General features: G+C 61.6%; 47 protein-coding genes, 1 other RNA gene and 3 pseudogenes (1 of these 51 running past the window's edge). 11 read left to right on the top strand and 40 right to left on the bottom strand.

What is annotated here, in order from left to right; translation table 11 throughout:
- From AWT75_RS22630 to AWT75_RS04475, 3 genes and pseudogenes are all read right to left on the bottom strand, one after another.
- Positions 1–86 carry the beginning of an HlyD/EmrA/EmrK family protein gene (locus tag AWT75_RS22630; RefSeq protein WP_239689461.1) on the bottom strand. Its footprint begins 352 nt before the window's first position, so the window shows 86 of its 438 coding nt (coding positions 1–86); its start codon is at positions 84–86; the stop codon falls past the left edge of the window.
- A 157-nt stretch (positions 87–243) separates the two neighbouring features.
- Positions 244–606, bottom strand: a pseudogene (locus AWT75_RS23930) (EmrA/EmrK family multidrug efflux transporter periplasmic adaptor subunit); the annotation flags it as partial.
- A 227-nt stretch (positions 607–833) separates the two neighbouring features.
- Positions 834–2,252, bottom strand: coding sequence for an efflux transporter outer membrane subunit (locus AWT75_RS04475; RefSeq protein ID WP_062787706.1), 1,419 nt, complete (start codon positions 2,250–2,252; stop codon positions 834–836).
- A gap of 120 nt (positions 2,253–2,372) precedes the next feature.
- Between AWT75_RS04475 and AWT75_RS04470 the strand changes: the two genes are divergently transcribed.
- On the top strand, positions 2,373–2,975 hold the full coding sequence (locus tag AWT75_RS04470; RefSeq protein WP_082695948.1) for a TetR/AcrR family transcriptional regulator: 603 nt from the start codon (positions 2,373–2,375) through the stop codon (positions 2,973–2,975).
- A 69-nt stretch (positions 2,976–3,044) separates the two neighbouring features.
- Here AWT75_RS04470 and AWT75_RS04465 read toward each other — a convergent pair whose 3' ends face one another.
- Positions 3,045–3,725 carry a GntR family transcriptional regulator gene (locus tag AWT75_RS04465; protein ID WP_239689460.1) on the bottom strand — a complete coding sequence of 227 codons (681 nt, stop codon included), beginning with the start codon at positions 3,723–3,725 and terminating at the stop codon, positions 3,045–3,047.
- Between the two features lie 193 nt (positions 3,726–3,918).
- Between AWT75_RS04465 and AWT75_RS04460 the strand changes: the two genes are divergently transcribed.
- Both AWT75_RS04460 and AWT75_RS04455 read left to right on the top strand, forming a co-directional pair.
- The gene (locus AWT75_RS04460) at positions 3,919–5,256 is read left to right on the top strand and encodes a glutamine synthetase family protein (protein ID WP_045844810.1); all 1,338 of its coding nucleotides are present in this window, start codon (positions 3,919–3,921) and stop codon (positions 5,254–5,256) included.
- A 48-nt stretch (positions 5,257–5,304) separates the two neighbouring features.
- A complete protein-coding gene (locus AWT75_RS04455; RefSeq protein ID WP_062787701.1) occupies positions 5,305–6,666 on the top strand; it encodes an aspartate aminotransferase family protein in 1,362 nt (453 codons plus the stop codon).
- 31 nt (positions 6,667–6,697) lie between these two features.
- On the opposite strand, the gene AWT75_RS04450 is transcribed toward AWT75_RS04455, so the two are convergent.
- Positions 6,698–7,276: a flavin reductase family protein gene (locus AWT75_RS04450; RefSeq protein ID WP_062787698.1), complete on the bottom strand. Its 579-nt coding sequence runs from the start codon at positions 7,274–7,276 to the stop codon at positions 6,698–6,700.
- Between the two features lie 118 nt (positions 7,277–7,394).
- Between AWT75_RS04450 and AWT75_RS04445 the strand changes: the two genes are divergently transcribed.
- The 3 genes from AWT75_RS04445 (at position 7,395) to AWT75_RS04435 (ending at position 9,521) form a co-directional block, all read left to right on the top strand.
- A complete protein-coding gene (locus AWT75_RS04445) occupies positions 7,395–7,598 on the top strand; it encodes a hypothetical protein (RefSeq protein ID WP_045844807.1) in 204 nt (67 codons plus the stop codon).
- Positions 7,595–8,212, top strand: coding sequence for a 3'-5' exonuclease (locus AWT75_RS04440; protein WP_062787696.1), 618 nt, complete (start codon positions 7,595–7,597; stop codon positions 8,210–8,212). The genes AWT75_RS04445 and AWT75_RS04440 overlap by 4 nt, the downstream gene beginning before the upstream one ends.
- A gap of 211 nt (positions 8,213–8,423) precedes the next feature.
- On the top strand, positions 8,424–9,521 hold the full coding sequence (locus AWT75_RS04435) for a linear amide C-N hydrolase (protein ID WP_062787694.1): 1,098 nt from the start codon (positions 8,424–8,426) through the stop codon (positions 9,519–9,521).
- A gap of 74 nt (positions 9,522–9,595) precedes the next feature.
- Here AWT75_RS04435 and AWT75_RS04430 read toward each other — a convergent pair whose 3' ends face one another.
- From AWT75_RS04430 to AWT75_RS04410, 6 genes are all read right to left on the bottom strand, one after another.
- On the bottom strand, positions 9,596–11,164 hold the full coding sequence (locus AWT75_RS04430; protein WP_082695947.1) for an HD domain-containing phosphohydrolase: 1,569 nt from the start codon (positions 11,162–11,164) through the stop codon (positions 9,596–9,598).
- A gap of 2 nt (positions 11,165–11,166) precedes the next feature.
- Complete coding sequence (locus AWT75_RS04425; RefSeq protein WP_204376875.1) at positions 11,167–12,471, bottom strand: HD domain-containing phosphohydrolase; 1,305 nt, start codon at positions 12,469–12,471, stop codon at positions 11,167–11,169.
- A 2-nt stretch (positions 12,472–12,473) separates the two neighbouring features.
- Positions 12,474–12,653, bottom strand: a complete 180-nt coding sequence (locus AWT75_RS22070) for a hypothetical protein (RefSeq protein WP_204376874.1) — start codon at positions 12,651–12,653, stop codon at positions 12,474–12,476.
- Positions 12,650–13,804, bottom strand: a complete 1,155-nt coding sequence (locus AWT75_RS04420) for an FIST signal transduction protein (protein WP_062787690.1) — start codon at positions 13,802–13,804, stop codon at positions 12,650–12,652. The genes AWT75_RS22070 and AWT75_RS04420 overlap by 4 nt, the downstream gene beginning before the upstream one ends.
- A 163-nt stretch (positions 13,805–13,967) precedes the next feature.
- Entirely contained in the window at positions 13,968–14,525 is a 558-nt protein-coding gene (locus tag AWT75_RS04415) for an antibiotic biosynthesis monooxygenase (protein WP_062787688.1), read from the bottom strand.
- Between the two features lie 111 nt (positions 14,526–14,636).
- A complete protein-coding gene (locus AWT75_RS04410) occupies positions 14,637–16,901 on the bottom strand; it encodes a heavy metal translocating P-type ATPase (protein WP_062787685.1) in 2,265 nt (754 codons plus the stop codon).
- A gap of 77 nt (positions 16,902–16,978) precedes the next feature.
- On the opposite strand from AWT75_RS04410, the gene cadR reads away from it, so the two are divergent.
- Positions 16,979–17,407 carry a Cd(II)/Pb(II)-responsive transcriptional regulator gene (gene cadR, locus AWT75_RS04405; RefSeq protein WP_062787683.1) on the top strand — a complete coding sequence of 143 codons (429 nt, stop codon included), beginning with the start codon at positions 16,979–16,981 and terminating at the stop codon, positions 17,405–17,407.
- Positions 17,408–17,439: 32 nt separating this feature from the next.
- Here cadR and AWT75_RS04400 read toward each other — a convergent pair whose 3' ends face one another.
- Both AWT75_RS04400 and AWT75_RS04395 read right to left on the bottom strand, forming a co-directional pair.
- Entirely contained in the window at positions 17,440–19,059 is a 1,620-nt protein-coding gene (locus AWT75_RS04400; RefSeq protein ID WP_062787681.1) for a methyl-accepting chemotaxis protein, read from the bottom strand.
- Positions 19,060–19,194: 135 nt separating this feature from the next.
- Entirely contained in the window at positions 19,195–19,503 is a 309-nt protein-coding gene (locus tag AWT75_RS04395; protein WP_052693649.1) for a LexA family protein, read from the bottom strand.
- Positions 19,504–19,712: 209 nt separating this feature from the next.
- Between AWT75_RS04395 and AWT75_RS04390 the strand changes: the two genes are divergently transcribed.
- Together AWT75_RS04390 and AWT75_RS04385 are read left to right on the top strand one after the other, a co-directional pair.
- Positions 19,713–19,988, top strand: coding sequence for an HU family DNA-binding protein (locus tag AWT75_RS04390; RefSeq protein WP_045844798.1), 276 nt, complete (start codon positions 19,713–19,715; stop codon positions 19,986–19,988).
- A gap of 376 nt (positions 19,989–20,364) precedes the next feature.
- Positions 20,365–22,236, top strand: a complete 1,872-nt coding sequence (locus AWT75_RS04385; protein WP_062787679.1) for a methyl-accepting chemotaxis protein — start codon at positions 20,365–20,367, stop codon at positions 22,234–22,236.
- An 80-nt stretch (positions 22,237–22,316) separates the two neighbouring features.
- Here the strand turns inward: AWT75_RS04385 and AWT75_RS04380 are convergent, their stop codons facing one another.
- The 5 genes from AWT75_RS04380 to AWT75_RS04365 all read right to left on the bottom strand — a co-directional run bounded on the left by AWT75_RS04380 (position 22,317) and on the right by AWT75_RS04365 (position 28,741).
- Positions 22,317–23,363, bottom strand: coding sequence for a response regulator (locus AWT75_RS04380; protein ID WP_062787676.1), 1,047 nt, complete (start codon positions 23,361–23,363; stop codon positions 22,317–22,319).
- Between the two features lie 30 nt (positions 23,364–23,393).
- Complete coding sequence (locus AWT75_RS23670; RefSeq protein WP_062787674.1) at positions 23,394–24,983, bottom strand: response regulator; 1,590 nt, start codon at positions 24,981–24,983, stop codon at positions 23,394–23,396.
- Complete coding sequence (locus tag AWT75_RS04370) at positions 24,980–27,301, bottom strand: histidine kinase dimerization/phospho-acceptor domain-containing protein (protein WP_062787671.1); 2,322 nt, start codon at positions 27,299–27,301, stop codon at positions 24,980–24,982. The genes AWT75_RS23670 and AWT75_RS04370 overlap by 4 nt, the downstream gene beginning before the upstream one ends.
- Positions 27,302–27,500: 199 nt before the next feature.
- A complete protein-coding gene (locus AWT75_RS22615; protein WP_239689459.1) occupies positions 27,501–27,713 on the bottom strand; it encodes a hypothetical protein in 213 nt (70 codons plus the stop codon).
- On the bottom strand, positions 27,665–28,741 hold the full coding sequence (locus tag AWT75_RS04365) for a DEAD/DEAH box helicase (RefSeq protein WP_239689458.1): 1,077 nt from the start codon (positions 28,739–28,741) through the stop codon (positions 27,665–27,667). Before AWT75_RS04365 ends, AWT75_RS22615 begins: the two co-directional genes overlap by 49 nt.
- A gap of 174 nt (positions 28,742–28,915) precedes the next feature.
- On the opposite strand from AWT75_RS04365, the gene hflX reads away from it, so the two are divergent.
- Entirely contained in the window at positions 28,916–30,298 is a 1,383-nt protein-coding gene (gene hflX / locus AWT75_RS04360; protein ID WP_062787669.1) for a GTPase HflX, read from the top strand.
- A gap of 66 nt (positions 30,299–30,364) precedes the next feature.
- On the opposite strand, the gene AWT75_RS04355 is transcribed toward hflX, so the two are convergent.
- From AWT75_RS04355 to rnpB, 13 genes and pseudogenes are all read right to left on the bottom strand, one after another.
- On the bottom strand, positions 30,365–31,171 hold the full coding sequence (locus tag AWT75_RS04355; protein ID WP_062787666.1) for a TOBE domain-containing protein: 807 nt from the start codon (positions 31,169–31,171) through the stop codon (positions 30,365–30,367).
- Positions 31,168–31,728, bottom strand: coding sequence for a nitrogen fixation protein NifQ (locus tag AWT75_RS04350; protein WP_062787664.1), 561 nt, complete (start codon positions 31,726–31,728; stop codon positions 31,168–31,170). Before AWT75_RS04350 ends, AWT75_RS04355 begins: the two co-directional genes overlap by 4 nt.
- Positions 31,729–31,830: 102 nt before the next feature.
- Positions 31,831–32,427: an ATP-binding cassette domain-containing protein gene (locus tag AWT75_RS04345; RefSeq protein WP_239689457.1), complete on the bottom strand. Its 597-nt coding sequence runs from the start codon at positions 32,425–32,427 to the stop codon at positions 31,831–31,833.
- Between the two features lies 1 nt (position 32,428).
- Positions 32,429–33,115, bottom strand: a complete 687-nt coding sequence (modB, locus tag AWT75_RS04340) for a molybdate ABC transporter permease subunit (protein WP_204376873.1) — start codon at positions 33,113–33,115, stop codon at positions 32,429–32,431.
- A 2-nt stretch (positions 33,116–33,117) separates the two neighbouring features.
- Positions 33,118–33,867 (bottom strand): molybdate ABC transporter substrate-binding protein, encoded by a 750-nt coding sequence (modA, locus tag AWT75_RS04335; RefSeq protein ID WP_062787661.1) that lies wholly within the window; start codon positions 33,865–33,867, stop codon positions 33,118–33,120.
- Positions 33,868–34,046: 179 nt separating this feature from the next.
- Positions 34,047–34,994 (bottom strand): carbohydrate kinase family protein, encoded by a 948-nt coding sequence (locus tag AWT75_RS04330; protein WP_062787789.1) that lies wholly within the window; start codon positions 34,992–34,994, stop codon positions 34,047–34,049.
- Positions 34,995–35,009: 15 nt separating this feature from the next.
- Entirely contained in the window at positions 35,010–35,981 is a 972-nt protein-coding gene (gene tal, locus AWT75_RS22610) for a transaldolase (RefSeq protein WP_062787659.1), read from the bottom strand.
- Between the two features lie 238 nt (positions 35,982–36,219).
- Positions 36,220–38,865, bottom strand: a pseudogene (gene dalD, locus AWT75_RS22060) (D-arabinitol 4-dehydrogenase); the annotation flags it as partial.
- A gap of 96 nt (positions 38,866–38,961) precedes the next feature.
- Entirely contained in the window at positions 38,962–40,071 is a 1,110-nt protein-coding gene (locus AWT75_RS04315; protein ID WP_062787657.1) for an ABC transporter ATP-binding protein, read from the bottom strand.
- Between the two features lie 37 nt (positions 40,072–40,108).
- Positions 40,109–40,255 carry a hypothetical protein gene (locus AWT75_RS20750; RefSeq protein ID WP_204376871.1) on the bottom strand — a complete coding sequence of 49 codons (147 nt, stop codon included), beginning with the start codon at positions 40,253–40,255 and terminating at the stop codon, positions 40,109–40,111.
- Complete coding sequence (locus AWT75_RS04310) at positions 40,252–40,506, bottom strand: helix-turn-helix domain-containing protein (protein ID WP_062787655.1); 255 nt, start codon at positions 40,504–40,506, stop codon at positions 40,252–40,254. The genes AWT75_RS20750 and AWT75_RS04310 overlap by 4 nt, the downstream gene beginning before the upstream one ends.
- An 86-nt stretch (positions 40,507–40,592) precedes the next feature.
- Positions 40,593–41,615, bottom strand: a complete 1,023-nt coding sequence (gene dusB / locus AWT75_RS04305) for a tRNA dihydrouridine synthase DusB (protein ID WP_062787787.1) — start codon at positions 41,613–41,615, stop codon at positions 40,593–40,595.
- Between the two features lie 142 nt (positions 41,616–41,757).
- Positions 41,758–42,120: RNase P RNA component class A (gene rnpB / locus AWT75_RS04300), an RNA gene on the bottom strand.
- A 108-nt stretch (positions 42,121–42,228) separates the two neighbouring features.
- On the opposite strand from rnpB, the gene AWT75_RS04295 reads away from it, so the two are divergent.
- Positions 42,229–45,396, top strand: coding sequence for a bifunctional diguanylate cyclase/phosphodiesterase (locus tag AWT75_RS04295; RefSeq protein WP_062787653.1), 3,168 nt, complete (start codon positions 42,229–42,231; stop codon positions 45,394–45,396).
- Here AWT75_RS04295 and AWT75_RS22055 read toward each other — a convergent pair.
- From AWT75_RS22055 to AWT75_RS04255, 9 genes and pseudogenes are all read right to left on the bottom strand, one after another.
- The gene (locus tag AWT75_RS22055; RefSeq protein WP_204376870.1) at positions 45,375–46,187 is read right to left on the bottom strand and encodes an MFS transporter; all 813 of its coding nucleotides are present in this window, start codon (positions 46,185–46,187) and stop codon (positions 45,375–45,377) included. The two genes, AWT75_RS04295 and AWT75_RS22055, sit on opposite strands and share 22 nt — an antisense overlap.
- Positions 46,169–46,777 (bottom strand): MFS transporter, encoded by a 609-nt coding sequence (locus AWT75_RS22050; RefSeq protein ID WP_204376869.1) that lies wholly within the window; start codon positions 46,775–46,777, stop codon positions 46,169–46,171. The genes AWT75_RS22055 and AWT75_RS22050 overlap by 19 nt, the downstream gene beginning before the upstream one ends.
- A complete protein-coding gene (uriH, locus tag AWT75_RS04285) occupies positions 46,774–47,718 on the bottom strand; it encodes a uridine-preferring nucleoside hydrolase UriH (RefSeq protein WP_062787651.1) in 945 nt (314 codons plus the stop codon). The genes AWT75_RS22050 and uriH overlap by 4 nt, the downstream gene beginning before the upstream one ends.
- A gap of 31 nt (positions 47,719–47,749) precedes the next feature.
- A complete protein-coding gene (locus AWT75_RS04280; RefSeq protein WP_045845809.1) occupies positions 47,750–48,952 on the bottom strand; it encodes a M20 aminoacylase family protein in 1,203 nt (400 codons plus the stop codon).
- Positions 48,953–49,101: 149 nt separating this feature from the next.
- Entirely contained in the window at positions 49,102–50,649 is a 1,548-nt protein-coding gene (locus AWT75_RS04275) for a translocation/assembly module TamB domain-containing protein (protein ID WP_062787649.1), read from the bottom strand.
- A 17-nt stretch (positions 50,650–50,666) separates the two neighbouring features.
- Positions 50,667–52,922 (bottom strand): translocation/assembly module TamB domain-containing protein, encoded by a 2,256-nt coding sequence (locus AWT75_RS21640; protein ID WP_062787647.1) that lies wholly within the window; start codon positions 52,920–52,922, stop codon positions 50,667–50,669.
- Complete coding sequence (locus AWT75_RS04265) at positions 52,922–54,670, bottom strand: autotransporter assembly complex protein TamA (protein WP_062787785.1); 1,749 nt, start codon at positions 54,668–54,670, stop codon at positions 52,922–52,924. The genes AWT75_RS21640 and AWT75_RS04265 overlap by 1 nt, the downstream gene beginning before the upstream one ends.
- Positions 54,671–54,869: 199 nt before the next feature.
- Positions 54,870–56,669 (bottom strand): dihydrolipoyl dehydrogenase, encoded by a 1,800-nt coding sequence (gene lpdA / locus AWT75_RS04260; RefSeq protein ID WP_045845811.1) that lies wholly within the window; start codon positions 56,667–56,669, stop codon positions 54,870–54,872.
- A 107-nt stretch (positions 56,670–56,776) separates the two neighbouring features.
- Positions 56,777–57,574 (bottom strand): annotated as a pseudogene (locus AWT75_RS04255) (2-oxo acid dehydrogenase subunit E2); the annotation flags it as partial.
- Positions 57,575–57,671 lie beyond the last annotated feature (97 nt).

The raw sequence follows: 57,671 nt of genomic DNA, 5'->3' as shown, positions 1-57,671 counted from the left end.
CCGACCTGTGCCTGACGCTTCGCCACCACGCCGTCCACCGGCGCGCGGATGATGGTGCGGGGCCAGGTCCAGACGGGCCTGGTCACGCTTGGCGCGGGCGAGGGCCACTTCCGGGTTGGTGTCCACCGTAGTGTTGACGGTGAGGGTCTGGTTGGCCTTGAGCGAGCCTTGCGCGGCACGGGCATTGGCCTCGGCCTGTTTGGCGGCGGCTTCAGCGGCGGTCAGGTTGGCGCTGGCGGTGCTGAATACGTTCTGCGCATTGCTCAGCTCTTCGCCGGACACCGAACCGCTCTTGGCCAGCGCCTGACGGCGCTTGAGGTCCAGCTCGGCGCGCTGCAGGTCGGCGCGGGCAGAAACCAGCTGGGCATTGCTGCGTGCCTGGTCAGCAATGCGGGCCTGTACCTGGGCCTGCAAGCCTTCGTCACTGGCCAGATAACCCTGCACGCGACGCTCGGCGCGCGCCAGTTCGGCTTCAGCCTGTGCCAGATTCAGGGTGGCATCCTTGTCGTCCAGTTTTACCAGAATGTCTCCACGCTTTACCTGCTGGGTGTCGACGGCCAGGACTTCGCGTACGGTGCCGCTGACTTCCGGGGTGATTTGCGCCATTTCAACCGCCACATAGGCATTGTCAGTGCTGACATGATGGGAGGCCACCAGGGTCCAGTAAGTGCCGGCACCAATGGCGGCAACGCCGACGACTGCGCCAAGCAGGGCAAACAGCTTCTTGCGCTTGGCCAGACGCAGGCTGTCGCTGTGCGGGGCATCGGAGGCGGGGAGGGCTTGGATATTTTCGCTCATGATGGTTCTCTGCAATTGTTGTATTCGGTTGGGGCTCAGGCTTGATAACCGCCGCCCAGGGCTTTGATCAGGTTGACGTCCAGCAGGAACAGCCGGGTTTCCAGGCTGGTGCTGCTGCGACGACTGGCAATCACGTTGTCTTCGGCATTCAGTACGTCCAGATAGCTGGCCAGACCGCCCTGATAGCGGTTCTGCATCACCTGGTAGGACTCTTCGGCAGTTTTCAGGGCCAGGCGGCGCTGCTCCAGCTGCGGGCCCAGTTCCTGTTGCTGGGCCATGACATCGGCCACCTCATGCAGGGCCTGGGTGAGGGTCTGGTTGTAGCTGGCCACGGCGGCGTCGTACTCGGCGCGGGCCACGCGGTAGTTGCCTTGCAGGGCGCCACCACGGAAAATCGGCAGCGAAATGGCCGGGCCGACCCCGCCAATGTCGGAACCGTTCTTGGTCAGATAGCTCAGCCCCAGCGACTGCACGCCCAGATAGGCAGACAGATTCACATTGGGATAAAACGCAGCGCGGGCAACGTTGATACGGCTGGCGGCCGCTTCTGCGCGCAGTCTGGCGGCGGCCAGGTCCGGACGACGACCCAGCAAGTCCGCCTGCAAGGTGGCAGGCAAGCCTTGCGGATGCAGCAGGCTGGCAGCCGGGCGACGCAGGCTCATGCCGCGATCCGGTCCGGCACCCATCAGGGCGGCAATGCTCAGCTTTTGCTGGGCAATGGCCTGGCGTGCGGCGCTGAGGTCGGCATTGGCGGTGGCTTCGCGGGACTGGGCCTGACGCAGGCTGCCCATGGTTTCCAGACCATTGTCAAAGCGCTGCTGCAGCAGCTGGGCGCTATGCTGGCGCACGCTCAGAGCCTGTTCGGCGGCATCCTGTTCGGCGTACAGGCGGGCCAGTTCGGCATAGGCTGCGGCAATGGCGCTGGTCAGCGTCAGGCGGCTTTGTGCTGCCTCGGCCTGGGCTGCGGCGAGTTCCGAGCTGGCTGCGGCAATGGCGGAGCGGTTCTTGCCCCAGAAATCGATTTCATAGCTGAAATCCAGTTCGACCTTGGCAGAGTTGTTGTAACCATGCGGCACAAAGGCAGCGGGAAAGCCGTTGTTATAGCTTTGCTTCATCTTGGTGACAGAGGTATTCAGGTCGAGGCTGGGCAGATTGCTGGCGCCAGTCTGTTCCGCCTGACCGGCGGCTTTGGCCAGACGCGCCTGGGCGGCTGCCAGGTCAGGCGACTGGCTCAAGGCCTCTTGCATGATGTCGTCGAGCTGGCCGTCCTGATAGCTTTGCCACCAGTTGCTGCTCATCCAGTCGGCCGTGCTGGCTGGCAGGGTTTGCTGACTGGCCATGTCCTGCATGGTCTTGTTACGGGGCGCGGGGCCCAGGTCCGGCACGCTGGCACAACCGGCCAGCAGCAGGCTGCCTAGCATGGTCAGTTGTAGCAGGGTGCGCCGTGGGTGCATGCTTGATTGGGTATCCATTTTTTTGACAGGGCCTTTAACTGTACTGTACCGTACAGTTATAATGTGCGACGTTGGCGTCGTCAAGTAAAACCGTACAGTTCGGTACAGTTTGGAGCAAAAATGCGAACAAAAAGTGAAGAGCGCCGTCAGGCAATGGTGGCAACGGCAGCGGAGTTGTTCCTGCAGCGTGGTTATGAGGCGACTTCCATGGCAGAAATCTGCAGCCGGGTAGGGGGTTCCAAAGCCACTTTGTACGGTTATTTCAAGTCCAAGGAGGAGCTGTTCCTCAGTGTGATGAAAATGCTGGCCGAAGAGCGCATGTCACATGCCTATGCACGGCTGGTCCCGGGCGGGGATATTGCGGCGGCATTGCAGGCATTCGGGGAAAACTACCTGCAGGTGATTCTGGGCCCGGACCTGATGGCCATGCGCGGCATCATTGCGGGTGAACTGGTGCGTGCCGGTGCCGCCCAGCAGTTTTATGAGGCGGGCCCGCGCCAGGGTTGGAACAAGGTGGCGGCTTATCTGGAAGAGGAAATGCAGGCCGGCCGCCTGCGTCGTGCAGATGGCTGGATTGCTGCCATGCATTTGTTGTCGCTGATACAGGCGGAATATCAGGAGACATTCCTGGTTGGCGTGGTGAGCGAGGACGACCTGAAGCTGTTGCAACTGCGTGTGGCCAGAGGTGTGGAAATATTCATGGCCTGGTATGGGGTGCAGTGAGGTCTTGCTGCTGTTGGCAAATAAAAAACCGGGCTTTGGCCCGGTTTTTTCATGCTGCCCGTGTGTAGCTCAGTTGCACAGTGTTTTCAGGTACTGCCCGGCATTGAACAGGTCGCGTTCGATGGCGCGACGCACGGCGGACGGGTCCTTGCGGTGCAGGGCGCGCATCATGTCCTCGTGGCAGTCGTTCATGATGCTCCACACATGCGGGTCCTGATGCAGCTGATTGGAAATGGGGCCAACGTGCAGCCATACGCTTTCAATCAGGGACAGCAGCATGGCCGAGCCGGAGGCGCGGTACAGCGTGACGTGGAAGTCTTCGTTTGCCGTCAGATAGCCTTTGACATCGTGATTGCGGATGGCCTCGTCCATGGTGGCGGTCAGTTCTTCCAGCAGCTTGAGGTCGGCACTGCTCAGGTTGCGTGCACCTTTTTCAGCTGCTTCGCCTTCCAGCAACATGCGGGTTTGCAGGATGTCGTCAAACTGGGTGCGGCTCAGTTGCGGGACAGTGACGCCGCAATTGGGAATGTTGGCCAGCGCCTTCTCTGCCACCAGGCGTTGCAGTGCAGTGCGCACCGGCATTTCGCCAACCTGCATGTCTTGTGCCAGTTGCTTGATCTTCAGCCGTTCGCCGGGCAGCCAGCGACCCAGTGACAGCCACTGGCGCAAGGTGGTGTAGGTTTCGTCCTGTAGTGTAGAGGAGGCGGTAGTCTTCATTGTCGGCGAGTCGTTGGTATTGGAATTTGTCACAAAGGATACCATAGCAATCATGGTGCTGTGATGCTTCACTTTTCAAGTTTTATTTGATCATAAATTGACATGTGCGTTTTGTCTTACTATGATCAATTCCAGCTTTTATTCCGGTATTTGCATTTGAATTCACATGGGTTGGTGCGGTGTTGGGAAAAGGGCTTTTTGCAGATTTGATCATAAAGGATAAAACATGCATGAGCATTTACACAGCTTCATCCGAACGCACAACATCCATGAAGTGGAATGCGTCATTCCGGACATGACCGGGGTGGCGCGTGGCAAGATTGTCCCCAAGGATTTGTTCCTGGCCGAAGAGAGCATGAAGATGTCCAAGGCAGTACTCACCATCACCGTGAATGGCGAGTTTGCCGAATTCGAACGTTTTGTCGGTGCCAATGACCCGGATATGGTGTGCGTGCCGGATGCCGCCTCCATCCGGCTGGTGCCCTGGGCCATGGAGCCGGTGGCGGTGGTGATTCACGATTGCGAAGACTTCGATGGCAAACCGGTGGGAATTTCACCGCGTGCCGTATTGCGCAAGGTGTTGCAATTGTATGCCGACCGCGGCTGGCAGCCGGTGGTGGCTCCGGAAATGGAGTTTTACCTGATCCGGCAGAACAATAATCCGCACGAGCCTTTGCGTCCGCCCACCGGCCGTGCCGGGCGCTCCGAAGTAGGGCGGCAATCCTTCTCCATCGATGCCGTCAACGACTTCGACCCTTTCTTCCAGGAGCTGTCCACTTTCTGCCAGCAAGCCCAGCTCAATGTGGAAACGCTGATTCACGAAGTGGGCGCCTGCCAGATGGAAATCAATTTCACCCATGGCAATGCACTGGAACTGGCCGACCAGGTTTTCCTGTTCAAGCGTGCGGTGCGTGAAACCGCTTACCGCCACAATATCTTTGCCACCTTCATGGCCAAGCCGATGGAAGACGAACCCGGCAGTGCCATGCATATCCATCAAAGCATTGTCAGTACTGCAGATGGTCAGAACATCTTTTCCGCAGCAGATGGCAGCGCCACCCCCTTGTTCTTCCATCATATTGCCGGCATGCAGAAGTACCTGCCCATGGTGATGCCCATGCTGGCGCCCTACGTCAATTCCTATCGTCGGCTCAGCCGCCATGCCGCCGCACCCATCAATGTGCGCTGGGGTTATGACAACCGGACTTGCGGCATCCGCATTCCGCCATCCGGCCCCAGTGCGCGGCGGCTGGAAAACCGGGTGCCGGGCGTGGATGTGAACCCCTATCTGGCCATGGCGGCCACGCTGGCCTGCGGTTACCTCGGCATGGTGCAGGGCCTGATTCCCAGTGAGCCGATGAGCGACAGCGCCTATGACCTGGATTTCGAGCTACCGCGCAGCCTGGAAGATGCCGTGGCGCTGATGCAGGACTGTCCGGAGCTTGCGGACATTCTGGGCGAACAGTTTGTGCAGGCTTTTTGCGCGGTGAAGGAAAAGGAATTCGAAACCTTCAATCGTGGCATCACCGCCTGGGAACGCGAACACCTGCAACTGCACGTATGACATGATGGCGGGCTGCTGTCCGCACAGAACAAGATCAAGGAGAAAGCAATGACAACAACACGACATGGCATCAACTGGGACAAGGCCTTGAAACTGCACGCTGCCGAGCGCGAGCGCTTTATCGCGGCGCGCCCGCAATCGCAGCGGCTGTCGGCGCAGGCGGATCAGCATTTGCTGTTTGGTGTGCCGCTGCACTGGATGGATGACTGGTCCACTCCCTTCACCCTGTACGTGAAGCAGGCGCAGGGTGCCAGTTTTGAAGATGTGGATGGCAATCGCTATGTCGATTTCTGCCTGGGCGACACTGGTGCCATGTTCGGCCACGGCCCGGCCCCGGTGGCCAGGGCGCTGGCCGAGCAGGCTGCGCTCGGGCTGACTACCATGCTGCCGTCGGAAGATGCCGTCTGGGTGGCGACGGAGCTGGCGCGACGTTTTGGCTTGCCGTACTGGCAGTTTGCCATGACCGCCACCGATGCCAACCGCTTCGCCCTGCGCTGGGCGCGGGCCGCTACCGGTCGTCAGCAGTTGCTGGTGTTCAATGGCTGCTATCACGGCACCATCGACGATGTGTTTGTCGATCTGGTGGATGGCAAGCCGGTGCAGCGTGCCAGCCTGCTGGGCCAGGTGTACGACCTGACCCAATACACCCGCGTGGTGGAGTTCAATGATCTGGCCGCGCTGGAAGACGCGCTGAAGGATGGTCAGGTTGCCTGCCTGCTGGCCGAACCGGCGATGACCAATATCGGCATGGTGCTGCCGGAGCCTGGCTTCTGGGAAGCGGCACAGGCGCTATGCCGTCGTTATGGCACGCTGCTGATCATGGATGAAACCCATACCATCAGCACCGGCATGGGCGGTTATACCCGCGCTCACGGCCTGAAGCCGGACATGATGGTGCTGGGCAAGCCCATGGGCGGTGGCGTGCCGTGTGCGGTGTACGGTTTTTCCGAGGAAATGGCCAAACGCGCCCAGCAGGCGAAGCGCGAAGCGGTACCGGGCCACAGCGGCATCGGCACCACGCTGACCGCCAACATGCTGGCCATGGCGGCGATGCGTGCCAATCTGGCCGAGGTAATGACCGAACAAGCCTATACCCACATGTTTGCGCTGGCCGAGCAATTGGCCGCCGGCTTGCGTGCGGTGATTGCCCGTCATGCGCTGCCATGGTGTGTGACACAGGTGGGTGCCCGCACCGAGTTCCAGTTCACCGCCACCCCGCCGCGCAATGGTAGCGAGGCAGATGCGATCCTGGACAGCGACATGGAGCACATCATCCACCTGTTCCTGCTCAATCGCGGGCTGTTGATCACGCCTTTCCACAATATGCTGCTGGTTTGCCCGCAAACCACGGTAGAGGATGTGGCACGACTGGTGACGGCGTTTGACGAATTCGTCTGCGCTGTTCGCTAAGACCGACCGGGCCGCCTGCGGGTGGCTTTTTTTACTCAGCCTGTCTGGCGGCAACGGCAAACTGCTCGCCAATGCTGAAGAAATTGCCACCGGCAATGTAGTGCAGGCTGCGTTTGGCATCCTGACCATCAAAGTTCCAATGGCCGTCGTGCCAGACATCCGGGTCTGCCCTGGCGGCCAGTACTTCGCCAATGAACAGGTCGTAGCGCTGCTGGTTGTGCGGCTCGCTGATGATGCGGCATTCCAGATACGCGATGCAGCCGTCCACATGCGGTGCTGCAACGGTTTCGCCGGGCAGGGCGGTGAGGTCGCTGACGGCAAACTTGTCCACCTCCTTGCCGCTGCAACTGCCTGCGGTCAATACCTGTTCAGCCTGGGCGCGGCAGGGAATATTCAGCACAAATTCGCCGGAAGCATCCATCAGTTCTCGGGTGTGGGTGGCCTTGTCCACCACCACCAGCACCTTGGGCGGGTCAAAGTCCAGCGGCATGGCCCAGGCGGCGGCCATCACGTTTTGTTCGCCCGCGTGGGCTGAGGAAACCAGCACGGTCGGGCCGTGGTTCAGCAGGCGATAGCTTTTGGCCAGATCAACAGCAACAAGCTTGGACATCGGTCTTTCCCGGTTCATGTTCAGCCGCTGATTCTAGCAATATCCATGCACCGCTGCCTTGTATCCGGCAATTGCCGTGTACAATGCCGCCAGTTCAACATTTAGCGGAAAGAAAACCATGTCCAAGCGCAAGGAAGACGAGCTCGATCCGGATACCATCGCCCTGTTGCAATGGTGTGCCGAAGTGGAAGCGCTGTTTGTTGCCGCCGGTGCCAAGCCGGATGAGGCGCAGCAACAAATCGAAGAAAACGCCGAGTGGTTTACCGATATGTTCTTTGACGGCCTGAGCCCGGAAGAGGCAGCCAAGGCGGCATTGAATTGAGCAGCACATCACCTTGTTATGCGGTGCTCGACTTTGAAACCAGCGGCTTGTCGCCAGCCGTTGGCAGCCGTGCCACTGAAATTGCCGTGGTGCTGTGGCAGGACGGTCGTGAGGTGGATCACTACCAAAGCCTGATGAATGCCGGCGTGCGGATTCCGGCGCAAATCGAACAGCTTACCGGCATCAGCAATGCCATGCTGCGCAGCGCACCGCCGGTGGCTACCGTCATGCGCGAAGTGGCTGATTTTGTCGGCGACCTGCCGCTGGTAGCGCACAATGCGGCATTCGACCGCAAGTTCTGGGGTCACGAGCTTGGCTTGCTCGGCCGGCAGCGGCGACAGGACTTCGCCTGCACCTTGCTGCTGGCGCGGCGCTTGTTGCCGCAGGCGCCAGATCACAAACTGGGCACGCTCACCCGCTGGGCGGGGCTGCCGGATGCCGGACGCGCTCACCGTGCACTGGCAGATGCCCGCATGGCGGCACAGCTGCTGCAATACCTGCTGGAGACGGCGCAGCGCAAGCACGGCACAGCACAACTCGACCACCGCCAGCTGTGCCAGTTGCAGAAGGTGAGTGCCGCCAAGGTGACGGATTTCTTCATGCAGCATGCCTAGCGCGCTTGCAGGCTGGCCACGGGTGGCGTTCGCCATCCCGGCCTGATCGCCATTGGTGGTTGATGATGAATCGGCCTGCCAGCAAAGCGAAATTTCCAGACGCCAAACCGGACATCATGACATTCCGCTGCCGTAAACAGCATCCCTAGACTAATGGCTGGTATCGCCGTGCAGTTTTCCGGAGCGATACCGACTTTACTCGGGGGTTTTCATGTCCAAAGGTATTGTACCTCTCGCACTTGCCGCATCCCTTGCAACTGCCTTGTTGCCAGCTGCCGAAGCCTGCACCCGCGTACTGTGGAATACACAGCCCGGTTATCTGCTCAGTGCGCGCAATCTTGATTTCTTTGGCCCGGTCAGCCCTTCGCTGGTGCTGAGTCCACGCGGTGTCAGTCGCGTGGGTGCCACCGAAGAAAATGCAGCTCATACCGTGCGCTGGAAGGCGCGCTATGGCAGCGTGGCTGTTTATGCTGACAATGTTTTCCCGATGGATGGCATGAACGAGAAGGGCCTGGTGGCGCATACCCTGTACTTTACCGGCGGTGCCGAACAGCCGCAGCCGGGCAAGCCGGAAAAGCCGGTACTGGAAAGCAGTCACTGGCTGAGCTTCATTCTGGATAACCATGCCACGGTAGCCGAAGCCGTTGCCGCCATCCGCAGTGTGCGACTGCTGCCCAAACGCCTGCCCATCGACTATGCGTCGGATACCAAGCACATTGCCATTGAGGACGCCAGCGGCGATTCGGCCATCATCGAAATCGTCAAGGGTGAAACCGTCATCCATCATGGCAGGCAGTTCACCGTGCTGACCAATCCGCCTGACTACGACACCATGCTGAAGCAGGAAAAGAAGTTTGCTGCCTCCACCTCCGAAACCATTCCCACCGGATGGCAGGCGGACGCCCGGCTGGTACGAGCCAACTGGCTGCTCAAGACGCTGCCGCGCCCGGACAATGTCGAAGAAGCACGCGGCTTTCTGGCATCCATCATGCATAGTGTTGCCATGCCCATCGGCCTGATGGCAGATCCGCTGGATTTGTCGGTGGAAAAATCCTACGAGCCGTATTCACGCTATCCGGCAGAAAACCGGGGTGTGGGCACCTACTGGACCACCACGGCCGACATGAAAAACATGCGCTATGCGTTTCAGTCTGCTTCGTCCATCAGCCCGGTCTGGCTGGATTTGCGTGACTTCGATTTTGCCCGGCTCAAGCAAACCAAGGCCATTTCGCGCCTGAACCTGTATGGCAGCAAGAACTGGGCTGGCAATGCACGTCAGTATTTGCAGGATGTGGCGGCTTATCACTGACCATGTGCATACCTGCCGCTGTCAGCCTGGCAGACCGTGTGACTGATGCCGCTAGCCGCGACTGTCTGCCGGTATCAGTCTCCGGCTTCCAGTGTCAGCAAGTGCGGGGTGAAGTCACCGCGCTCCAGCACCCGGATGCAGGCATCCACCACATCCGGGTCCAGCTGGGTGCCACGCATCAGGCGTATCTGGGCGATGGCCTGGCCAATGCCCAGTGCGGCCCGGTAAGGGCGGTCCGACGACATCGATTCGACAATGTCGGCTACGGTGAGGATGCGTGACTCCAGCAGTATGCTTTTGCCCGACAGGCCGAGCGGATAACCGGAACCATCCAGATACTCGTGATGCTGGCGAATGATGTCGGCAATGGGCCAGGGGAAATCAATATTCTTGAGAATGCGGTAACCCACTTCCGGATGGCGCTTCACCAGCGCAAATTCCACCGGATGCAGCCGGCTGGGTTTGCTGAGAATCTCGGCCGGCACTTCAATCTTGCCCAGATCATGCACCACGCCGCTCAGGTACAAGCCACGCAGCCGGTGTGCATCCAGGCGTAATTCCTGGCCTATCAGCACGGCAAGTTCGGCCACGTGTTTCTGATGGCCAGCAGTGTAAGGGTCGCGCTGTTCCAGTACCGAGGCAATGGCAGCCAATGCCTTTTCCAGCGCATTTTCCAGTACCTGGGCATGGGCTGCCTGCTCCTGCAAGGACTGCTGATACGCCACCCGGGTGCGGCGCGACTGGATGCCGAACTGCACATTGCGTGTCAGTTCTTCAAAAACCTGCACCTCCACCGGGCTGAATGACTGCTCGGCGCCACCATAGACTGCCAGCGCGCAGATCAGGTCCGGTCCTGCCACCAGCGGGATGGCGACAATGGCGTGCAGCCCGTGCTGGCTAGCCAGCGCCTTCCATGGCTGGAAGCTGGGGTGCTGTTGCAATGCGTGGATATTGATGGTGTTGCCTTGGCGGATGCAGCTGGCAATCGGGCCGTCATTGCTGGCGGAGTCTTTGGTCCAGCAAATGTCCAGCTGTTCGCTGTATGCATGGGCAGTACCGGCAGCGGCCAGTACTTGCAAACGCTCTTGTTGCAGGTCCTGCATGCCGGCAATCAGGGCCAGCGGGTAGCGCTGATCGGCGACGATGGCATCACACACGGCCTGCAGCAAGGCCTGTTCGTCACTGGCCTGTACCAGGGCCTGATTGGTACGGCTATTGGCTTGCAGCGCCCAGGCACGGCGCTGCATTTCATCATGGTCCTGCTTTTGCTGGGTAATGTCCTTGAAAACGACAGTCAGGCCAATGCACAGCCCAGCGTCGTCGAAAATGGGTGATTTGCTGGTTTCCAGCCAGCAGTGCTTGCCATCCAGCATGTAAGGCTCTTGCAGCACCACGGCAACGCCGCTGGCAATCACCTTCTGGTCGTCTGCCTGATAACTGGCTGCCAGTGCCGGCGGGAAAAAATCGTGATCGGTCTTGCCGGCAATGTCTTCGATGCGGATGCCCAGGTCATCGGCAAAACGCTGGTTGCAGGTGATGAAGCGGGAGTGGGTGTCCTTGATGATCACCCGGTCCGGCAGTTGCCGGATGGCAGCCTGCAGGGTGTAGTCGGCAAATGGCATTCTTGTGCTACGGGCGTCCATGTTCAGCTTTTTCTTTTATGGTCCGGCAGTTGATAGCCATGTTCGTCAAATAGTGCCAGACAGGCATCAACCACGGCAGGGTCGTACACGCTGCCCTTGTATTGTTGCAGCTGTGCCAGCGCTTGGGCCTGACCCAGCTGGCGACGGAAGGGGCGATGCGACAACATGGCCTCCATGCTGTCGGCGACGTGGATGATGCGTGCTTCCAGCAGGATTTCATCACCGCGCAAACCGCGCGGATAACCACTGCCGTCCATGTTTTCGTGGTGCTGCCAGGAAATCTCGGCAATGGGCCAGGGAAACTGGATGTCCTTGAGAATTTCATGGCTGGCCTCGGCATGCAGCTTGACCAGCTCGAATTCCTCGTGATTCAGGCGGCGTGGCCGGGTGAGGATTTCCGATGGAATCTGGATCTGGCCGATGTCATGCACCATGGCAGCCAGGCCCAGCCCTTCCAGCTGGTGTTCATCCAGCCCCAGCTGGCGGCCGATGGCAACAGCAAGGTCGCTGACACGTACTTCGTGGCCCGCCGTGCTCATGTCACGGTGCACCATGGCCGATGACAGGGCGCTGATGGCCTGGATCAGCGACTGGCGCAGTGATTCCTCCGCCTTCTTGCGCCCGCTGATGTCGATGAAAGCACCAATGATGCCGGCAATATTGTTGTCCTCGTCGTAGAACAGGTCCTTGGCGTAAACCACATCCATCAACTGGCCTTGCTGGGTGCGGATGACGTACTCGAACATCTGTGGCTGGCGGCTGGCAATCAGCTCGGCATCATTCTGGGTAAACATGCTGGCCAGCTCGGCCGGCCAGACTTCTTGCGGCATCTTGCCGATGATGTGCTCGGGCTGCATGCCCACCGTGCGGGAAAATGCCGGGTTGCAACCCAGATAGCGCCCGCTGGCATCCTTGTAGAACACGGCAATCGGCATGGCATTGAGCAAGGCCTGGTTGAAGCGTTGCGCCCGGTCCAGCTGCACCATCACCTGGTTGCGTTCTGCCTGCAGGCTGATGGCCAGTTGTTCGCTGTCGTTACACAGCTTGATGGCGCGGGACAGGTTGGCGAGGATAGGCGGGAATACATGCTCCAGCGGCATCTGCTGCAACATGGTTTCCGGTGCCAGTAGCATGATGGTGTGGGTTTGGTCCAGCGGCAGGCGCAGGCCGTAACGGTAGCGATCCTGTCCGGTAAAGCGTTGTAGCAGATTGGCGTCGGTGTCGGCCTGAATGTTGCGGCCCAGCAGCCCCGGCGGCAGGGCGATGCCGATACTGGCTTGCTGTTGTAGTTGATGGTCGCCAATCACCTTCAGCAGGCTGCCGCTATTGGCGTCCAGTCCATCCGGGTGGTGAATGACGAGGCCGACCGGCAGCCGGTGTGAAACAGCAGGCGTTGCACCACCTTGGTGAGCAGCGCATCAACCGTGACCTCGCGCCCGATGGTGAGCGACAGGTCGTACAGTACGGCAAGCAACTGGTCCTTGTTCATGCATCCATCCAGACGCTGGCTGTGATGCAGGCATTGTGAAACAGCGGGTAGCCCCATTCATGCGGGCTGCCGATTTCACCCAGCGTCAGCGCTCCGGTCACACTGGCGGCCTGGCTGTGCCGGATCAGGCCATGGATTTCCTCCAGTGCGGCCGGGCCAAAGTGCTGACTGCGCCCCGCACAGTAAAAGCTCAGCAGGTTTTTACCTTGCAGCGAGCCATGACGCTGCTGTAAGGTGCCAAGCACCTGCTGTACGCAGTCATCGCCCGGCACTGGCGGAGCTTGCACCATCATCAGCACGGCGTTTTCCGGCACCTCACCCACGCAAAATACCGAACCGTCATCCTCCAGCGCTACCGGGACACGAATCAGCAATTGCTGGTTGGCCAGCATGATGCCAAGCGGGAAATGCACGCCGAAGGTGTAGAAGTTGTCACGATTCAGTTCGGCACCAAACTGTTGCTTGACGATTTGCTGGTAGGCGTCGAAGGCCGGTCGCCAGTCAATCTGGAAAATGCGGTTACCGGCAGTGGCGGTGGCGGTGAGGGTGTGCTCCGGTGCCGGGTAGCCATGGTTGATGACCGGATTGGCCGTGGCGGGCAGCAACAGGCAGAGCACGCCGTGCATCATGCTCTGGTATTGGTCGAACAGGCAGGGAATGGGCTGAAACTGTGCGCTGCCGGCATTCACCCCGCCGTAGAACACCTGGTCGGCCAGTTGCAGGTACAGGGCATCCAGAATGGACCCGATATCCGGCAGCATGCCATCGAAAATCATGAACAAGGTTGGTTTGCCCTGATCTGCCGGCCACGCAGCCAGCATTTGCGTTATCCGCTCGCTCATGTGTTGCGCGGTTTGTGCCGGGTCTTGCCCGGTATGAATGCGCAACAGTGCGTTTTGGCTACCGCCAGGGCAGGGCAGCAGCATGACGCCATGGTCAACAAAACCCTGATTGCTGATCAGGCGGGGAAACACCCCACCCGCCAGTTCGATGCCCTGGTGCAGGCAGGCCGTTTGCAGGTTTGGCAGTTGCTCACGGTCGGCTTCGGCCAGCAAGGCCAGCAGGCGCTGGTCGGGGTGGTCGGCATGCCAGGCGTGCAAGCTGCTTGCCAGTTGAGCGGGATCCAGCGAACTGTGCCAGGGTGAGGGCATGGCGGAACTCTCTGATGATAAGCATGGAAAATACTCAGTAAGCTAATCATAAACGAGGGAAGTGCCATTGCCGACGGCAATCCGGCTGTCGGGCGGGGAAAATGCAGCAAAGTTTGATCCTGACCAGCATGTTGGCTGGTCAGGAGGTATGGCTGTTGCTGATTCAGGGCTTGGCAGACAGTCCGGTCGGACGACTGCCATCGCTTTGCAGCCATTTGTGCAGCAGGCGGCTGCTGAGCGGAATGAACAGGAACACCATGACAGGCGTCAGCATCAGGGTGCTGCACAGCACCCGCAGCACCACTGGCAGGCTGGCCAGTTTGTCGCCCAAGAGCAGGGTGAAACAGAGCGAAACCGGAAAGAACACCAGCCAGATCATCACCGCCTGTTTCCAGCGTGGCGGTGGTTTCAGGCCAAACCATTGCTCCAGGCCTTCGGCACAATGCACGCTGCTGTGCTGGATCAGCTCTTCCCCTGCAGCCAGCCATGCCTGACGTGCCGGGCTGGCTGCCCAGGCATCCAGACTGGCCTGATCGCTGAAACGAAACAGGATTTGCCAGTGGTCGTCACCCGGCGGCGGTTGCAGCAGGCCGGAGCCCAGATAGCCGGGCGCGGCTGTGGCGAGGCTCTCGCCCTGGCGGATCCAGGCGTGAAAATCGGCGTGGCGTGCCGGCTTGATGCGGCGGGTGATCAACAAGGTAAGCGGTGTGCTCGGTGTCATGATGTGGCTCCTGCGGGCAAGTCCTGCCACCCGGGGTGTGGGTGGTCGGCACGCCTCCGGGGTGTTGGAGGCGTTTCGCTCATGCAGCAAGCAAGCAGCGTGCCTGAACCCCTACTTGCGCAGCAGTCGCAAGCCGTTGCCCACCACCAGCAGGCTGGCACCGACATCGGCGAATACCGCCATCCACATGCTGCCCATGCCCAGCAGGGTCAGCAGCAGGAAAACCGCCTTGATGCCCAGCGCCAGCACGATGTTTTGCACCAGAATGGTGTGCGTGGCGCGGGACAGGCGCACAAATGCGGGCAGGCGGGCGGGGTCGTCATCCATCAGTGCCACATCGGCGGTTTCGATGGCGGTATCCGACCCCATCGCACCCATGCCAAAGCCGATGTCGGCGCGTGCCAGTGCCGGTGCGTCATTGATGCCATCTCCCACCATGCCCACCAGTCCGTCCCGGCCCAGATGGGCAATGATGTCGGCCTTGTCCTGTGGCAACAGCCCGCCATGGGCTTGGTCAATGCCGACAGCAGCGGCAATGGCGCTGGCGGTTTGCTGGTTGTCCCCACTGAGCATGACGGTACGGATACCCAGCTTGTGCAACTGGGCGATGGCGTCCCGGCTGGCGGGGCGGATGGTGTCTGCCACGGCAAACAGGGCCAGCACCCGCTCTTCATCCATCAACATCACCACGCTATTGCCATCTTGCTCACGGGCAGCCACCCAAGCCTCAACTTCGGGTGTATTCCGGCCAAGCTGACCGGCCAGCGCCAGGTTGCCCAGCCACAGCTGACGTTCGGCTATCACCCCGTGAATGCCACGGCCGGTGATTGCCGCAAACTGGCTGACTTCCTGCAGGGCGATGTCGTCTTGCTCAGCCGCGCGCAGCAAGGCGCGGGACACCGGATGGTCGGAGCGGCTGGCAAGGCTGGCTGCCAGGCTGCGGCAGTTGCTGGCGTGTTCAGTATCCAGTGCCTGCCAGGCTGTCTGTTCCGGCTTGCCATGGGTAATGGTGCCGGTCTTGTCCAGTGCCAGCGTACGCAGCTTGCGGCCTTGTTCCAGCCAGACACCGCCCTTGATCAGTATTCCCTGACGGGCTGCAGCGGCCAGGCCGCTCACCACGGTAACCGGGGTGGAGATGACCAGCGCGCACGGGCAGGCAATCACCAGCAGCACCAGCGCTTTGTAGATCCATGCCAGCCAGTCGCCACCGGTGAATAGTGGCGGCAGGATGGCCAGCAAGGTGGCCAGCGCAAAGACGGTCGGGGTGTAGATGCGGGCAAAGCGGTCGACAAAGCGCTGGGTGGGGGCCTTGGCATCCTGTGCCTGCTCCACTGCATGGCGGATGCGCGCCAGCATGGTATCGCTGGCGGCGGCGGTAACACGGTAGTCGAAAGCGCCGTTTTCGTTCAGCGTACCGGCGTAGACGCTATCGCCAGCCTGTTTTTCCAGTGGCATGCTTTCGCCGGTCATGGCGGACTGGTTGACCGTGGAATGACCGCTGATGATGACGCCATCCAGTGCAATGCGCTCGCCCGGTGCCACACGCACTACTGCGTCCAGCGGGATGTCGTCCACCGGCATGTTTTGCCAGCTGCCATCGCCAGCTTGCACAGTGGCGCTGGGCGGCGTGAGTTGCAGCAGGCTGTCAATGGCATGGCGAGCCCGCTCCAGCGACCTGGCCTCGATGCGCTCGGCCAGGGTGAACAGCACCATCACCATGGCGGCTTCCGGCCATTGCTGCAGCAGCAGCGCGCCGGTAACGGCAATGCTCATCAGGGCATTGATGTTGAGGGTGAGGTGACGCAGTGCTATCCAGCCCTTGCGGTAGGTGCTGATGCCGCAAATGGCAATGGCAGCCAGAGCCAACAGGGCTGCCAGCCAGCCAGGGGCTTTCAGCCAGTCACACAGCTCGGCGGCCAGTGCCAGCAAACCGGCCGAGGCCAGCGGCCACCAGGGGGCAGGGGCGGCAGCGGAATCGGCCGGGGGCAGAGTGCCTGCCTCGGCTGCGGTTTCCGGGTTGAAGCCCAGCTCACGCAAGGCGCTCAGAATGGCAGGCAGTGCTGCCTTCTGGTGCGTGACTGTGAGCACGCGCTGCATCAGGCGGAATTCCAGCGCGACAACTTCGCTCATGGCGTCCAGCTGTTTGCGGATCAGCGCTTCTTCGGTGGGGCAATCCATTTGCAGGATGCGGATGGGCGTAACCGTCAGCTCGCCTTCACTGCGCGCTCCGGCCAGCGTTTCCAGCGGCGCGCTGGTGCTGCCGCAGCAGTGGTCGTGGGGGTGATCAGCATGCTTGTGTCCATCCTGTCCGTGGCCATGATGGCTGTGGGCTGCTTTGTCGTGCGGGGCGGGTACACGCTTGTATCTGGCTTGCATGCTGGTCTCCTGTGTTGCATTGGCATACAGTTAACACCCTGTAGCAACTTCAAGGTCAACAGCTAAAGGAGAGTGCAATGAAAATTGGTGAATTGGCCAGACTGGCGGACTGTACCAGCGAAACCGTGCGCTTTTATGAAAAGACCGGGCTGTTGCCACCGCCACAACGCGAGGCTAACAACTATCGCAGCTATGGCGAGCGCCATCTGGAACGGCTGCGCTTTATCCGTAACTGCCGGGCGCTGGACATGACGCATGAGGAAATCCACCAGTTGCTGTCACTGATGGCAGACCCGCAGTCCGATTGCGGCGGGGTGAACCAGGTGCTGGATGCGCATATCAGTCATGTGGATGCGCGCATTGCCGAACTGGTGCAGCTGAAAGCGCAGCTGGATGAACTGCGCCAGCGCTGCCAGCAGACACAGGCGCTGGACGCCTGCGGCATCTTGCAGGGTCTGGCCGAAATGGAAACCGCCGCCCGTCCGGAGCGCCATACCCATCTGTAGACGGGTATGGCTGCAGGGCAAAGCAGGTGGCGTTACACCTGATACTGCGCCACGGTGTTGAGAATGGTTCTGGCCTGCTTGTGCAGTTCACGTGCGGCATCGGCCGAGCTGCTGGCGGCAGACGAGTTTTCCTCTGCCATCTGGGCAATCTGTTCCACCCGCTGGGCAATGGTGGTGCTGGTGCTGGTTTGTTCGGAAATGCTGTGGGAAATGTCATGCACCAGTTCCCTGGCCTGCTGGGTATTGTCCTGGATGCGTTCGATGGCGCTGTTTGCACCGCGTGCGGCATCGGCTTCCTGATTGGCGCGTTCCACCACGCGTTCCATGCTGCCAACAGCATCCTGCGTGCCTTGCTGCATCTGGCTGATGACCGTGGAAATTTCCGTGGTGGACTTGGCCGTGCGCTCTGCCAGCTTGCGCACCTCATCGGCTACCACGGCAAAGCCGCGGCCCATTTCCCCGGCCCGCGCCGCTTCGATGGCCGCATTCAGCGCCAGCAAATTGGTCTGTTCGGCAATTTCCTTGATGATGTTCATCACCGTGGCCACCGTCTGGCTGTCCTGACGCAAGCTGGCCACCTGGGCAGCCGCCTGGCGGATGGATTCGGAAACCACCGTGATGCCGCTCACCGTAGCCAGGATTACCTGCCCACCCTGGCTGGCGGTATCGCCTGCGGCACTGGTTTGCTGGTTGGCCTCCAGCGCGCGGTCGGACACATGGTTGATGCTGACCGTCATTTCCTCGATGGCCGCTGCCATGGCGGCTGCAGCTTCGCTTTGCAACTCGGAACTGCGGGCAATCTGCGTGGTGTTGCTGGCCATGCCCTCAATGGCCTGGTCGACGGATTCCACGCTGCGGCGGATGTCCTGGAAACTGTCCTGCAATTGTTGCAGCAGGGCATTGAATGCCATGGCGGTTTCGCCCACTTCATCCTGGCGCATCACTTTCACCCGCAGGCGGAAATCCAGCGCCTCTCGCACATTGAACATCACGTCGCGCATGCCCAGCAGGCTGCTGCGAATGTGCCGGAACAGGCTGCCACCCAGCAGTGCACAGCCCAGCAGGCAGGCAGCAATGACCGCAATCGACATGGTGATGGCCTGCTGATAGGCCTGCCGGTTGTCATCGGCCAGCTTGCCCGCCAACCGGTAGTTGAATTGCATGTGTTCCTGCAGGTTCTTGCTCAAGGCCGCAGTCGCCGCGCGCATATTGCCGCCGGTGATGGCCTGCTCGGCTTCCTGGGTCTTGTGCTGTCGTGACAGCTGCAACAAGGCATCGCGGGCGCTGCGATAGCTGGCCACCAGCTTGCGGTCCTGCTCCAGCAACTGGCGGTCCTCGGCGTTGACGATCAGGTCTTTCTCGTAATGGGCTGCGGCTTCATCAAAGTGTTTGTCCTGGGTATTGATGGCCTGCTGGTCTTTTTCTTTCTGACTGTCGTTTTGCGCAATGACATGGCGGTAGGTGCCGGTGCGCATCTGGGTCAGAGCATCCTGCATTTCATCCAGCGCAATGATGCTGGGGAAGGTATTGGCCGTCAGGTATTCGAAGCGGGCATTAGCCTGTTTTTGCTGATACAGGCCGAAGCCGCCGATACCTATCAATGCCAGCAAGGCAATGCCCAGTGTCAGTGCCAGTCGTTGCGAAATGTTCACGAAGCGCTCCCTGTCCTGAATTGTGTCGGATGACATAGTGTCGTTATAGACAGGAAGGTGAGGGCGACAAGTCACTAAAAATCAGTATCTTGCCGAATGACAGACAAGTGGCACTCCGCAGGCTACGGCCTGTTGCTATGCCGTAAGGTGGCAGTCCGACTGGCTGATGACACCCCAGATGGCAAAGTCCTGGCCGTAATCCGCCTCTATCGGCGGGTAGTCCGGATGAGCGGCCAGCAGGCACAGCCGCTGCCCGTTGCGCTGCAGGCGACGCACCATGAATTCGCCATCCACGGCGGCCAGCACCAGATTGCCTTGTACCGGGCTGCGCTGCGCATCGATGGTAAGGATATGCCCGGCAGCAATACCGGCGCCGCTCAGCGAGTGGTCGGGCATGGTCAGATAGAAAGCCTGGCTCTGATCCGCGTTCATGGTGTCTGTCATGATGAAGCTCCGCACTGTTGATTATGAAATTGTACAAAATCAAAACTGACAGGGCAAGCAGGCAATATCCATGTACAAAAAGTCTGGAGCAGGCAGGGCAGGCACGGCCTCTTGTGGCAGATATGACAAATTTTCCTTGCTGGAGCAGGGTCTGGCTGGTTAACCTTCCTGCTTGAGACTATTCACCTTTTGCGGCGCAGGAGCCTTGCATGACCAAACAACAACTCATTGCCATCCTTTCCGAAAAAACCGGTTGCAGCAAAGTCGATGTCCTGCGCTTCATGGATGCGCTGGAACAGACCATTCGTGATGAGCTGGTCAGCGGTGGTGAGGTCACGCTGGCCAGTACCGGCAAGTTCAAGGTGAAAAATACGGCGGAGCGCAATGGCCGCAATCCGAAAACCGGCGAAACCGTGCTGATCCCGGCAAAGCGCAAGGTGGTGTTCACTCCCATCAAGCTGCTGAAGGAAGCCGTAGCCGGCTGATCGGCCATACCGGGGTGACCGGTAATTGACATGAAAAGGACGCAGCGGCGTCCTTTTTTCATGCCTTTGGTCTATTTTGTGTGTAGTGCTGGATTGTTGCCTGAAACTGATCAATAACTAGAGAGAGCAGTGATAAATCTATTCAGTCAGTGTTTTATTTGATGTTTCGGGGAGGGATATGCATGAAACAGAGCGTTAATTGCTTCATCAATGCCAATATTGTGCATCAGTCTGTTGAAAATGCTGGATGCATTTGAAATTGGTATTGACGTGTCGGATTGAAGCCGGGAACATTGCAGCACGCCGGTGACCACCTCAGGCGGTCGTGTCAGCTAGCAATGTGTGGTTTTAAGTAATTATAAGAACAGGATCCTCCATGCGTACTCTCCGTTCCAGAATGCTTGCATTTGTACTGATGATTCTGGTAGCCATTTCGCTGCTGTTCTGCGGTGTGGCCTACTGGAAAATGAAGGAAGCGATGCTTTCTTCCATCAGTGACCAGATTGTCCAGACGGCCAATAACAAGGTCAGCTTTATTACCGAGTGGGTTTCCACGCGTCAGAATATTGTCGGCTCTGCCTTGCTGCACTTTACCGAAGGGGACATGAAACCCATCCTTGACCAGTCGCAGGTGGCTGGCAAGCTGGATGACATGTATGTCGGTGAACCCAGCAAGAAAATGACGCAATTCACCGGCTCCACGCCAGTGCCTCCGGGCTATGACCCGACAGGCCGACCGTGGTACCTGGCGGCCAGCAATTCGCAGGACGCCATTGCCACTGCGCCTTACATTGACGCTGCTACCAAGAAGCCCATCATCACCTTTGCCAAGGCCCTGCGCAAAGATGGCCAGCTGGTTGCCGTGGCCGGTGGTGATGTCTCCCTGGTGCGCGTAGCGGACGAAGTGGTGTCCTCCAAGCTGCCGGGTGACGGCTTTGCCTTCCTGATTACCGGTGACGGCTCGGTGATTGCCCATCCGGTCAAGGATTCGGGCTTGAAGAAAATCAACGAAGTGATGCCGGGCTTTGATCTGAACAGTGTCAGCAAGGACGGCACACTGCAAACCATCAACCTGAACGGCGAAGCCAGCATGACTGCGCTGTATCCGGTGGGCAAGACCGGCTGGCTGCTGGGCGTGGTGGTGCCGGTGGCGGCGGCTACCGTGTCAGTGACCCACCTGATCGAGCTGATGATCGCCGTGCTGATTGCCGGTGTGGTGGTGGCGGCCTTGCTGGCAACCATCGGTGTGGCCCGCATGATGTCCGGCCTGACCGAACTGCGCGATGCAATGCGTAACGTAGCCAGCGGCGATGGCGACCTGACCCTGCACCTGCCGGTACGCTCGCATGATGAAGTTGGCCAGATTGCCGAGGCCTTCAATGCCTTCGTCCACAAGCTGCATGGCATGTTCGTCTCGGTGCGCAACGATGCCGAAGCGCTGGCGCGCGATACCGCAGCCCTGCATCAGGCCGCCGAGAGCATTGCCTCGGATTCCCGCGTGCAGTCCAATGAACTGTCGGCCACGGCGGCAACGATCGAAGAGATCACCGTCAGCATCAACCACATTGCCGACAATGCCGGGGAAACCGAAGTACTGGTCGCTTCCACCCGTGAAAACTCGGAAGACTCCTACCAGGCGATGGAGCAAGTGGCGCGCGAAGTGCAGTCCATCGTGCAGACGGTGGATGCCCTGCAAAGCGCCATGGGCGACCTGTCTTCGCATTCCGAACAGATTCGCGGCATTGTGGCGGTGATTCGTGACATTGCGGACCAGACCAACCTGCTGGCACTGAATGCGGCCATTGAAGCGGCACGTGCCGGTGAGCAAGGTCGTGGCTTTGCCGTGGTGGCGGACGAAGTACGCAAGCTGGCCGAGCGGACAGCATCGGCCACGGTAGAAATCGCGCAGATGATCAACAGCGTGATGAGCCAGACCGAAGTGGCAATCGGCCATACCAGCAAGACCAACGAGCGTGTTGCCACCGGGGTGGCGATGTCGCGTGAAGCGGCCGAGAAGGTGGGCCGCATCAAGGCCAGCACGCAGGACATTGCCAGCCGCATGTCGGAAATCACCAGCTCCACCAAGGAGCAGAGCACGGCGACCACGGTGATGGCGCAAAGTGCAGAGCGCATCAACACCAAGGCACTGGAAAGTGATGAGAACGTGCAACGCATTCTCACCATCATTCAGGACCTGTCGCGCCGTGGTGGTGATTTGCGCAACCTGGTGTCGCAGTTCAAGCTGTAAGCCCGGACGCAGTAATCCCAAAGCAAAACCCCCGCTAGCCGGGGGTTTTGTTTTTCTGCCTGTACGAAAACCGTCAGCACTCAGTTGTCCTGACCCTCGTCGTCGGCATAGTTGGCGCGAATCCGCAGGATTTCCGGCAAGGCCTTGCGAAAGGCGGCAATCAGTTGCGGGTCGAAGTGCGCGCCGGACTGGCCGTACATATAGTCCAGCGCTTCTTCAAGCGGCAGGGCCTTTTTATAGGGACGGGCCGACAGCAGCGCATCAAATACATCGGCAATGGCCACGATGCGCCCGGCCAGTGGAATGGCCTCGCCACGCAAGCCGAAGGGATAGCCACTGCCATCCCAGCGCTCGTGATGGCTCAGCGCAATGATGCCGGCGGTTTGCAGCAGCCCGTCATCGTGGCTGCCAATGATGTCGGCCCCCATTTGCGGGTGCTGTTTCATCAGCTTCCATTCTTCGGCATCCAGCTTGCCCGGTTTGAGCAGGATGTGATCCGGAATGCCGATCTTGCCGATATCGTGCATGGGCGCGGCCAGTTGCAGGATTTCCTGCGCCTTGCTGCCAAGGCCGGCCACTTCGGCGATCAGCCGGGTGGCATGCGCCATGCGGATGACATGGTTGCCGGTTTCGTTGTCCTTGAACTCGGCGGCACGCCCCAGGCGCTGGATGATTTGCTGGCGCGAGCTGAGCAACTCGTTGGTGCGCTGAACCACCATGCGCTCCAGTTCGCGCGTCTGGTCGTACAAGGCCAGATGGGTGCGCACCCGTGCCTTGACCACCGGCGGGCTGATAGGTTTGGTGATGTAATCCACCGCGCCGATTTCCAGCCCCAGCTTTTCATCCTCCACCGAACACATGGCGGTGACGAAGATGACCGGAATGTGCTGACGGTCCGGATTGGACTTCAGCCGGCGGCACACTTCATGCCCGCTCAGGCCTGGCATCATCACGTCCAGCAGGATCAGGTCCGGCGGGGTGTCGGAATAGGCAATCTTGAGCGCCTTCTCACCATTGGGTGCCACCTTGATGGTGTATTCGTCTTCCAGGATGGCGGCCAGCAATTCGATATTGTCCGGCACATCGTCGGCAATCAGGATGCTTTGACGTTGTCTGAGATCAGCCATGGATAATGGGCTTTCGGTTGGCATGCATGGTCAGCTTGCTTGCAGCCGGGCGCGCAGCTGGGCCAGCTGCTGCAAGGCGGCTTCGTATTCATATTGGCCCGCCTGACGTGACAGCTGTTCGGCGGCGTCGGCGGCTTCGTGATCAGCCAGGTTGCGGAACAATTCCGCCGCGGTCTTGCTGGCGCGGATGTCATCGTCACGCAGTTGTTGTTCCAGCGTATCCAGCAATGCACGGATGCTGTCATGACCGGCACCCACTATAGTCGTGGCCGGTATTTGCTCCTGCTCCAGTTGTGCCAGCAGGGCTTGCAGCTGTTGTTCCAGCCTGCTGATGGCCTGGTCGCGGCTGTCGATATCGCTGTCCAGATGGTATTCCGCGTGACGGCAGGCGGCGGCCAGCGCGTCCGCACCCAGATTGCCGGCCAGGCCCTTGAGGTTGTGCACGATGCGGCGGGCGGCTTCGGTGTCTGCCTGCTGCAAGGCTTGTTGCAGCCGCTGGCAGGCATCGCTTTCCCGCTCGCGGAAGCGATGCAGCAAGCGCTGGTACAAGGTGGTGTCTCCGCCCATGCGCAGCAGGGCGGCATCGCGGTTCAGGACGACATCGCTGCTGCGGCTGCTGCCGGGCAGCGTCAGCTTGCCGGGCAGGCTTTGCGGCATGCCGGGGCGCAAGTGGCGCAGCAGGCAGGCGTAAAACACCTGGATGTCGATGGGCTTGGCGATGTAGTCGTCCATGCCGGCATCCAGGCAGCGCTGTTCTTCGCCTTCCATGACATTGGCGGTCATGGCGACGATCTTGCTCGCGTTGTGACGTGTGCCCAGGCGTAACTGGCGCGTGGCTTCCAGCCCGTCCATCACCGGCATCTGGCAGTCCATCAGTATCAGGGCATAGTCCCTGGCGGCAGCCATCGCCACGGCCTGGGCGCCGTTTTCGGCCAGATCGGCCTGTATGCCGACCTGACGCAACAGTTCCAGCGCCACTTCCTGATTGGTCTGGTTATCTTCCACCAGCAGGACCTGTGCGCCTTGCAGCAACTGACGCAGCTGTGCCAGATCCAGCCGCGGGGCATTGCTGCCGACTTGCAGCGCCGGCTGATGACGGCAGGCGGTGTGAATGGCGTCCAGCAAGGTGGAGAAGGTGGCCGGCTTGTTGAAAATGCCGTCAACCGTGGTGTTGCCCAGCGCCTGGCTCAGGCTGTCGCAATCGTGCGCGGTGGCCAGCAGGCATACCGGGGTGTCCAGTTGTGTATTGGCCTGGATGCGGCGCAGGGTTTCCACCCCGTCCATACCGGGCATTTTCCAGTCGATCAGCACCAGCTGATAGGGCAGTCCGGCATCCTGTGCCTGCTGCAGGGCCTGCAAGGCAGCCGTGCCACTGTCCACCGACCATGATTCCAGTTGCAGTGCTTGCAGCATGTGGACGAATACTTCGCGCGCTGCGGCATTGTCATCCACCACCAGCGCACGCATGCCACGGATGTCCGGCAGCGTGCTCAGTGCCGGCTCTTCGGCATCCGCCTTGCCGAACTGGCAGGTAAAGCTGAAGCAGCTGCCCTGTCCTGGCTGGCTGCTGACGGTGATATCGCCATCCATCAGTTGCACGATGTGCTTGCTGATGCTCAAGCCAAGGCCGGTGCGCCGTAACGGCGGGTGGTGGAACTGTCAGCTTGCGAGAAAGCCTGGAAAATACAGTCCTGCTGGGCCGCGCTCATGCCGATGCCGGTGTCACTGACGGCAAAGTGCAGTGTCAGCTTGTCCTGTTCCTCCCGCTCCAGCCGCACGCTCAGCGTTACCTCGCCGGAATCGGTGAACTTGACGGCATTGCCCACCAGGTTGTTCAGCACCTGACCCAGGCGCAGCGGGTCGCCAATCAGCCGGGCGGGAACCGCGCTGTCAATGTCGAACAGCAGTTCCAGCCCCTTGTCCCGCACCCGCAGCGCCATCAGGTCGGCCACCCGGGCAATGACTTCTTCCAGCGCGAATTCGGTTTGCTCGCAACTGAGTTTGCCGGCTTCGATCTTGGAGAAATCCAGGATGTCGTTGATCAGGCCAAGCAGGCCGTTGGCTGCGGTATTGACCTTCTCCAGATAATTGCGTTGCTGCGGGCTCAGCTGGGTTTGCAGTGCCAGCTGGGTCATGCCGATGACGGCATTCATCGGCGTGCGGATTTCATGGCTCATATTGGCCAGGAATTCGGCTTTGGCACGGGTGGCGGCTTCGGCCTGATGGCGGGCGGCACGGGCTTCCTGCTCGGCAATCTTGATGGCGCTGACATCGACAATCACGCCAATCAGTCCGCCCGGGGTGCTGTCCTCGTGGCGGAAGCCGGTGACCGAATACAGCACGTGATGCAACTGCCCATCGGCAAAGCGCAGCTGTTCTTCACGCGAAATGCGGCTGCAGTTGGCAATGACCGCTTCATCCTCCTGCTGGAAGATCTGGCGGGCGCTGGCCGGCAGGTATTCCAGCTCCAGCACCCGTTTGCCGATGAAGTTGCTTCTGTCTATGCCGAAGGCCTGCTCGTATGCCTGGTTGCAACCGATGAAGCGGGTGTCGGCACCCTTGTAGAAAATGGGATTGGGAATGGTGTCCAGCAGCGCTTCCACCAGGGCTACCTGATGTTGCAGGTCGCTGGTGCGCTCGACCACTTTTTGCTCCAGCTCGGCGCGGGCCTGTTGCAGTTCGGAAGTTTTGACCAGCAATTGCTGACGCATTTGCTCCTGTGCGGCTGCCAGCTGGCGCACTTCCAGCCAGGGGGCTTGCAGGGCATCCTGACTGACCGCCTGTTGCAGCTCCAGCTGGCCGAAACGGACGCTGCCCTGTGCCAGCAATTCCAGTGGCCGGGCAAAGCGCTGTGCCATGCGCAGTGCCACCATGCCGGCACAAATCAGGGCGGCAATGCTGATCAGTACCAGCAGGATCAGGTCGCTGGCGGTGCCGGGCAGAAAGGAGGATTCGGGGGCAATCACCGCAATCCACCAGGTTTGGTCGCCAAGCGTCATCGGCTGAAACAGGCTGAACCATTCCTGCCCGCCTGCGGTGAAGCGGCTGGCTTGCCCGGCCAGCTGGCTGCGCAGCAGCCAGTGCGGATAGGCATGCGACAGGGGGCCGTTGTTCACCGTGGCCAGCGGGTGCAGTTGCTCGCCCGGCTGCAATTGGCCATCGGCATAGGGCAGGGCCAGCAGGCGGCCCTGTTCATCCAGCAAGGCCAGGGTTTTGGCGCCTTCCGAAGGCAAGGTGCCGGCCAGGCGGGACAGGCTGCTCAGGTTGACGTCATGGCCAATCACGAAGCGGCTGCCGTCACTGGCGGTCCAGCGGGTGGAGACAGTCAGGCCGATCTGGTGCGTGGTGTAGAAGGTATAGGGCCTGGTCCAGACAATGGCCCCGTCATCGTTGCTGGCCATGGCATTGCGAAACCAGGGGCGCTGGCGGGCGTCGTAATCCTGCTGCCGTGTCTCGCTGCGGATCAGCCTGCGTTGCCGGTCCCAGAAAAACCAGTAGGTGGTGCGGCCCCAGTGTGCCGGGTCGCTGATGCGATTGGTCCAGCCGCCGTTGGCATCATGCAGCAGCAGGATTTCGCGCCCGGACTGATGTGCCATGTTGACCGAGGCTATCTCGGCGTGGTTTTCAATGATGGGGAAAAAGAAATCGTTGAAGCGCTGCAGTTCGTGACGATTGGCCGCCAGCCATTCGGTCTGGCTGTTCCAGGTGCTGTTGCGGCCCCAGGACTGGCTGGCACGCAAGGTGTCCTGCACGCTGGACAGCAAATGCTGGGTGCGGGACTGCAATTGCTGGGCGGAAATCTGCATTTCCGACTGGGCCAGGCTGTCGACAGTGCGCTGCACGATCAGGTGATAGCAGCCAAAGGCGAATACCAGGATGGACAGCAGGATCAATCCGCACATGCGCAGGACCAGACTGCTGGCGAAAGTCTTTTTCAATCAGCGCTCCAATACCGGCGTACTGTGCTGTGCTGCGATGAGGGGAGAAGTGTTTACCGGCCCGGTTGCGCCTGATTCAGAGGGGCGGAGCTGGCGTTTTCCGTAGCGGCTTCATGATATTAACATGGCGGAAATCGCAAACTCAATTGTCATTGCAGGTTGATTGCAGCCCCCGCCGGGGCTGGCTTCAGGGCTGGTTTCAGGATTGGGCCGCCTGGGCCGCGCGCAGCTTGTCCTTCTTGCTCATGCGCTTGCCCTTGATGCCGCCATTACCGTCGACAAGCGGAGTGCTCGCCGGCGCATCCTGCGGTTCGAAACCGGTAATGCGTTCCCGCTCAAGCTGGAGCTGTTGGCGCTTCTCGATCAGGCGGAAGTGGGCGGCGTTGTCGGCACAGACAAAGCTGATGGCCACGCCGCTGGCACCGGCACGCCGGTACGGCCAATGCGGTGGGTGTAATCCGCAGGTGAGCGCGGCAGGTCGTAGTTGACCACCATCTCCAGCCGGGCAATGTCGATGCCGCGGGCCGCCACATCGGTGGCTACCAGCACTTGCAGCCGCGCAGCCTTGAAGTCGGCCAGTACCTGGCCACGCTGGCCCTGGCTACAGTCGCCGTACAGGGCGGCGGCACGGATACCTGCCTGTTGCAACTTGCCGCTGACGCGCTCGGCGCTGTGGCGGCTGGCAACAAATACCAGCACCCGTTCCGGGCTTTTACTTTGCAGCAGATGACGCAGCAGCATGGTACGGCGCGCTGCATCCACTTCGATGGCCCGCTGGCGGATGGCCGGGCCATTTTCAGCCGTGGCCGGAATGTCGATGGTTTGCGGCTGTCGCAGCAATTGCGTGGCCAGTGTGCGCAACGCTGGCGGGAAAGTGGCGGAAAACAGCAGGTTCTGCCGGTAGGGCGGCAGCAAGTCCAGCAACTGCTTGATTTCGGCGGCAAAACCCAGGTCCAGCAAGCGGTCGGCCTCGTCCAGCACCAGGGTGCTGACCGCAGACAGACTCAGCGCATTGTGTTGCAGCAAATCCAGCAAGCGGCCCGGCGTAGCCACCACGATGTCGGCACCGCCGCGCAGGGCCATCATCTGCGGATTGATGGAAACCCCACCATAGGCCACCACCACCTTGGGATGGCGCGGCAGGCTGTCGCCCAGTTCGCGCAGGGTGGCACCCACCTGGATGGCCAGTTCACGTGTGGGCAGCAGGATCAGCCCGCGCAGCTGGCGGCGCTTGCTTGTGTGGTCGCTCAACCATTGTTGCAGCAGTGGCAGGCAGTAGGCTGCAGTCTTGCCCGAGCCGGTCTGGGCGGTAGCCAGCACATCGCCCCCTTGCAGGATGGCGGGAATGGCAGCGTGCTGGATGGCGCTGGGGGTGGCATAGCCTTGGGCGGTGGCGGCATCGGCCAGCGCAGGCTGCAGGCCCAGAGAGGTGAATGGCATGAGCGGGACAGACGTAAAGAAGAATGAATGATGGAAGCGGCGGTAAAGCCGGCAGCGGCGCAGCAGTATCGGCTGGCTGACTGGCAGGGTCAAGCCTGCTGCGATCTTGGCAGCGGGCGCGGGCATTTACGGGTAGAATCGCGGCTCGCCAGCCAAAGTTAAAGCAATCTGCCCATGCAAGAAACAGAAGTCAAAGAACAGCCCAGATACGCCATCATCGCATCAGTCCAGTTGCCGGAAGTCAGCGATGTCGAGTTTGCCTCCTCGCTGGCCGAGTTGAGCGAACTGGCCAAGACCCTGGGTTTTCAGGTGGTGCATACCTTTGTCCAGAAGCGTAACGGCTTTGACCGTACCGCCTATCTGGGGGTGGGCAAGCTGGAAGAAATCCACATGTATGTCAATCGCGGCTTGCGCGCTGACGAGCTGGCCGATGCGCCGCAATGGCTGGACCCGTCCGCCATTGAAATTGATGTACTGCTGGTGGATCACGAAATCTCCCCGTCCCAGGCGCGCAATCTGGAGCTGGCTGTCGGTTGCGAAGTGATGGACCGCACCATGGTGATTCTGGAGATTTTCCACCGCAATGCCCGCTCACGGGCGGCCAAGGCGCAGGTGGAAATCGCCCGGCTGGGTTATATGGCACCGCGCCTGCGCGAGGCGGCCAAGCTGGCCGGTCCGCAGGGCCGTCAGCGTAGCGGCATGGGTGGCCGTGGTTCGGGTGAATCACATACCGAACTGGACCGCCGCAAGGTGCGCGACCGCATTGCCGAACTGCAACGTGAAATCCTGGCGATGGAGCTGGAACGCAAGACCCAGCGTGCCCGCCGTCTGGAACGGCAGGGCCAGGGCCTGGCCGGGGTGTCGCTGGTGGGCTATACCAATGCCGGCAAATCCACCCTGATGCGGGCACTGACCGGTAGCGAACTGCTGGTGGCCAACAAGCTGTTTGCCACGCTGGATACCACGGTGCGCGCCATCTACCCGGAAAGCGTGCCGCGCGTGCTGGTGAGCGATACCGTGGGCTTCATCAAGAACCTGCCGCACGGCCTGGTGGCATCGTTCAAATCCACGCTGGAAGAGGCGCTGGATGCCGGCCTGCTGCTGCATGTGATCGACGCCAGCGACCCGGGCTTTGAACGCCAGCTGGAAGTAACCGATACCGTACTGCATGAAATCGGTGCCGACGAGGTACCGCGTATCCGCGTGTTCAACAAGATCGACCACGTGGCAGACGAAAGCGGCTGGCGCGCCGAGCTGGAACAGCGTTACCCCGGCTGCGTGGTGATGAGTGCGCGCCGTCCGGAAGATGTGTCCGCCTTGCGCGCCCGCATCGTGGCTTTCTTCCAGCAAGACCTGACCGAGGATGAAATCCTGCTGCCGTGGTCGGCCCAGCAGCTGCGCGGGGAAATCTACAGCCACTGCCAGGTGCTGGAGGAACGGGCGGATGAAGAGGGCAGCTGGTTCCGCGTGCGTGGCGAGCCGGAACAATTGCGCCGTCTGCACGAAAAACTCAACCCCGGTTCTGGCGGGCGGGAAAAGGAATACTGGGAAGTCTGAAACCCGGCATTCTGAACATGCAAAGCCCATGTTGTCGCAACATGGGCTTTTTGTTGTGCTGTCGCGTCAGCCCGGCACGCCCAGAATCACGCTGGAGGCCTTGAAGATGGCGGTGGCGGTGCAGCCGGTCTGCAAGCCCATGTCTTCGGCACTGCCATTGGTGATGATGGCGGCGATGCTGACCCCGGCGGCAATTTCGATCACCACTTCGCTATTGACTGCGCCGGGAATCAGCCTGCTCACCGTGCCGCGCAACTGGTTGCGCGCCGACAGGCGGATGTCGTCATCCCCAGTTCCGACAATCACCGACGACGCCTTGATCAGCGCATAGGCCGTCACCCCCGGTTCCAGCCCCAGGCTGGCGACGCTGTCGTGGGTGACCACGGCCACCAGGCGCAGGCCATCGGTGATTTCCAGTTCCACTTCGTCATTCACCGCACCGTTCCTGACGGCCACCACCTTGCCCAGAAACTGGTTGCGCGCGCTGGTTTTCATGCTCATGCCTCCCAAAAGCAGCAAGTCGTCGGCCATGCCGCTGGCCTGACGCTGCAGATTGCGCAGGAACTGCTGATGTTCCCGCTCGATGATCTGGTAATTGGCCACCAGCTGGCGGCCACGTGCGGTCAGCCGGGTACCGCCACCGCCCTTGCCACCGGACAGCCGCTCCACCAGCGGCTCACCGGCCAGATTGTTCATATGGTCGATGGCATCCCATGCTGCTTTGTAGCTCAGTCTGATATCGCGCGCTGCCTGACTGATGGAGCCGCAGACATCGATTTGCGCCAGCAAGGCCAGATGCTGCGGGCTGCCGAATTTTTCCCCGGCCAGGTTCAGCCACAATGCGCCTTGCAGGGTGATGTCCTGTTGCTTCATGTCAGATTTCCTGTCCCGGATGGGTGGCAAACGGTGCGCTTCTGATTGCGGTGGCATTCCGGCGGCTTGAGGCCTGGTCGACCCAACTGCTCTGCCAGCTCTGCATAGAGGAAATGCTTCCATTTGGCATCGCCCCGATTGCGCACATGCAAGGGGTAGAGATAGCACTGCAACAGCTGGTTCAGCTCGTGTCGGGACGACAGGCCCATGTCCTGCCACAGGTGGCGGCTGCCCAGGCTGGCTACAGCCACTGCATGTGCAAGCCAGCGGCCATGTTGCGGATTTTCCGCCGCCGAGCGGTTGGCCAGCAGCATGAGCAGCAAATCATTATGCAAGGGTGGCCGCTGGGCCAGCAGTTGCTGGTACTGGGCATCGGGCAGGGCTTCCATGGTGCCAAGTTCTGGCGCACAGGCGGACAGCATCTCCAGCAAGTCTGCTTGCGACAGGCCCAGCGTCCAGGCAAACAGTGGCAGCTCTCCATCCTGCGCATTGCGCAGCACACCCAGCACCGCACGGCTGAGCAGACGGAAGGTCTGTTGTTGCCGGGAATCATCCATGGGGCGTCTCCGTCAGGTCCGCAGGTGGCTGACCAAGCCTGCCTTCCTGCAGGTATAGGGTTTGCTGGCCGAAGGCGCGCACGTCTGCCGCATCGTGGGTAATCAGCAGCATGGGGATGGACAGGCGCTGCAACAGCTCGGCCAGCTCGCCGCGTAATTGCTGACGTAGCGCCGGGTCCAGCGCGGAGAACGGTTCGTCCAGCAGCAATGCACGCGGCTGGGCCACCAGGCGCGGGCCAGGGCGGTGCGCTGTCGCTGGCCGCCGGACAGGGTGGCCGGCAGTTGATCGGCCAGCGATTGCAGACCGAAAGCTTCCAGCCAGTAATCAACAGCCTCCAGCTGGCGGCGGCGTCCGGGGTTGAGCCAGCCGCGCTGCAGGCCAAAGCCGATGTTCTGCCGCACGCTCAGGTGTGGAAACAGCGCGTAGTCCTGAAACAGATAGCCCAGCTGCCTTTGCTGTGGACTCAGGCAGATACCCTGTGCGCTGTCGAACAGGCTGCGGCCATCCAGCCGGATATGGCCGGCGTCCGGACGATGCAGGCCGGCAATGGCCTTGAGCAGCAGGCTTTTGCCCGCACCGGACGGGCCGTAAACCACCAGCTGCTGGCAACTGCTTTGCAATGCGATGTTCAGCGAGAAACTGCGCTGACCGCTGTGCAGGGTGTGGCGGATGGAAAGATCAAAGCGGGGTGTTGTCATGTCAGCGCTCCGCCACCCGGCCCGGAGCCAGCTTGCCGGCCAGCAGCAAAACCAGCATACAAACCAGCGATGTCACCAGCACCAGCCGGTTGGCACTGTCGTCCTGACCTGCCTGCACGGCTTCGTAGATAGCCACCGACAGCGTCTGGGTCTTGCCGGGAATGCTGCCTGCCACCATCAGCGTGGCACCGAATTCACCCAGTGCGCGGGCAAAGGCCAGCAGCAAGCCAGCCAATATCCCACGCCAGGCCAAGGGCAGGGTGATGCGAAAGAAAATGCCGATTTCCGAGATGCCCAGCACGCGGCCGGCCTGTTCCAGCTGGCCGTCCACCGCTTCAAATGCTGCTCTTGCCGGTTTGTACACCAGGGGAAAGGCCACCAGCGCGGCGGCAATCACCGCGCCTTGCCAGGTGAAGATCAGGTTGATGCCGAACTGCTCCTGCAGCCAGCCACCCAGCGGGCCGCGCCGGCCCAAGAGGGTGAGCAGGTAATAACCCAGCACGGTGGGCGGCATCACCATGGGCAGGGTCAGCAAGGTGTCCAGCAGATTGCGACCGGGAAAGCGGCCACGTGCCAGCAACAAGCCTACCCCCACGCCCAGCAACAGATTGAGCAGGGTAGCGCAGCCCGCCACCCGCAGCGACAGGCCTAGTGCTGTCCAGGCCGGGTCATTCATCCAGTCAGTCATGGTCAGGGTTTGCTGAATCCGTAGCGGGCCAGAATGGCCTGGGCGGCAGGCGACAACAGATAGCTGACAAAGCGTTGCGCCTCGGCGGCGTTGGCTGCGCTGGTGGTGCGTGCCACCGGGTAGCTGATGGTTTCATCCAGCGGCACGGCAAACGCCACTTTCACCTTGTCCGGCATGATGGCGGCGTCGGTCTGGTAGACAAAACCGGCTTCCACCTCGCCACGGGCTACGTAATCCAGCGACTGGCGTACGTTCTGGGTATTGATGGCCTTGGCCTCCACCGCTGGCCACAGGCGGGCATTTTCCAGCGCCCGCTTGGCATAGCGGCCTACCGGCACGCTGGCCGGAACGCCCAGCGCCACATGCTTGATGGCAGGCTGTTGCAGGTCGGACAGCTGTTGCAGCTTCAGCTTGCTGTCGGCAGGCACAATCAGCACCAACGCATTGCGGGCAAAGTCCTTGCGCTCGGCACTGTTCACCAGTTTCTGTTTGACCGCGCTGTCCATGGTTTCCTGATCGGCCGAGGCAAACACATCCACCGGTGCTCCCTTGGCCATTTGCTGCAACAGCGCGCCGGAAGCGGCAAAGTTGAAGTTGACCTTGCTGCCCGGATTTTTCGCTTCAAAACCCTGGGCAATATCCTTGAAGGCATTGGTCAGGCTGGCGGCGGCAGAAACCGTGATTTCCCCGGCCAGGGTATGTCCTGCCAGCAACATGCTGCACAGGGAAAGGGCAATCCGCCTTGCTTTCATCGGGCACTCCGGTGTGAGGGACGAGTCCGTAATATACCCGGATATATAACGCCAAGAAATAATCCTTCCGGGGAATGGGCAATCGGCCGGCGTTGTTAGCGGTGAATGGTGGGTTTTTGGGGTCTGGCACAAAAAAAGCCCGAGCAGCTGATTGGCTGACCGGGCTTTTTGACAGAAGATCAGGCGGCGGGTAATTCTGCGCGCCGTGGCAAGTCCGGCCCACGGCGCGAGCAGGTGATGGCAGCGGCGCGGATGGCAAATTGCAGCAGGGTATTGATTTGCACTTTATCCAGACTGTCCAGCGCAGCCGGACTGGCCAGACCCTGCTCGGCCAGATGGCATAGCAAGGCAGCCTGGAAGGTGTCGCCCGCGCCCACGCTGTCCACCACGTCCACCGGCAGGGCCGGCAGCGACCATTTGCCGTGGTGCGGGCTGAACACGGTGACGCCATCGCCGCCTCGGGTCAGTATCACCAGACTGCATTGCCCGCCCAGCCAGCGGCGGGCGGCTTCTTCCACCGGCAGGTCCGGGTAGAGCAGTTGCAGGTCTTCGTCGCTGACCTTGATCAGATGGGCATGGTTGGCATGGAAGTCCAGCACGCTGCGCCAGCGGTTCAGGTCCGGCTCCACGTTCAGGCGGATGTTCGGGTCCAGGCTGATCAGCCGCTGCTTGCTTTCGCGCGCCACCAACTGTTGCAGGCTGTCACCGGTGGGGTGGCTCACCAGCGCATACGAACCGACATGAATCCCCTGTACCGCATTGTCCAGCTGCGGCAGGTCGGCAAGGCTAAGGCTGGCTTCCGGTGCCTTGTCACCATAAAAGCTGTATTGCGGCTTGCCAGCGGCATCCAGCCCCACCAGCGCCAGTGTGGTGGGCAGCTGGCGCAGTTGCAGGTGGCGGCAGTCCACGCCTTCCTGTTCCAGCACGGCAAGTAACTGCCGGCCAAGGAAATCCTCTGCTATGCCGCTGAACAGGGCAGCGCGCTGGCCCAGCCGCGCCAGCCCAATGGCGACATTGAAAGGCGAGCCGCCCGGCACCGCCTGATAACGCAGTTGTGGCCAGCAGTCGGCACTGGCGGGCTGATCGACAAAAAAGTCGAACAGCGCTTCTCCACAAACCAGAAACATGAAGTTCTCCTGCACTCAATCGTTTGGCAGTGCTTGCAGCCACTGCGCCAGTTTTTCGGTATCGGCGGCAAACAGACGGATGCCCTCGGCCAGCTTTTCGGTAGCCATTGCGTCTTCATTCAGCGCAAAGCGGAAGCGGCTTTCATTGACGGCATCGTCCAGCAGGCTGGCGGGCAGGGTGTCTTCCCCCAGCTCCATGCCCGCATGCAGTTGCGGCTGCAACTCGCCATCCGCCTGTTGCAGCTGTTGCAGCAAATCCGGGCTGATGGTGAGCAGGTCGCAACCGGCCAGTGCCAGGATCTGCCCGGTGGAGCGGAAGCTCGCTCCCATCACTTCGGTAGCAAAACCATGCTGACGCAGCAGGGCGTAAATGCGCCGTACCGAGCGTACGCCGGGGTCGTTGACGCCGGCATGGGCGGCTTCGTCCCAGATGGCCCCAGCGGCTTTCTTGTACCAGTCGTAAATGCGGCCGACAAAGGGCGAAATCAGGCGCACGCCAGCGCGGGCACAGGCAGCGGCCTGTACCGGGGCAAACAGCAGGGTGAGGTTGCAGTGAATGCCGTCGCGCTCCAGCGCCGCTGCCGCCTGAATGCCTTCCCAGGTGGCGGCTATCTTGATCAGCACGCGGGATGTGTCCACCCCGGCAGCCTGATACAGGGCAATCAGCTGCCGTGCCTTGGCCTCGGTGGCGGCGCGATCGAAAGACAGGCGGGCGTCCACTTCGGTGGAGACCCGGCCCGGCACGCTGTCCAGAATGCGCAGGCCAAAGGCAATCAGCAGCGCGTCGATCTGCTGCTCGACAGGCAGTTGGCGCTTGTCTGCCAGCGTATCCAGTACCAGCTGGCGGTAGGCCGGCTGCTGGGCCGCCTTGAGAATCAGGGAGGGATTGGTGGTGGCGTCCTGCGGTGCGTACTGGCGGATCAGCTGGAAGTCGCCGGTATCGGCCACCACGGTGGTGTATTGCTTGAGTTGTGCCAGCAAGTTCATGCTCAGGCCTCTTGATGCGGAACCGGTCGGTTCCGGTAGATGTCACGGAAAAGTTGCAGACGGCCTTGCAGCGCCTGATGGCGCTGGGCATCCGGCTGATACACGGCCTGCACCGGTGGCCTGGTGCATACGGTGGCGATATCACCGCCCGCAGCCAGCCAGCCCAGCCGGGCGGCGCCAGTGCACCACCGGCTTCACTGCCCACGTGGGTGACAATGTCCAGTTGCAGCGCATCGGCCAGCAGTTGTGCCCAGAACGGGCTGCGCGCGCCACCGCCCACCAGCGACAGCTGGCTGACCTGACTGCCGGCGGCACGCAGCGCATCCAGCCCGTCCACCATGCCGAAGCTGACGCCTTCCAGCACCGCATAGCCCAGCGCGGCGCGGTCGTGCGCCTGGGTCAGGCCCCAGAACACGCCGGGCGCGAAGGGGTCGTTGTGCGGGGTGCGTTCGCCGGACAGATAGGGCAGGAATACCGGCGCACTGGCGCGCGCCTCGTCCGGCATGGCTTCGATTTCCTGCAGCAGGCTGGCTTCATCCACGCTGGTGAGCTTGCAGAACCAGCGCAGACAGCTGGCGGCGGCCAGCATCACGCTCATCTGGTTCCAGCGGCCGGGCAGGGCATGACAGAAGGTATGCAGGGCGGAGGCCGGATTGGGGCGGAAACTATCATCCACCACAAACATCACGCCGGAGGTGCCAAGCGAGAGGAAACCATCCCCCGGCTCCACTGCACCGATGCCGACTGCACTGGCCGCACCGTCACCGGCACCACCGGCCACGATGACGTCATCACCCAGGCCCCAGGCGGCGGCGACTTCCGGCAGCAGGCTGCCCGCAGCTTGCAGGCCCTCCACCAGTTGCGGCATCTGATCACGGCGCATGCCGGAGGCGGCCAGCAATTCATCCGACCAGTCGCGTTCGGCTACATCCAGCCACAAGGTGCCGGAGGCATCCGAGGTGTCGCACACCTTGGCCCCGGTCATGCGCAGGCGCAGGTAGTCCTTGGGTAGCAGTACGGTAGCGGTGGCAGCAAACAGTTCTGGCTCGTGGCGGGCCACCCACAACAGCTTGGGCGCGGTAAAGCCCGGCATGGCCAGGTTCCCTGCCAACTGGTGCAGACGCGGCGCAGCAGCCGTCAGTGCCTGGCATTCGGCCACACTGCGCAAGTCGTTCCACAAAATGGCCGGGCGCAATACCCGGTCGTGCTCATCCAGCAGTACCGCGCCATGCATCTGGCCGGACAGGCCGATGGCGCGCACGCCGGCAAAGGCCGCGCCGGCCTTGTCTCGCAGCTTGGCAATGGCCTTGCCGGTGGCCTGCCACCAGTCTTCCGGCTGCTGCTCGGACCAGCCGGGCCGTGGCCGGGATACGCTCAGGCTTTCCCCGGCGACGGCCAGCAGGCTGCCCGCCTCATCCAGCAGGACAACCTTGACTTCCGAGGTGCCCAGATCAATTCCAAGATACATCGCTCTCTCCAGCGGATTGCCCGAATCAGCCTGCCTGCATGCCATCCAGCCACTGGTCGACTTTTTGCAGCGCCGCACGCAGCGGTGCTTCCAGTTGAGCTGTGCCAGCCAGGCTGCCCCACAGCATGGGGTCGGCGCAGAAGGCGCCACCGGGTCGGCGGCGGTCAGCATCTGGCGGCAGGCAGCGGCGTCCATGATACCGTCCTGATAGGTGTATGGCAGTGTATTGGCTTGCCAGCGTTGCAGGAAGCGGAAGAACAGCGCCGGCAGCATGCAGGTGGCCTCCGGCACCGCGCCGCGCGCCACGCATTGCTGCAAGGTGGGAGCGATGAAACCCGGCACCTTGGAGAAGCCGTCAGCGGCCACGCGCTGGTTGCTGTCGCGGATGTGCGGGTTGCCAAAGCGCTCCAGTACGGTGTCGCGGTAGGCCGCCAGATCCAGCGGGCTGGGGCTCAGGCAGGGGATAACGTCCTGGGTGACGTAATCGAAAGCCATCTGGCGGATGGACGGCACGGCGGTGCTTTCGTCTATGCTGGACAGGCCGATCAAGGTGCCGGCCCAGGCAATGCAGCTGTGACTGGCGTTGAGGATGCGGATTTTGGCTTCCTCATACGGCAGTACCGACTCCACCATTTCCACGCCTACCGCCTCCAGCGCCGGGCGACCGGCAATAAAGTTGTCTTCCACCACCCACTGGATGAAGGACTCGCCCATGATGGCGCAGGGGTCGTGCTTGCCGGTGGCTGCCTGTACCCGCGCGACAACTTCCGGCGTGGGGCGCGGGGTGATGCGGTCCACCATGCAGTTGGGGCTGCTGGTATGGCTGTCCACCCAGTCGAGCAAACCGGTTTCGCCACGCAGTTGCAAAAACTGCTTCAGCCCGCTGTGAAAGCGCTCGCCGTTATGGCGCAGGTTGTCACAGTTGAGCAGGGTGACCGGCGTGCCGCTGTCTGCCATGCGGGTGCGCAGGATGGCGGCAATCGCACCGTAGATGGTGTTGAGGCCGCCTTGCAGGTCGGCTGCGAGGTCGGCATTGGCGGTGTCCAGTTGCAGATGCTGGTCCAGGTAGTAACCACCCTCGGTCACCGTGAAGGAAATCACCCGCGTGTTGCTGTCCGCGCCCGCCGCAATCAGCGCGGCTAACCGGTCATCCCAGGGAATGACGGCCTGAATGGCGTTGATTTCTTCATAGTGGTGCTCACCTGCCGGGGAGATGGTTTCCAGCGTGTACACGCCGTTTTGTGCGGCCAGTTGCTCCAGCAGTGGCGACATGTCGGCGCGGATATTGCCCAGCAAAAGCTTCCAGGCGGGCTGGCCCTGCTTGGCCAGCTGGTCCAGATACCAGGCCTGATGTGCGCGATGGAAGGAACCGGCACCAATGTGCAGCCAGCCGGGCTGTTGTCGGGATGAAGTCATGATCTGTGCTTCCTGTGTTTGGCTTGTTCAGGGCGCAGCCGTCCCCGCGCCCCTGCCGTATGGGCAAGGGCGGTGCAGGCGCTGCAATGCTTGGTATCAGTGCTGGGTGCGCGGGGTGGTGCGTGGCATGGCTTCACCCTTGCTGTCGAACAGATGACAGTGGTGCGGCTTGATGGAGAAACCCACTGCGCTGCCGTTGGCCACTTCCAGCGCGTCCGGGATGCGGCTGATCAATGGCTCTTCGGCGCTGGCGGAGGCGGCGTAGATATAAGAGAAGTCACCCAGCCCTTCCACGGTGCTGACCGTGGCCTTGATCACCGGCTTGTCGCTGTCCAGTTGCAGGTATTCCGGCCGCACGCCAATGCTGACCGCATCGCCCGGCTTGATGCCGCTCGCCGCCACGCACACCTGCTGCAGGCCGCCGTTGTTGATCTGCACGGTGACGGTTTCGGCATCGATGGCGCTGACGGTGCCGTCGATGAAGTTCATCTTGGGCGAACCGATAAAGCCCGCAACAAAACGGTTGGCCGGGTGGTGGTACAGGGTTTTCGGGCTGCCCACCTGTTCGATGCGCCCGGCCGACAGCACCACGATCTTGTCGGCCAGCGTCATGGCTTCCACCTGATCGTGGGTGACATAGATCATGGTGGTTTTCAGGTCCTGATGCAGACGGGAGAACTCCAGCCGCATTTTCACCCGCAGCGCGGCGTCCAGATTGGACAGCGGCTCGTCAAACAGGAAAACCTTGGGCTCGCGGGTGATGGCGCGGCCAATGGCCACACGCTGGCGCTGGCCGCCGGACAGCGCCTTGGGCTTGCGGTCCAGCAGGTGGTCGATATGCAGGATGCTGGCAGCCTTGCGCACGGCGGCGTCTATCTCGCTCTTGGATTTGCCCGCCAGCTTCAGGCCGAAGGCCATATTGTCGTACAGCGACATATGCGGGTAGAGCGCATAGGACTGGAACACCATGGCGATGCCGCGCTTTGCCGGCGGCACGGCATTCATGCGGTCCTCGCCAATCAGCAAATCACCACCGCTGATGTCTTCCAGACCGGCAATCATGCGCAGCAGGGTGGATTTGCCGCAGCCGCTGGGGCCGACAAACACCACGAATTCTCCATCCTGAATGTCCAGATTGATGTCACGCATCACTTCCGGGTTGTCGCCATAACGCTTGCTTACATTACGCAGGTTGACGCTTGCCATGTCTTGTCTCCTCCGGCGGCTTGAGTCGCCGCTTTTGTCATTGCTTGTTGTGTTGGCACAGCAGGGCCACCAGCTCGGGCAGGCGCTGCATGTCATTGAAGGTGGTGCAGGCCCCGCAGGCCAGCAGCTTGTCGGACTGGCCGTCGGCCACATGCCCGGCACCGGTAAAGCCCAGCACCGTCATGCCAGCGGCCACCGCAGCGCGTACGCCGGTAACGCTGTCTTCTTACGCAGGGTGTTGCGATTGAGCCCAAGCAGCTCTGCCGCCCGGGTCTGGTTGCCCTGCGTGTGGGTGAGCACCACCTCGATCAGGGGTTTTTCCACACAGGCCAGCACCATATCGTAGATCGAGGCAGGTATTTCGCCGTCCAGATCACGGAAGTATTGTTCCATCGCCAGCCGCACCGACTGGGAAATATGTTCGTTGTTTTGCATGTTTATTGTTCTGTCTTCAACATATGGTGTGAACGCTGTGTACTGCACTGTAGCCCGCCCCCGGGCCTCCTGCTGCTGGCTGCCGGTCAAGCCGACACCGTCTCTTCGGCCAGCTCGTCCAGGTATTCCAGGTGTTCCGACAAGCCAGCCAGCTGATCGAAATAGCCTGCCACCGCCAGGCGCTGGCTGCCGGTTTCTTCCAGCTGGTACATGGTCTGGCGAAACTCATTGGAGCCCCTCAGCCCCCTGGTGTACCAGGCAATGTGCTTGCGGGCGATGCGACAACCCGAATACTCGCCGTAAAACCCGTACAAATCATCCAGATGCTCCAGCAACAGCTGGCGGATTTCCGTCACCGTGGGTGGCGGCAGGCATTCACCCGTTTCCAGGTAATGCTGCATTTCGCGGAAAATCCACGGCCGCCCCTGCGCCGCCCGGCCTATCATCACCGCATCGGCACCGGTGTACTGCAATACCTGCTGCGCCTTTTGCGGCGTGTCGATGTCGCCGTTGGCAATCAGCGGAATACCGATGCTGGCCTTGACCGCGCGGATGGTGTCGTATTCGGCAGCACCGCGATACATGTCTTCACGGGTGCGGCCATGCAGCGCCAGCGCCGCGATGCCGCAGTCCTCGGCCAGCCGTGCAATGCGCAAGGCATTGCGATGCTCGGGACTCCAGCCGGTACGGGTTTTCAGCGTCACCGGCACATCCACTGCCTTGACCACCGCGTCCAGAATGCGGCCCACCAGTGCTTCGTCACGCAACAGGGCCGAACCGGCCGCCACATTGCATACCTTCTTGGCCGGACAACCCATGTTGATGTCGATGATCTGCGCGCCCTGCTCCACATTGATGCGTGCGGCCTCCGCCATCTGGGCCGGGTCCGAACCGGCAATCTGCACCGAAATCGGCTCCACTTCGCCAGTGTGGTCGGCCCGGCGCAAGGTCTTGGCCGTCGCCCACAATGACTTGTTGGACGTGATCATTTCCGACACCGCCATGGCTGCGCCCATTTTCTTGCACAGCATGCGAAACGGACGGTCCGTCACACCCGCCATGGGAGCGACGATCAGCCGGTTTTTCAGGGTGTAAGGACCAATGCGCATCAGGTGTTCTGCGGTCAAACAAGCAAAAGGGCGGCCATTGTAATGCTTTTTTTTTAAGCAGTAAAAACCTTTTTGCTTATTTTTTGAGCAAGATCGATAGCGAGAAGAAATGGTACTGACGGGTACTGCGAGTGGGGTGGGGATTGGAAGTCAGCCGATAAGCCGGGTTCTGTCGTTGGACAGTCATTCCTCTAGTACTGCCGTTACCGACAGTCTCAAGCAACCTACCCGGGGACAACGCGAGCCACGTTAACGCCCCCCTATTTGGTCTTGCTCCTGATGGGGTTTAGCCTGCCGTCCGTGTTGCCACGTCCGCGGTGCGCTCTTACCGCACCTTTTCACCCTTACCTGTGCTGACAAGTCAGCCATCGGCGGTTCAGCTCTCTGTTCCACTTTCCGTCGCCTCACGGCGCCCGGCCGTTAGCCGGCATCATGCTCTGCGGAGCCCGGACTTTCCTCCCCGCCCCTGCTTGCGCAGCAGCGCGGCGACTGTCTGTCTGACTTCCAACCGGCGATTTTACCTGAAGCAGATCAAAGTTGTGGCACTTTCTTTCCGGCACCCCCATGACATTCATTTATACTGGCCGGCCATTTTTGTGGAATCCGTTTATCAATGCTGCGCAACCAGGCCAGACTGTGGCGTTTGCAGTTATTAGGCACCCTGCTGATCATCTTCTTGCTGGCCATGACCCTGGCCACCTATTTCCTGCTTGCCAGCCGGACGGATTACCATGCACGCCAACAACAGGTGGAACGGGATGCCTACCAGCATGCACGTGCCTACCTGCAATCGTCGGCAGAGCAGACCAGCCACATCCTGCTGGCCATGCGCAGCCGTGCCCGTGAGGACATGCGCCAGCAATTGCGCGTCCAGGTGGACCAGGCCTACCTGCTGGCCGAGCGCATCTGGGAACATGAACACCAGCGCCTGCCGGCGGCCGAGGTAAAGGCGCTGATCGTGACGGCGCTGCGCCCGCTGCGTTTTTTTGACGGCCGGGGCTATTTTTTCATCGACACCATGGATGGCCGCTGCGTGCTGCTGCCCACGGTGCCGGACCGCGAAGGCAGCTCCTTGCTGGATAACCGCGACGATCAGGGGCATTACATCATGCAAACCCTGATTGCCTCGGTACGTGGCCCGCAAGCGGCCGGTTTTTCCACTTATCGCTGGTATCTGCCCGGCACCCGGCAAATGGCGGACAAGATTGCCTACGCGCGGCACTTTGCGCCTTATGACTGGTTGATCGGCAGTGGCGAATACCTGGCCAATGTGGAAGCCGAACTGCAACAACAGGCCTTGACCCTGCTGGCGGGCAGCCAGCAAAGCGGGGACAAGGACGACCTGATGGTGATTGACGAGCGCGGCGTGCTGCGCCTGTATCTGGCGCAGCCGGACTTGCAGGGCAAGCACTACCAGTCGCTGCCCGAGCCTTTGCGCAGCCGGGTGCAAGAAGCCATGCAGCTGGGCAGCAAGGGCGGCTACCTCAGCTACAGCGTGCCGCAACCGGGCAAGCAGCAGGCGGTCAGTCATCTGGCTTATGTACACCGTCTGCCGGGCTGGAACTGGACGCTGATCAATGCCATGCATGTGCAGTCGATCCAGGTGGAGAACCAGCAGGCCAGCAGCTTGCTGGAAGCCCAGTTGCTGCAGCGGATCAAGGCCACCGTGCTGATGACGTTGCTGGCCATGGGCTGTGCCAGCCTGCTGTACTGGTTTTTCAACCGCTGGATCAACGCACTGCTGGCGCGTTACCAGGATGATTTGCGCCGCAGCCATGCCGAGCTGCAAGCCAATAGCCGCGAGCTGAAGCTCAGCCACTTCATGATCGACCACGCCACCGACATGGTGCTGCTGCAAGACAGCCACGGGACACTGGTGTATGCCAACCGGGCGGCGCGGGATTATCTGGAGCAAGACGAGGCCCATCACCGGCAACTGATGTCCATCCTGTCCACGGCCGGCGATCACGCCCTGCCACACAGCTTTGAAACCCGGCTGGAAAATGCCGATGGACACCAGCACCTGGAAGTGACGCTGACCGGCCTTGCCTATCAGGATGAGCATTATCTGTGCGCCACCGCACGCGATATCAGCCAGCGCCACCATGCGGCACGTCAGCAACGCCTGGCGGCGCGGGTGTTCGAATCCAGCAATGAAGCCATCCTGATCACCAGCGCCGACAACCGCATTCTGGCCGTCAACCACGCGTTTACCCAGATTACCGGCTATAGCGAACAGGACGTGCTGGGCCGTACCCCTGCCCTGCTGGCATCCGGCCAGCACAATGCCGATTTTTACCAGCAGATGTGGCGCAACCTGAGCCAGCGCGGGCAATGGTCCGGAGAAATCTGGAACCGGCGCAAAAACGGGGAAACCTACCCGGAATGGCTGAATATCAGCGTGCTGACCGACGAACAGGGCAACATCACCCACCATGTCGCCCTGTTCAGCGATATTTCCGAACGCAAGGCGCATGAGGCACGCATCCAGCATCTGGCAGAATTCGACGCGCTGACCGACCTGCCCAACCGCATTCTCATCCACGACCGCCTGCAACAAGCCATTCGCCAGGCCGAGCGCCTGGCCGGCAAGCTGGCGGTGCTGTTTGTCGACCTGGACCACTTCAAGAACATCAATGACACCCTGGGCCACAACAAGGGTGACGAATTGCTCAAGCAGGTGGCCAGCCGCCTGTGCGCTGCAGTGCGCGAGCTGGATACGGTGGGCCGCACCGGCGGCGACGAGTTTGTGCTGATTCTGCCGGCCATCAGCCAGCCAGACGAAGCGGCACAGGTGGCAGAACGCATCCTGCGTGCGATGCAAACCCCGTTTGATGTGGGCGGTGCCTCGCTGGTGGTCGGCTGCAGCATCGGCATCAGCCTGCTGCCCGACGACGGGCAGGATATCCAGACCCTGCTGATGAATGCCGACCTGGCCATGTACCATGCCAAATCCCAGGGCCGGAATACCTTCCGCTTCTACACGCGGGAAATGAACAGCCAGGTGGCCGAGCGCCTGCAACTGGAGAACCGTCTGCGCCATGCACTGGAGCAAAATGAGCTGTTCCTGCTGTTCCAGCCGCAATACGACATCAACAGCCATGCCCTGATCGGCTGCGAAGCACTGGTGCGCTGGCAGCACCCGACCGATGGCCTGATCATGCCTTCCCGTTTCATTCCGATTGCCGAAGACAGTGGCCTGATCGTCCAGCTGGGACGCTGGGTATTGCGTGAGGCCTGCCAGCAAATGGCCAGGTGGCAGGCACAAGGCCTGCCCCTGCCCAAGATGGCGGTGAATGTGTCGGCACGACAACTGGCCCGTACCGACTTTATTGACGACGTCCGTGCAGCCTTGCAGGCCAGCGGGCTGCCCGGCCATTACCTGGAAATCGAGGTGACCGAAAGTACGCTGATGGAAGATGCCGACCTGGCCGCCCGCCAGCTGTCCATCCTCAAGGCCATGGGCGTGCGGCTGTCGGTGGATGATTTCGGTACCGGTTATTCCAGCCTGGCCTACCTGAAACGGTTTGCACCGGACACCATCAAGATTGACCGTTCCTTTGTCTGCGAATTACCCGGCGACAGCGAAGACGCCGCAATCGTATCGGCCATCATTCACCTGGCACGGGCACTAGGCATGAACACGCTGGCCGAAGGCGTGGAAACCGACGCCCAGCACCAGTATTTGCGTAAGCTGGGCTGCGGTGGCGTACAAGGCTATCTGCTGGGACGGCCACAAACAGCCAGCAAGCTGGAAAGTCAGTTCGACGCGACCGTGTGATGAGCTGCTGGCTCGACCGCAGCCAGTTCTGCCGCGCCGGGACGTGGAATCAGCAAGGACACCAGCCATGCCAGCATAAGAACCACCAGCCCCAGCAGCATGCCGCCAGCCGGGCTGGTCTGATAGGCCATGGCCGGCAGCAAGGCAAAGCTCAACCCGGCTCCCAGATTGAAAGCTCCAGCATTCAGGCCCGGCAGCAAGCCGGGTGCATCGGCCGGTGACAGCACCACACCCAGCCCGTTGAGAATGATGTTGGCAGTGCCGGCATAAGCCACCCCCGCCAGCACGGTGGCAGCCACCATCCACCACAGGCTGGACAAGCCGTAGAGCAGCATCAACACGATGGCCAGCATGCTGCCCGCCAGCCCCAGGCGCAGTACCCGGCCATAACCCAGACGCGGCGCCAGCTGGCCGGCCCAGGGCCCTACCAGCCAGCCGATCAGCGCATAAGGGGTCAACAACAGCCAGGCTGCCTGTTCTGCCGTCAGGCCATGGCCAGCCGTCTCTTGAGCGTGAGACATGACCAGGCCATTGATGATGGCAAATACTCCGGTCATGGTGAGCACCGTGGTGAGCAGCAAGGCCCACACCCGGCGCTGGCACAGCAAGCTCAGGGCCAGCAATGGCTGCGGGCTGCACTTTTCCTGATACAGAAACAGCAGCAAACCCAGCACCCCGGCCAGCGCCATGCCCAGTACACCCGGCCAGCCGCTATCGGCAGCCACCAGCTGCAATGCCCACAACCAGCAACCGAGCGTCCAGACCAGGGCAGCTACCCCCGGCCAGTCCATGCGCGACCGTGGCGATGGCGCGATTCCGGTGCCAGCCAGGCCACCAGCAGGCAGGCCAGCGCCGCCACCACGGCGATGCACCAGAACACCGCGCGGAAGCCGTACTGGGTGGCCAGCCAGCCGCCGGCAATGGCATCGATGCCGGCAATACCACCGTTCACGGCCGTTATCACGCCCATCAGCAGCCCGTAGCGCCTTGGTTCATTCACCTCGTGGTACAGCATCAACAGACACACCGGCACCACCGGACCGGACACCCCCTGCACCAGCCGCGCCAGCTGCAACACGGTGATGGAGGGTGCCAACGCAGCCAGCACACTGCCAGCCAGCATCACCAGCAGCATGCCCAGCAACACGCGCCGTCGCCCCAGCATGTCGCCCAGCCGCGGCAGAAAAAGGGAAAACAGCGCGGCAGCGGTAAAGAATGCAGTTTGCGACAAGCCCACTGCGGCCTCACTGGCCCTCAGCTCCTTGGCCATGGTGACCAATACCGGACTGAGCATGCTGGCATTGAGCTGGAAGGCCACACAGGCCGCCAGCAGTGCGGTCATCAGGCTGACAACCGGCACTTGAGATTTGCCGGCATTCATTGGCCGCCCTCCCCGATCTGCTGCAAGGCCGTTTCCACCATGCGCCAGAACGCCGTGTGGTCAAGCTTTACCGCAACCTGGGTGTGGCAGTCGGGCGGAGGCGGGGCGCGGAAATCCGCCACCGTCATGCCCAGCGTCAGCGCGCCCTGCAGCTCCACATCCAGCGGCACCTTGCGTACCGTCATCACCTGCGGGTCGATCACATAAGCCACCGCACAGGGGTCGTGTACCGGCGGCCAGGCAAAACCCTGTTCACGGCGGTAAGTCTCGCCAAAGAACAACAACAGCTCCTGCACGAAGCGGGCCGGACGGGTTGCCAGGGCGGCAATGCGTGCCTGCACTTCAGACGTAGCCAATGCCTGGTGGGTGAGGTCCAGCCCCACCATGGTAAGCGGCCAGGGTGTGTTGAATACGATGTGTGCGGCTTCAGGGTCGATCTTGATATTGAATTCAGCCACTGCGCTCCAGTTGCCGGTGTGATAGCCGCCACCCATCAGCACCACTTCCCGTACCCGGTCGGCAATGCGTGGCTCCTTGCGCACGGCCAGTGCGATATTGGTCAGCGCACCGGTTGGTACCAGGGTAATTTCGCCCGGCGGGTGCGCCATGATCAGTTCAATGATCAGGTCCACCGCATGCCGGGAATCTGTCTGGCGAGTGGGTGGCGGCAGCACCGGACCGTCCATGCCGCTGTCCCCATGAATGGATGGTGCGATTTCGCGTGGCCGTACCAGCGGACGGTCACATCCGGCTGCGATGGGAACATGGATACCGGCGATTTCGGCCACCGCCAGTGCATTGCGCGTCACCTTTTCCAGCGTCTGGTTACCGGCCACCGTGGTGACGGCCAACAACTCAATGGCCGGGCTGCCATGCGCCAGCAGCATGGCAATGGCGTCGTCGTGACCCGGATCACAATCGAGAATGATTTTTTGGGGCATGGGAGGTCCTTGCTTGCGCGGGCAATGGAATTCAACGGGAGGTATCGGCCGCGACGTCGTCCTTGGCCAGCCAGTACTCCACCAGGTGAACCCAGAAGCTGGCAGCCAGCGGCAGGGCTTCGTCATTGAAGTCATAGCCGGGGTTATGCACCATGCAGCTGCCTTCACCATCGCCATTACCGACAATGAAGTAGCAGCCTGGCACCTGTTCCAGCCAGTAGGCGAAATCCTCGCTGCCGGTGAGTGGCGGCAGGTCCTCCAGCACATTGCCCGCCCCCAGGCACTCGCGTGCCAGCAGACTGGCCTGGTGGGTGATGATGTCGTCGTTGATCAGTACCGGATAACCATGCTCAAAAATCACTTCTGCGTGCGCGCCGTAAGCGGCCGCATGCTGCTCGGCCAGCTGGCGGATGCGCAGATGCAGCAGCTCGCGGATGTCTGGCTTCAAGGCGCGTACTGTCAGACGCAACTCGGCACTGGCGGGAATGACATTGGCCGCATCGCCGGCCAGCAAGGCTCCGACTGTCACCACCGCAGTATCCAGCGGTGACACATTGCGCGACACGATGGTTTGCAGTGCCATCACCAGTGCTGCGGCCACCACCACGGGGTCGATGGCGCGCTGTGGCATGGCACCGTGCCCGCCGGTGCCATGCACGCGGATGGTGATGGTGTCGGTAGAGGCCATGAAGGCCCCGGCCCGAAAACCCAGCTTGCCCAACGGGATGCCCGGCATGTTGTGCAGCGCAAAAATGGCATCGCAGGGAAAGCGCTGGAACAGGCCTTCATCCAGCATGCGCTTGGCACCCGAGCCGCCATGTCCTTCTTCGGCAGGCTGGAAAAACAGGTGCAAGGTACCGGTAAAACGACGGCTGCGGGCCAGTTCGCAGGCGGCCGCCAGCAGGATGGCGGTATGGCCGTCATGACCACAGGCATGCATCTTGCCGTCTATCCGGCTGGCCCAGGGCTGCGTACCGGTTTCCTGGATGGGCAGGGCATCCATGTCGGCGCGCAAACCGATACTCGGGCCCTTGCCGCACTGCAAGGTAGCCACCACACCGGTGCCACCGATACCGTGATGCACCTCATATCCCCAGGCCTGCAGCTTTTCGCTGACCAGCCGGCTGGTATTGAACTCTTCGAAACCCAATTCGGGGTGGGCATGCAGCTGCCGCCGCAAGCTGATCATTTCATCGGCAATGTGCTGGATACCCGGCAGGATGGGGCTGTACATGGTGGGAAGTCTCCGCGAGTGCTGGGAAGGAAGTGCAGAGACTGAAAGAAAAGCGGGGTATTGCGATACCGGAAGAAAGGGCAGTTTGAATCAAGCCGCCAGGACAGCCCTGGCCGGACGGGGTGCGGACGGAAAATACCCGTTACGTATCAGTCAAATCGCAGGGTGTAGCGCGACTCCACCGAAGTATTGGTACCGGCACGCAACACCATGGACCAGCCCTTGCTGAGCTGATATGCCAGTTTGACGGCCTGGTCGGCACTGGTCACGCCATATTCGTAACCCAGATACAGCTCACGGGTGAGCTGACGTCCAACGGTGACCACCTGCTCGGCCGGACTGACCGTACCATTGGCCAGGGTCCGTTCCTTGCGGCTGGCCATGCCCAGTTCATCGAACAGGCCGACATGGTCGTTGATGGACCCGGCCAGCATCAGGCCAGCCGATGCTGCCAGCGCGGAATCATCCCGATCACCACTGGCGGCATGCCCCAGCACCAGCCAGGCCAGCTTGTCCTTTTCCGACATGGATTCATCCGCCACCAGCCGGATACGCGGCGCGGCGACGCTGCCGGATACCTCCACCCCTGCGCCCACCGGGGACAAATGGCGCTTGGCCACCACATTGAGCACCGGATTATCCAGCGGGCCCACAAAGCTGATGATGCCTTGTTCGATATCCAGATCCTGGCCATAGGCCTTGTAGCGCCCCTTCACCACCCGGACCTGACCGCGCGCACCAGGCGGCAAGCCGGGACTGGCAGTGACCTTGACCACCCCGGTCAGTTCGACATCCAGCCCCTGGCCGACAAAGCGGAAGCGGTCTCCCAGATCCAGATCCAGCGCCACGGTCAGCGGCAGGCTGGCAAATGCCGAGGGTTCGGCTGGCTTGCGGCCCTTGACGATCACATCGTCGCTGAGTGTCGGCGCACCGCCCTTGGGCAGGTCGATCCGGCCCTGATCCGCCCGGATACGGCCGGTCAGGGCGATCTTGTGTTCCACCATGCTCAGTTCGGCGTTGCCGGACACCACCAGTTTGCGGCTGGGTTTGTCGAACACGCTGAATTTGTTGAGTGCCACGCGTACCACGGCATCCGGCCCGGCATCGCGCAAGTCCAGGCTGCCGCTGGCCACCACATCGCCCTGACCACTGGCAAAGCGCAATTTGTCCAGCACCAGGCTGCGGCCATTCAGATGGGCCTGCAACACACCATCGCCCAGATGAATACCGGTACGGTGGTCTGCCAGCATCAGCTTGCTGCCCTGGATATTGCCCTGCCCCTGCAACTGGCCCAGGGGACCGGTCAGGGCCAGGTTGGCAGACAACTGGCCACCCAGTTCCAGCGCGGGTGAAGACAGTTGTGCCAGTGCGGCCAGCGATGGCAGTGACACGCTGACATTGGCTGCCAGCGGCGTGCGCATATCAATATTGCCGCCATTCCACGGCAGGCTGCCCTTGCCGGACAGCTGGGCATACTGGCTGTCGATATTGGTGTCAAAGCGCAGGCTGCCGCCATCCAGCCGCGCGTTGAGCTGCGCAGCCTTCAAGCCCAGTGGCGCGGGCCGCCCGGCTTCGGCTGGCAGGCGGATATCACCGGACACCCGTTTGAGCCACAGCTCGCCTTGCGGCTGTTTGCCATTGAGATTCAGGGACCAGGCACTGTCCAGCACCAGGTTCTGTTCCACCGGCAGGGACAAGAGCGGTGCCAGCTCGGTCAGATGCAGGCCTTCGGCATGGCCGCGGGTGGTGAGAATGCCGTTACTGCGCTCCAGTCCGGCCAGCGACAGGCTGCCACCAGCAAGCGGAAGCGTGCCGCACCCAGCCGCACGCGCGCAGCCCCGGCCTCGACCGCCAGCGGCGATTGCAGGCTGAGGCCCGGTTTGCCGGCAAGCTCCAGCCGCTCCAGCATGCCCTGCCATTGCCCGCTGTTGGCCGGCAAGCCGCCACTGGCCGCCAGTTGCAACTGATAGGCTTGCCCGGCCAGTCGCAGTCGGCCATCCAGTTGCAACTGGTGGCGGGTACGGGTGCCATTGCCCTGCGCGCGCAGTTGTTCGGCACTGAAGCTGCCCGCCTGCAGCTTGTCCGCCGCCAGTTGCAGGCGGAAGGGGCTGCCCGCATCGGCCTTGATATCGCCATCCAGACTGAGGCTTTGTACTGACAGATCCCCAGGCAGGTGCAAGCGCTCGGCACGCAGGCTGGTACTGAGCAGCGGTGCCCTGGGTGTTCCGCTCAATTCCGCCTGCCCCTTGATGGTGCCGGAAAAACCACGGCCCAGCAGGGAGAGATTGGGAGCGTCAATCAGCAGCTTGAGCTTGTCCCCGGCCACGCCATAAGCGCCACTGGCTTGCAGCCGGTTGCTGGCCAGGGTGAGGTCGGCCAGCAACTGATGCAGGCGCTGGCCTTGCCAGTCAGCACTGAGCTGGCCGGACAAGGGCGCGCCGGACAGGCGGCTGGGAGAAAACTTCAAGGCGATCTTGCCAGAGAGCGGCTGGGCCAGCTGGCCACTGGCCTTGATGGCGGCATTGAGCTCGCCCACCGGCAAGCCGGCTTGCAAGCGGGACGGATCGGCCTTTTGCAACTGTCCTTCCAGTTGGTAAAGCTGCTTGCCCTCCAGACCCAGCTTGCCGGATGCCTGCAGTTTGCCGGCACCTGCCGTCAGCGCCAGTTGGCGCAGCAACAGGGTTCTGCCTGTGGCGTCCTGTTCGAAACCCAGCGCGGTTTCCAGCTGCAGGCTCTTGCCATACAGGCTGGCCCGGATGTCCGGTCCGGCCAGTGGCCCGACAACACGGGCGGTGCCCTTGATGATGTCATCCGGCGCGGTCGCATACAGGGTTTTGAGACTGATATTGTGCAGCAGCGCCACCATGTCGAGCGAGCCAGGCTCCACCTTGCCGGTCAGGTTCAGCTGCCCCTCACCCAGTTGGGCCATCAGCTTGTCCAGGTACAGTACCTTGTCATCGGCACGGAACTCGCCCACCAGCAGCGACATGGGTACCTGATTGGCAGAAACCGGGCCGGGCTGGCTGTTCAGCAGCGACAAGCCGCCCTTGATGCGCGAGCCGCCATCCGGCTCGGCATGTACGGCAAAACCCAGCCGTGCCTTGGGCCAGGCCGGGAACAGCGACTGGGGATTGATGCCGCCTACCCGCACATCCAGTCGGCCAAAGCGGTTGTAGGGATTGAGGGCAAACGGGCGCAGCACACCATGCGCCTCGACCAGCATGCCTCTGCCACTGCCGGTGCCATCCACTTGCAAGGCAAGCAGCTGGCCGCTCAGTTGCAACCGGGCCTGCACCGGAATCTGCTCCAGCTCGCCCTGGGCGCTGAGTTGACCCTGGGTGACAAATGGCGTGCTGTCGGTGATGGACAGACGGGCGCTGGTGCTGCCCCAAGGTGTTTGCAATTGCGCCAGCTGAAGTTGGTGCTGCTGGTTCTGGTAGGCATAGCTGGCCTGCAAGCCATACAGCCGGACATCGGCCGGCAGCAGGGTGAGGCTGGCCAGTTGCAGGCGTTCCACCCGGATATCCAGCGGCAGGGACAGGGAGGTGGGCGCACCGGCAGGCGGTGTTGCCGGGGCCGGACGGCTGTTCACCCGGACATGGCCGATATCAAGCAGCTGTACTTGCAGGCGGCGCTGCCACAAGTCCGACGCTTGCCATTGCAGTTGCAGGCGGTCGATGTCGACATCCTGGTAGCGTGCGCGCCAGCGGATATCGTGCAGGGTAAAACCGGACCACAGGCTGCCTTCGCTACGGGCAATGCTCAATTGCTGCTGGCTCAGTGCCGGCAGTTGCTGGCAAAGCCAGCTCAGGCCCTGTGCGCTGCCACCCAGCCAGCCCAGTGCAGTACACAGCGCAAGCAGCACCAGCAGGCAGAGCAGACGACCCCAGCGGCGACGTGGCGGTTTTGGCTGAGGTGGCGGGCTGGCCTGCGGCCCTGCTGCCTGGTCTGGCAATGGAGTGTCCTGCATCAGAATGCCAATCCCAGGCTCATGTTCCAGCGCAACTTACCGTCCTTTTCTGCCTTGGCAATATCCAGAGAGAGTGGCGCCACCGGGCTCATCCAGCGCAAACCGACACCATTGGCGTGTTCCAGTTTGAAGCTTTGCCAGCTTTGCGCGGCATTACCGGCATCATGGAACAGCGCCAGCGCCCAGTCCTTTGCCACCGGAATCTGGTATTCCAGCGTGGCTGTCGCCACGACACGTCCCCCGACCACCGCGCCATCCGGCCCTGGCAGGCCCAGGCTCTGGTAATCATAACCGCGCACGCTATTGGAACCACCGGCACGGAACAGCTGGGAGGACGGCACTTCATCGCTGTCTTTGGCCCACACCTGCCCCACTTCCAGCCGGGTCAGCAAGGTGCCGTACTTGGGCCAGGGGCTCCAGTAACTGACACCGCGGGCATAGCCACGCACAAAGCTGGTGGTGGACAGCAAGCCGCCCAGCGTACTGGACAAGGAAGCATCCAGCAGGGTGCCGGAGCGCGGACGCAGGGTGTCGTCCACATCGCGCCGCGTCCAGCCGAACACACCAAGCAAGGCCCGGGTATTGTTGCTGGGCGTGTTGCCGATGGTTTCCTTTTCCTGGATGAACTCCACACCGAAGCGGGCGTTGATTTTTTCGTGGCTGCGAATGCGCCAGGCACCGGCATCGATCGAGGTGGTTTTCACCCCCTGGATGTCGGTTTCCTTGAATGTGGATGTAATGGAGTGCGAGTAATTGTCCGCCTGACGCGGGAAACCCAGGCCCAGGCTGAGATTGCGGTCGCTGTTTTTCCAGTCCAGCAAGGCCGAGCCGGTCCAGCCTTTGCCGAACAGATTGTAGTAGTCGTAACCGATACGGACACCCGGGCCGTCTTCCGAATCATAAGTGAGGCCCAATTCCAGCTTTTGCTTGGGGAATTCGGTCAGGCTCACCTCGACCGGCACTTCGTTATCGCTGATGCGGCCCATATCGGCACTGACCACCACGCCGGAATATTGCGGGGCCTGCTCCAGCGCCGACTGGTAATCCAGCAATTTCTTTTGCTGGTAAGGGTCGCCCTGGCGGAAGTCGGCCAGGCCGGTGGCCACATTCAGCGGGTAGCGCTTGTTACCGCTGATATGGGTGGGGCCAAAACGGATAAGCGGGCCGCTGTCCAGTTCCACCAGCAACTGGGCGCGATGCGTCTGCGGGTCGATATCGGCCTGACTCCTGGCGATTTTTGCCAGCGGGAAGCGATCGACGGTAAGCAGGCGCAGGATGGCGCGTTTGCTGCTGCTCCAGTCGTCCTGCCGGTAGGGTGCCGCAATGGGCAGCGACCAGGCTTCCAGCACCGCGGCCAGCCGTTGGCGGTAGTCGGCTTGCTGGCGGATGTCGCCATTCAGTTGCAGGGTGACATCATCGATGATGACCGGTTCGCCCGGTTCCACCTTGATGACATAGTGATGCTCGCCCTGCTCCTCCACCCGGACAACGGCGCTGAAATAGCCTTCGGTCTCCAGCAGTGCCTGGGCCGCACCCGGTGTTTCCTTGATGATGGCCTGCAGCTGGAAATCGTCCAGGTCCGGGTCGTTGCGGGCGGAAACCAGTTCCAAATGATCATTCAACAGGCTGCCAAGGTTCGACGGGGCATCCACGCTGACGGTGTAATCCACCTTGGCCCAGGCTGGTGCGGCACACAGCGTCAGGGCAAGGGCGGATGACAAGGCAAGGGGATAGGTTCGTGGCAGCATGTCGGCATTCATCTGGAATCCGACTGATGGTAGCGAAACTGGTTCAGTCTGGCGAGGGCTGTTGGCAGAACGGGTGGAGGGTACTGCCAAAAAAAAGGGCGGAATGATCCGCCACAAGACTGAGAGAGATAAGACACGACCCGCCAGCGGCGGGCCGGGACTGCAGGCAGCCTGCCCGGCCTTGCGGCCGACGGGCAGCTTACTTCTTGCGCTGCGGCGGCAGGTCCGTGCAGCTACCCTCGAATACTTCGGCAGCCATGCCGATGGATTCGCCCATGGTGGGGTGCGGGTGAATGGTCTTGGCGATGTCTTCGGCATCGCAGCCCATTTCGATGGCCAGGCAGATTTCACCGATCATGTCGCCGGCGTGCGGGCCGACAATGCCGCCACCAATCACCTGATGGGTAGCCGGATCGAAAATCAGCTTGGTGAAGCCTTCATCACGACCATTGGCAATGGCGCGACCGGACGCAGCCCACGGGAAGACGGATTTCTCCACCTTGATGCCCTGTTTCTTGGCTTCGTCTTCGGTCATGCCCACCCAGGCCACTTCCGGATCGGTATAGGCCACACCCGGAATCACGCGGGCATCGAAGAAGGCCTTGTGGTCGGCGCAGTTTTCTGCGGCAACGTGGCCTTCATGCACGCCCTTGTGCGCCAGCATCGGCTGACCGACGATGTCGCCAATGGCGTAGATGTGCGGCACATTGGTGCGCTGCTGCTTGTCCACCGGGATGAAGCCACGGTCGGTCACGGCCACACCGGCGTTTTCCGCACCCAGCAGCTTGCCGTTGGGCGCGCGGCCGGTGGCGTACAGCACCAGGTCGTAACGTTGCGGTTCTTTCGGTGCCTGCTCGCCCTCGAAGGTAACGTACACGCCGTCTTCCTTCGGCTCGACAGCCACGGTCTTGGTGTTCAGCATGATGTTGTCGAAGCGGTGGGCATTCCACTTCTGCCATACCTTGACCAGGTCACGGTCGGCACCCTGCATCAGGCCGTCCAGCATTTCCACCACGTCCAGGCGTGCGCCCAGCGTGGAGTAAACGGTACCCATTTCCAGACCGATGATGCCGCCACCGATGATCAGCATCTTTTCCGGCACGGCTTTCAGTTCCAGCGCGCCGGTGGAATCCACCACACGCGGATCATCCGGAATGAACGGCAGTTTCACCACGCGCGAACCGGCGGCGATGATGGCGTTCTTGAACTTGACGATGGTCTTCTCGCCGCTCTCTTCACGACCGTTGCCGGTGGTGACCGATACTTCGATGTGATGCGGGTCGATGAAGCGGCCATTGCCACGTACGATCTGCACCTTGCGCGCCTTGGCCATGCCGGCCAGGCCACCGGTCAGCTTGCCGATGACCTTTTCCTTGTAGCCGCGCAACAGGTCGATATCCACTTCCGGCTTGCCGAACTTGATGCCGTTGGCAGCCAGATGGCTTACTTCGTCAATCACGGCGGCATTGTGCAGCAGGGCCTTGGACGGGATGCAGCCCACGTTCAGGCACACGCCACCCAGGGTGGAGTAACGCTCGACGATGACCACTTTCTGGCCGAGGTCGGCCGCGCGGAAGGCGGCGGAATAACCGCCAGGGCCACCGCCCAGTACCATCACGTCGCATTCGATATCGGCACCACCTGCGTGGCTGGCGGCCACCGGGGCAGCTTGCGGCGCAAAACCGGCATCGGTGTGCGCCGAGGCCACACCGGTGGTTTCCAGCGGCTTGGCTTCTGCCGGGGCGGCGCTGGCGGCGGCAGCGGCTTCGACGATGACGATCACGTCACCTTCGCTTACCTTGCTGCCCACGGCCACTTTGACTTCCTTCACCACACCGGCGGTTTCCGCCGGCACTTCCATGGTGGCCTTGTCGGTTTCCAGGGTGATGAGGCTGTCGTCCTTGCTCACCACATCGCCCGGCTTCACAAAGACTTCGATCACGTCCACATTGCTGTGACCGCCGATATCCGGGACTTTCAGTTCAATCAGATTGCTCATGGTTTTCCATCCGTTGGGCGGAAGCTGACGGCTTTGCCGGGAGCATTCCGCCGTATTTCATGCGGCAAGGAGAAGGCGGAATGCCCCTGCGGGGTTCCGCCCTACCATCACAGGATCAGGCGACGCACGTCGGACAGCAGCTTGCCCAGATGCACGGTGAAGCGCGCGGCAGCAGCGCCGTCGATCACGCGGTGATCGAAGGACAGCGACAGCGGGCACATCAGGCGCGGTGCGAATTCCTTGCCGTTCCATACCGGCTTGATCTGGCTCTTGCACACACCCAGGATGGCCACTTCCGGCGCATTCACGATCGGGGTGAAGCTGCTGCCACCAATGCCACCCAGGCTGGAGATGGTGAAGGTGGCACCTTGCATGTCGGTCGGCTTGAGCTTGCCTTCGCGGGCTTGCAGCGACAGCTCGGTCAGTTCCTTGGCGATCTGCTTGATGCCCTTCTGGTCGACGTTCTTGATGACCGGTACCACCAGGCCATTCGGCGTGTCGGCTGCAAAGCCGATGTGGTAGTACTGCTTGAGCACCAGGTTGTCACCGTCCAGCGAGCTGTTGAAGGTGGGGAATGCCTTCAGGGCTTCGGCAGCGGCCTTGATGATGAAGGCCAGCGGCGAAATCTTGAGGCCGGACTTTTCCCATTCCTTGCCGATGGTCTTGCGGAAGTCTTCCAGCTCGGTGATGTCGCACTCGTCGTTGAACGTGACGTGCGGGATCATCACCCAGTTGCGGCTGAGGTTGGCACCGGAAATCTTCTGGATGCGCGACAGCGGCTTGGTTTCGATCGGGCCGAACTTGGCGAAGTCCACCTTCGGCCACGGCAGCAGGTCCAGACCCACGCCGGAACCACCAGCAGCGGCCGGAGCGGCAGCCACCGGGTTCTGCATCACGCTCTTGACCGGAAATCTTCTGGATGCGCGACAGCGGCTTGGTTTCGATCGGGCCGAACTTGGCGAAGTCCACCTTCGGCCACGGCAGCAGGTCCAGACCCACGCC

This window comes from Aquitalea pelogenes (genome assembly GCF_001515305.1).
Lineage (GTDB): Bacteria > Pseudomonadota > Gammaproteobacteria > Burkholderiales > Chromobacteriaceae > Aquitalea > Aquitalea pelogenes.
Note: the sequence above shows the minus strand (reverse complement) of the source record. Positions and strands in the feature narration are given on the sequence as shown.

Bases quoted from the DNA above. Each gene is read 5' to 3' on its own strand.
- AWT75_RS04265 (WP_062787785.1), bottom strand. From the start codon at position 54,670: ATGCTGCCACGAACCTATCCCCTTGCCTTGTCATCCGCCCTTGCCCTG.
- AWT75_RS04460 (WP_045844810.1), top strand. From the start codon at position 3,919: ATGCATGAGCATTTACACAGCTTCATCCGAACGCACAACATCCATGAA.
- AWT75_RS04295 (WP_062787653.1), top strand. From the start codon at position 42,229: ATGCTGCGCAACCAGGCCAGACTGTGGCGTTTGCAGTTATTAGGCACC.
- modA (WP_062787661.1), bottom strand. From the start codon at position 33,867: ATGAAAGCAAGGCGGATTGCCCTTTCCCTGTGCAGCATGTTGCTGGCA.
- AWT75_RS04390 (WP_045844798.1), top strand. From the start codon at position 19,713: ATGACCAAACAACAACTCATTGCCATCCTTTCCGAAAAAACCGGTTGC.
- AWT75_RS04350 (WP_062787664.1), bottom strand. From the start codon at position 31,728: ATGGATGATTCCCGGCAACAACAGACCTTCCGTCTGCTCAGCCGTGCG.
- AWT75_RS21640 (WP_062787647.1), bottom strand. From the start codon at position 52,922: ATGCAGGACACTCCATTGCCAGACCAGGCAGCAGGGCCGCAGGCCAGC.
- AWT75_RS04395 (WP_052693649.1), bottom strand. From the start codon at position 19,503: ATGACAGACACCATGAACGCGGATCAGAGCCAGGCTTTCTATCTGACC.
- uriH (WP_062787651.1), bottom strand. From the start codon at position 47,718: ATGCCCCAAAAAATCATTCTCGATTGTGATCCGGGTCACGACGACGCC.
- AWT75_RS04280 (WP_045845809.1), bottom strand. From the start codon at position 48,952: ATGTACAGCCCCATCCTGCCGGGTATCCAGCACATTGCCGATGAAATG.
- AWT75_RS04450 (WP_062787698.1), bottom strand. From the start codon at position 7,276: ATGTCCAAGCTTGTTGCTGTTGATCTGGCCAAAAGCTATCGCCTGCTG.
- AWT75_RS04430 (WP_082695947.1), bottom strand. From the start codon at position 11,164: ATGGACGCCCGTAGCACAAGAATGCCATTTGCCGACTACACCCTGCAG.
- AWT75_RS22070 (WP_204376874.1), bottom strand. From the start codon at position 12,653: ATGAACAAGGACCAGTTGCTTGCCGTACTGTACGACCTGTCGCTCACC.
- tal (WP_062787659.1), bottom strand. From the start codon at position 35,981: ATGAACTTGCTGGCACAACTCAAGCAATACACCACCGTGGTGGCCGAT.
- AWT75_RS04345 (WP_239689457.1), bottom strand. From the start codon at position 32,427: ATGACAACACCCCGCTTTGATCTTTCCATCCGCCACACCCTGCACAGC.
- AWT75_RS04455 (WP_062787701.1), top strand. From the start codon at position 5,305: ATGACAACAACACGACATGGCATCAACTGGGACAAGGCCTTGAAACTG.
- AWT75_RS04435 (WP_062787694.1), top strand. From the start codon at position 8,424: ATGTCCAAAGGTATTGTACCTCTCGCACTTGCCGCATCCCTTGCAACT.
- AWT75_RS04315 (WP_062787657.1), bottom strand. From the start codon at position 40,071: ATGGCAAGCGTCAACCTGCGTAATGTAAGCAAGCGTTATGGCGACAAC.
- AWT75_RS22050 (WP_204376869.1), bottom strand. From the start codon at position 46,777: ATGAATGCCGGCAAATCTCAAGTGCCGGTTGTCAGCCTGATGACCGCA.
- AWT75_RS20750 (WP_204376871.1), bottom strand. From the start codon at position 40,255: ATGACGGTGCTGGGCTTTACCGGTGCCGGGCATGTGGCCGACGGCCAG.
- AWT75_RS04365 (WP_239689458.1), bottom strand. From the start codon at position 28,741: ATGCCATTCACCTCTCTGGGCCTGCAGCCTGCGCTGGCCGATGCCGCC.
- AWT75_RS22055 (WP_204376870.1), bottom strand. From the start codon at position 46,187: ATGGACTGGCCGGGGGTAGCTGCCCTGGTCTGGACGCTCGGTTGCTGG.
- AWT75_RS04380 (WP_062787676.1), bottom strand. From the start codon at position 23,363: ATGGCTGATCTCAGACAACGTCAAAGCATCCTGATTGCCGACGATGTG.
- AWT75_RS04410 (WP_062787685.1), bottom strand. From the start codon at position 16,901: ATGCAAGCCAGATACAAGCGTGTACCCGCCCCGCACGACAAAGCAGCC.
- AWT75_RS04385 (WP_062787679.1), top strand. From the start codon at position 20,365: ATGCGTACTCTCCGTTCCAGAATGCTTGCATTTGTACTGATGATTCTG.
- AWT75_RS04330 (WP_062787789.1), bottom strand. From the start codon at position 34,994: ATGTTTCTGGTTTGTGGAGAAGCGCTGTTCGACTTTTTTGTCGATCAG.
- dusB (WP_062787787.1), bottom strand. From the start codon at position 41,615: ATGCGCATTGGTCCTTACACCCTGAAAAACCGGCTGATCGTCGCTCCC.
- AWT75_RS04420 (WP_062787690.1), bottom strand. From the start codon at position 13,804: ATGCCCTCACCCTGGCACAGTTCGCTGGATCCCGCTCAACTGGCAAGC.
- AWT75_RS04415 (WP_062787688.1), bottom strand. From the start codon at position 14,525: ATGACACCGAGCACACCGCTTACCTTGTTGATCACCCGCCGCATCAAG.
- cadR (WP_062787683.1), top strand. From the start codon at position 16,979: ATGAAAATTGGTGAATTGGCCAGACTGGCGGACTGTACCAGCGAAACC.
- hflX (WP_062787669.1), top strand. From the start codon at position 28,916: ATGCAAGAAACAGAAGTCAAAGAACAGCCCAGATACGCCATCATCGCA.
- AWT75_RS04355 (WP_062787666.1), bottom strand. From the start codon at position 31,171: ATGAAGCAACAGGACATCACCCTGCAAGGCGCATTGTGGCTGAACCTG.
- AWT75_RS04310 (WP_062787655.1), bottom strand. From the start codon at position 40,506: ATGCAAAACAACGAACATATTTCCCAGTCGGTGCGGCTGGCGATGGAA.
- AWT75_RS04445 (WP_045844807.1), top strand. From the start codon at position 7,395: ATGTCCAAGCGCAAGGAAGACGAGCTCGATCCGGATACCATCGCCCTG.
- AWT75_RS04475 (WP_062787706.1), bottom strand. From the start codon at position 2,252: ATGCACCCACGGCGCACCCTGCTACAACTGACCATGCTAGGCAGCCTG.
- lpdA (WP_045845811.1), bottom strand. From the start codon at position 56,669: ATGAGCAATCTGATTGAACTGAAAGTCCCGGATATCGGCGGTCACAGC.
- AWT75_RS04470 (WP_082695948.1), top strand. From the start codon at position 2,373: ATGCGAACAAAAAGTGAAGAGCGCCGTCAGGCAATGGTGGCAACGGCA.
- modB (WP_204376873.1), bottom strand. From the start codon at position 33,115: ATGACTGACTGGATGAATGACCCGGCCTGGACAGCACTAGGCCTGTCG.